The sequence below is a fragment of the Micromonospora sp. NPDC005707 genome (assembly GCF_040631005.1).
Classification (GTDB): domain Bacteria; phylum Actinomycetota; class Actinomycetes; order Mycobacteriales; family Micromonosporaceae; genus Micromonospora.
Genome location: NZ_JBEXYR010000014.1, coordinates 113,967 through 171,469 on the forward strand (window position 1 = coordinate 113,967; position 57,503 = coordinate 171,469).

Below are 57,503 nucleotides of genomic sequence, written 5' to 3' on the forward strand. Positions count from 1 at the left end.
GATCTGCTGCTGCACGGGCTGAAGGTCTGCCCCGACCTGGACAGCGTCATGTACACGCTGGGCGGGGGCGCCGACCCGGAGCGCGGCTGGGGCCGGGTCGGCGAGACGTGGACGGTCAAGTCCGAGCTGGCCGCGTACGGCGCCGAGCCGGCCTGGTTCGGGCTGGGCGACAAGGATCTCGCCACCCACCTGGTGCGCACCACCATGCTCAACGCCGGCTACCCGCTGTCCCAGGTCACCGAGGCGCTGGCCACCCGCTGGCAGCCCGGCGTACGCCTGCTGCCGGCCACGGACGACCGGCTGGAGACGCACGTCGTGGTCGACCTGGACGGCGGCCAGCGGGCCATCCACTTCCAGGAGTGGTGGGTGCGCCACCGGGCGGACGTTCCGACGCACCGGTTCGTCTTCGTCGGCGCGGAGGCGGCGAAGCCGGCGCCCGGCGTGCTGGAGGCGATCCGGGCCGCCGACGTGGTGCTCGTCGCGCCCAGCAACCCGGTGGTGAGCATCGCGCCGATCCTGGCCGTGCCGGGCCTGCGCGACGCGATCGCCGACGGGCCGGCCCCGGTCGTCGGGGTGTCCCCGATCATCGGCGGCGCGCCGGTCCGCGGCATGGCCGACCGCTGCCTGTCCGTGCTCGGTGTCGAGTGCAGCGCGGCCGGGGTGGGCGGCCTCTACGGCGCCCGCTCGGCCGGCGGCCTGCTCGACGGCTGGCTGGTCGCGCCCGAGGACGAGGGGACCCTGGTGCCGGAGGTGACCGTGCGCTCCGCGCCGCTGCGGATGACCGACGAGGCGGCGACGGTGGCGATGGTCCGAGCCGCGTTGGAGCTGATGTGAGGCTGGAGATCCTGCCGGTGCTCGGCATCGGCGACGTGACCGAGGGCGACGACCTGGCGGCGCTGATCGCCACCGCGGCGCCCTGGCTGCGCGACGGCGACGTGCTGGTGGTGACCAGCAAGGTCGTGTCGAAGGCGGAGGGCCGGCTGGTCGACGTGCCGGCCGACGGGCCCGAGCGGCTCGCCGCCCGGGACGAGGTGCTGGCCGGGGAGACCGCCCGGGTGGTGGCCACCCGTGGCACCACCCGGATCGTGCAGACCCACCACGGGTTCGTGATGGCCTCCGCCGGCATCGACGCGTCCAACGTGGGCAAGACCCGGCTGGTGCTGCTGCCCGAGGACCCGGACGCCTCCGCCCGCGCGCTGCGCGCCACCCTGCGCGAGCGGTACGACCTCGACGTGGCGGTCATCGTCAGCGACACCATGGGCCGGCCGTGGCGCAACGGGCTCACCGACGTGGCGCTCGGGGTGGCCGGCATGCCGGCGATCCGCGACCACCGGGGCGAGATCGACCCCTACGGCAACGAACTCCAGCTCACCCAGATGGCCGTCGTGGACGAGCTGGCCGCGGCCGGCGAGCTGATCAAGGGCAAGTGCGACCAGGTGCCGGTCGCGGTGATCCGCGGCTACCTGGGCGAGACCCGGGACGACGACGAGGGCGCCCGGACGCTGGTTCGGGACGCGTCGCTGGACCTCTTCTCCCTCGGCACCGCCGAGGCGCGGGCCGCCGGCCTGCGGGAGGCGGCCACCCTGGCCGACGGCCCCGGCCCGACCCCGGCCGACCCGGCCGCCGTCGACCGGGCGATCGCCGCCGTCGCCGAGGTGGTCGCGCCCGGCACCGTCCTCACCCACGTCACCGACCACGAGGTACGCGCCGGACTTGTCGCCACCGTGCCCGGCTGGCCGGGGCGCGCCACCGGCCTGGTCCTCGGCGCGCCACCGGCCCCGGTCGACGCGGCGGACCTGGTCCGTTTCGGCGCCGACCTGCAACGGCTGCGCACGGCGCTGGCCGCGGAGGGCGTCCCGTCGGCGCTGCTCCCCCCACCGCCGGGCAGCGCCGCCAGCGCCGCCCTGGCCGTCTGACCTCGCGCGACCTCAGGCGTCGAGGACGGCCCGGCCCAGCGGGGTCAGGGTGTGCAGGACGGTGTTGCGGTCGCGGTGGCTGACCAGCAGGCCGGCGTTGCGCAGCACGGTGGTGTGCTGGCTGGCCGCGGCGGCGGAGATGCGCAGCCGGCGGGCCACCTCGCCGGTGGTGCAGCCCTCGTCGGCCGCCTCCAGCACGGCCGCCCGGGTCCGGCCGAGCAGGGCGGCCAGCGCCTCCCGCTGCGCGGCGTCGGCGTCGCTGCCCGGCTCGGGCATGAGGCCGCCGAGCCGGTCGACGGGATAGACCAGCACCGGCGGCAGGTTCGGGTCGAGGAGCGCGACCGGGGTGCGCGCGCAGAAGAACGAGGGGACGAGCAGCAGCCCCCGGCCGTCGAGGTGCAGCTCCCGGCTGTCCGGGTAGTCGAGGACCTCCAGCACGCCGTCGGCCCAGCGCATGTTCGGCCGCAGGCTGGCCAGCAGCCCCTCGGTGCCGCCGTCGAGCATGGCCCGGGCGCGGCGGGCCCGGTCCGCCTCCACGGCCGCCTGGATCCGCGACCAGTACGGGGTGACGGCCAGCGACTGGTAGCGGACCATCGAATCGGTCAGGTGGCTCAGCACCTCGGGCTCGCCGCGGGCCAGGGCGCTCGCCGACGCCGGCAGCGCGTTCTCCTCGGCGAGCCGGGTGAGGTCACGGCGGAGCAGGTCGGCCGGGGTGCCCCGGATCGCCTCCAGCCCGGCGTCCAGGCCCTCCTTGCTGGCGTACGGGGTGAGGAAGTCGGGGAAGTAGCCGCGGGGCGGGTTGAGCGCGAGCAGCAGGCGGTAACGCTCCGCGGTGGTGTCGGTCCGCAGCCCGGAGGCCACGGTGCGTCGCCACTCGGTCAGGAGCGGGTCACGCCCGCGGCCCTGGAGCAGGTGCAGGCTGAGGACCAGTTCCCAGACGGGATCCGCGGCAGGAGCCACCCTGGTCCGCAGGATGTCCTCGCGGGAGAAAATGACCTTCAGCATGGAGCTCTCCCGGGCGGACCGAGGGAGTGCCCGCCACGTTGAGCACTGTACCCGCCGGTACTTATCTCCATCTTTAAGCGTGGGATGAAAAACCTCGACGGTGCCCGGCCGGGTTGGGCAGACTTCCTCTTGCCCGCCATGCCGGGGCACGGCATCGCCGAACCGGCTGTCGGTCCGCGGGCGCGCCGGTCGGCCGGACGGCACCACGAGGGTCTGCGGCTCTTTCTCCGTAGAGGTGTCGTCCGGCGACCGCTCCCGCCGAGCCAGCGCGCCACCGCCCGTACAGTGGCGGGGTGCCGGACATCGAGACGTACGCCGACCTGCACGCCGACGCCACCGCGGTGCTGGGCCGCTGGACGGCGACCAGCCCGGAGGCCGCCGCGAACCGGGACCGGACGCTGGCGCTGCTGGCGGCCGGGCCGGTGGCGATGAGCCGGGCACACCGGCCCGGGCACGTCACGGCCAGCGCGCTGGTGCTGGACCCGACGGGCGCCCGGGTGCTGCTCTGCCTGCACGGCAAATTCCGCAAGTGGGTGCAGCTCGGCGGGCACTGCGAGCCCGGCGACCGGACCCTGGCGGCGGCCGCGCTGCGCGAGGCCACCGAGGAGTCCGGGATCGCCGGCCTGGTGGTCGACCCGGAGCCGATCGACGTGGACATCCACCCGGTGGCCTGCCAGGGCGGCTCGCTGCACTACGACGTCCGGTTCGCCGTGCTGGCCCCCGCCGGGGCGACCGAGCGGGTCAGCGCCGAGTCCGAGGCGCTGGGCTGGTTCCCGCCGGACCGGCTGCCCGAGCCACTGGCCGACGGGACCGTCCAGCTGGTGGCGCCGGGGTTGGCCGCGCTGGCCCGGCGGGCCGCCGGCTGACCCGGCGCCCGGTCAGACCAGCCCCTCCTCGCCGCGCTCCTTGAGCTCGTCGACCACCTTCTTCACGTCCTGCGCCCGGTCGCGCGGGCAGACCAGCAGGGCGTCCGGGGTGTCCACCACGATCAGGTCGTGGACGCCGATCGCGGCCACCAGACGGCCGGACTGCGGCACCACCACCATGCCGCTGCTGTCCCGCAGCAGCACGCCGGGCTTGGCGTCGCCGCCCAGCACCACGTTGCCGGCGGCGTCCGCCGGAAGCACCTCGCCGAGGGTGTGGAAGTCGCCCACGTCGTTCCAGCCGAAGTCGCCCGGGACGGTCGCCACCCGGCCGGCGGTCGCCGCGCCCTCCATCACCGCGTAGTCGACGGAGATCTTCGGCAGGGTCGGCCAGACCGTCCCGAGGACGTCGTCCTGCTCCGGGGTGCCCCACGCCGCCGCGATCGCGGTGATCCCCGCGTGCAGGGCCGGCTGCTGCCGGGCCAGCTCGGCCAGGAAGACGTCCACCCGCCAGACGAACATGCTGGCGTTCCAGAGGTGCCGGCCGGAACGCACGTAGCCCTCGGCCACGTCGGCGGCGGGCTTCTCCTTGAACTCGATCACCGGGCGCAGCGGGCCGTCGCCCACCGGCTCGCCGGTCTCCAGGTAGCCGTAGCCCGTCTCGGGCCGGGTCGGGGTGATGCCCACCGTCATGAGCGAACCCTGCTCGGCGCCGCGGATCGCCTGCCGGACCACCTCGGCCCAGCGCGCCGGGTCACCGATCAGGTGGTCGGCGGCGAACGAGCCCATCACCGCCTCCGGCTCACGCTCGGCGATCACCGCGGCGGCCAGCGCGATCGCCGCGCAGGAGTCCCGCGGCGAGGGCTCGACCAGGATGTTCTCCTCCGGCACGCCCGCCAGTTGCCGGGCCACCGCCGCGACGTGCGCGGCCCCCGTGACCACCAGCGTGCGGTCCGGTGTGGTCAGCGGCGACAGCCGGTCGACCGTCGCCTGGAGCAGCGAGGCCGGGGTGCCGGTCAGCGGGTGGAGGAACTTGGGGTGGCCGGCACGGGACAGCGGCCACAACCTCGTGCCACTGCCACCCGCCGGGATGACGGCGTAGAACATCAGCACATCATGCCCGAACCGCCGTGCTACGGGCCCCCGGTCGGGCGTACCCGCAGGTGACACTCAGGAACGCGCCCGGCTCCACGCGGCGATGTGCACCTCGGCGCTGGACTCCCAGGTGAACTCCTTGGCGCGGTCGAAACCGGCCTTGGCCAGGGAGAGCCGGCGCTGCTCGTCGTCGAGCAGGGCGGTCAGGTCGGTGGCGATCTGGTCCGGGTCCTCGCTGGTGTAGGCCACGGCGTCGCCGCCCACCTCGGGCAGGGAGAGCCGCGGCGTGGTCAGCACCGGCGCGGCGCACGCCATCGCCTCCAGGATCGGCAGGCCGAAGCCCTCCCCGTAGGACGGGTAGGCGGCGACCAGCGCGCCGCCGAGGAAGCCGGGCAGGTCGCCGTAGCGCAGGTAGCCCGGGCGCAGCAGCCGCAGGTGCGACGGCACCTCGGCCACCGCGCGGTCGATGTCGTCGTCGTGCCCCTGGCCGCCGGCGATGACCAGCGCGGGCGGGTTCTCCCGGTCGGCGACCGCGCGGGCCCAGCCGCGGATCAGGTTGGGCACGTTCTTGCGCGGCTCCTTGGCCCCGAGGAACGCCACGTAGCTGCTGCTGCCCAGCCCGAGGCGGGCCCGGACCCGGGCCTTCTCCTCCTCGCTCGGCGCGTGGAAGGCGGCCTGGTCGACACCGTGGTAGGCCACGTCGATCCGGGTCGGGTCGGCGTCCAGCAGGCGGATCAGCTCGTCCCGGGTGGCCTTGCTCGGCACGATCACCCGGTCGGCCCGGCGCAGCGAGGTCTTGATGGCGCTGCGGAAGAAGGTGCGGCGCGACTTGTCGTAGTGCTCCGGCTCGGTGAAGAAGGTCGCGTCGTGCACGGTGACCGTGACCGGGCAGCCGGCCCGCAGCGGGCAGGTGTAGAAGGGCGAGTGCAGCACCTCCGCGCCCACCTGCTGGGCCAGCAGCGGCAGGCCGGTCTGCTCCCACGCGAGCCGGGCCGGGCGGTGGGCGACGGCCGCCGGAGCGGGGATCACCTCGGCGCCGGGCAGCATGCGGGTGTAGCGCTCCAGGTCGGTGCGGAGGCTCACCACGGCGAGGTCGACGCCGGAGCCGCAGACCCGGCCGAGGGCACCGAGCAGGCCGTCGACGTATCTACCGACGCCGCCGCGGTCGGCGGGGACACTCGTGGCGTCGATGAGCACGCGGGGCGGGCGACCGGCGGTCACGGGGCGACTCCTCAGGCTGGCGCGTCTGTGGGGAACAACACTGTCGGCAAGCCTACGCCGGGCCGGGTGCCCGACGCTGACTGCGACCCGACGGTACGCCGACTTGTCGTTGTCATCGAGTACGCGTACCGGGCGCGTATCGTTCGCGCCGATGGCCGACAACATTGCCCGGGTGTTCGCCGACGCGATCGCGCCCGACCCCGCCCGCCCGCTGCTGACCTGGTACGACGACGCCACCGGCGAGCGCACCGAACTGTCCGGCGCGACGCTCGCGAACTGGGTGGCCAAGACGGCCAACCTGCTCGTCGACGAGGTCGCGCTCGCCCCCGGCGACACGGCCGCGGTGCTGCTGCCGCCGCACTGGCAGACCGCCGCCGTGCTGCTCGGCTGCTGGTCGGCGAAGTTGACCGTGGCCGAGGCCCCGGGCCATGTGGACGTGCTCTTCGCCGCCGCCGGCCGGGTCGACGAGGCGGGCGACTGGCCGGCCGGCGAGCGCTACGCGCTGGCCCTGGACCCGTTCGCGCTGCCCATGCGGCAGGTGCCGGCCGGCTTCGCCGACTTCATCCCGGCGGTACGCGCGCACGGCGATCACTTCACCCCGTACCCCGGTGGTGGTGAGGGCGACGCGGCGCTGCTGGCCCGCGCGGAGGCCCGGGCCGCGGAGCTCTGCCTCACCCCCGGCGACCGGCTCCTGGTCGACGTGACGCGGCACCCCGACCCGGTCGACTGGCTGCTGGCCCCGCTCACCGCCGGCGCCACCCTGGTGGCGTGCGCCAACCTGGACCCGGCCCGCCTGGACTCCCGCACCGCGACGGAGAAGGTCACCCGGGCCCTCGCCTGACCCGGGTCAGGCCGGGGTCGGGTGGTCCGAGTCCGCGCGGCGCTGGGCGAAGGCGGCGAAGGCGGTCAGCGACTCCGGGTTGGCCAGGGCGCCCTTGGCCGCGGCGTGGTCCACCGGGGTGCCGGTGAGGATCTTCTTGACCGGCACCTCCAGCTTCTTCGCCGACAGGGTGCGCGGCACCGCCCGGACCTGGTGGATCTCGTCGGGGACGTGCCGCGGCGACAGCGCGGTCCGCAGCTCCCGGCAGACCTTCTTCCGCAGCGCGTCGTCCAGCTCCAGGCCCTCGGCGAGCACCACGAAGAGCAGCAGCTCGCCGGCACCGCCCTCGTCGTCCTCCAGGTGCACCACGACCGAGTCGACCACCTCGTCGAGCCCCTCGACCACCGAGTAGAACTCGGCCGTGCCGAGCCGGACGCCGCCCCGGTTGAGGGTGGCGTCGGAGCGGCCGGTGATCACGCAGCCGCCGCGCTCGTTGACGGTGATCCAGTCGCCGTGCCGCCAGACGCCCGGGTAGACCTCGAAGTACGCCTCCCGGTAGCGCGAGCCGTCGGTGTCGTTCCAGAAGCCGACCGGCATGCTCGGCATCGGCTCGGTGATCACCAGCTCGCCGAGCTGGCCGATCACCGGCGTGCCGTCGGCCGAGCGGGCCTCCACCTTCGCGCCGAGCGCCCGGCAGGTGATCTCCCCGGCGTGCACCGGCAGCAGCGGCACGCCGCCGACGAAGCCGGTGCAGACGTCCGTGCCGCCGGAGAGCGACTGGAGCTGGAGGCGGTCGCCGACGGTCTCGTAGACCCAGGTGAAGCCCTCGGCGGGCAGCGGTGCGCCGGTCGAGCCGACCCCGCGCAGCGCGGACAGGTCGGCGATCTCCTTCGGGACCAGCCCGGCCTTGCGGCAGGCCAGCAGGAACGGCGCCGAGGTGCCGAAGTAGGTGGTGCCGGTCTCCGCCGCCAGCCGCCAGAGCGCGCCCAGGTCGGGGTGGCCCGGGTTGCCGTCGAACAGCACGATCGTGGCGCCGACCGCCGGCCCGGAGACCAGGAAGTTCCACATCATCCAGCCGGTGGTGGTGAACCAGAAGAACCGGTCGGCGGGGCCCAGGTCGTGGTGCAGGGCCAGCATCTTCAGGTGTTCCAGCAGGATGCCGCCGTGGCCGTGCACGATCGGCTTGGGCAGGCCGGTGGTGCCGGAGGAGTAGAGCACGTAGAGCGGGTGGTCGAACTCCACCGGGGTGAAGGCCAGCGGCTCGTCGGTCTCCGCCGCCAGGTCCGCCCAGGAGAGAGCGCCCTCGGGGGGCGGCCCGGCCGGGTCGAGGTACGCGATGCCGACGGTGTGCCGCAGCGACGGCAGGGCGGCCCGGATGGCGGCCACCTCGGCGCGCCGGTCGACCGGCTTGTCGCCGTAGCGGTAGCCGTCGACCGCCACGAGCACGGTGGGCTCGATCTGCTGCCAGCGGTCGGTGACGCTGCGGGTGCCGAACTCGGGCGCGCAGGAGGAGAAGATCGCGCCGAGGCTGGCGGTGGCGAGCAGCAGGACGTAGGTCTCGGGGATGTTCGGCGCGTACGCCGCCACCCGGTCGCCCCGGCCCACGCCGAGCCGGCGCAGGCCGGCCGCCACCCGGCGGACCTGCTCCCGCAGCTGCGCGGCGGTCAGCGTCTCCGGGGCGCGGGTCTGCCCGTGCGCGATCACCACCGGGTCGTCGTCGGCCCGGCCGGGCATCCGCAGCACGTTCTCGGCGTAGTTGAGGGTGGCGCCGGGGAACCACCGGGTGCCCGGCATGGTCCGGTCGGTGAGCGTGGCGGTCGGCGGGGTGTGCGAGACCACCTCGAACCAGTCCCAGATCGACCGCCAGAAGGCGTCCAGGTCGGTCACCGACCACTGCCACAGCGCGTCGTAGTCGGCGAACTCCAGCCCGCGGTGCTCGGCCAGCCAGCGCAGGTAGTCACCGATCCGGGACCGCTCACGCACGTCGGCCGGCGGCGTCCACAGCACGTCACCCACTGTTCCACCCTCCCTGAGGCCCGTCACCACACTGTGCATGGGCCGTGGCGCCATCTTGCCCTACCCCGCGAGGCCATTCTCCGCACCCGGCGCCGGTGACGGGGCGTGGCCGGCCCACACGCCCGGGCCCCGGGGTGTGTGGGCCGGCATCCCTCAGCCGGCGCGGTGGGCCTGGATCGCCCGGCGGCGGGCCAGCCGGTGGGCGCGGCGGATCTCCGCCTCCCGGTAGCGCCGCTCGTCCTCCGGCGTCTCCGGCAGCACCGGCCGCACCGGCCGCGGGGCGCCGCCCACGTCGACCCCCACGAAGACGAGGTACGCCGTGGCGACCCGGACGGGTTCGTCCTCGGCCGAGTCCCAGCGCTCGGCGACCACCTTCACCCCGACCTCCATGGAGGTGTTGCCGGTCCAGTTCACCTGGGCGTGCGCGTGCACCAGGTCGCCCACCCGGACCGGTTCGGAGAAGACGATCTCGTCGATCGAGGCGGTCACCGCGGTGCCGCCGCTGTGCCGGGCCGCCGCCGCGCCGGCCACGTCGTCGACGAACTTCATCAGTACCCCACCGTGCACGGTCCCGTACAGATTGACATCGACAGCGGTCATGATGCGACTCAGCGTGACGCGCGAGTACGAGGTCGGCTTGCCCGCGGGGGCGGAGGGGTGATCTGTCATGCCGGAAACGGTACGGTGCGCGGATGCGACATCTCTGGAGCTTCCTCGCCGGGTTGGTGGTGGCGCCCGTCACCTGGGTGCTCGTCACGCTCGGTCAGGACGGATCTGGGCGCACCGTGCACCGGTGGGTGGAGATCGGTACGTACAGCACGCCCAACCTGATCGAGCCGGCCGTGTACCTGGGCGTCGCCGGCATCCTGCTCGGCCTGCTCGGCACGTTGCGCTTCTCGCCGATCGGCCCGGCCGTGGCCGGGCTGCTGCTCGTGGTCCCCTACCTCGGGCTGTTCGTCGCGCCCTTCGCCGTCCGGGACCGGGTCCCCGAGAGCTGGAAGATGCTCGGGGACCCGCTGCCGCTGCGCCAGCCGCTGGAGAACGGCACGCTGTTCCTCATCGGCGTGCTGCTGCTGATGGCCGTGTTCAGCGGCCAGCGCTGGCGACAGCGGCCGGCCGGGCCGGCCGAGGCGGAGCTGACCCCGGCCGGCAAGCCGGTCGAGCACGGCCCCTCGCTCGGCGACTGGCCTCCGGCGGACCCGACGAAGGACGGCGACACGGCCCCGCTCACGTTGGCCTACCCCGACACCCCCACCGAACCCCTGCCCCGCCGCACCGGCGGCGAGTCACCGTGGTCCGCGCCCCCGCGCGCGACCACCCGACCGGAGGGCACCACCGAGATCCGTTGACGACCGCGGGCGGGCCGGTCACCCGGCCCGCCCGCCCGATCGTCGTCGCCCGTGTGGTCAGCCCTTGAGCAGCTGGCGCGCCATGACGATGCGCTGCACCTGGTTGGTGCCCTCGTAGATCTGGGTGATCTTGGCGTCCCGCATCATCCGCTCGACCGGGTAGTCCCGGGTGTAGCCGTAGCCGCCGAGCAGCTGCACCGCGTCGGTGGTGATCTCCATGGCGGCGTCCGATGCGAAGCACTTGGCCGCCGCGCCGAAGTAGGTCAGGTCGGCGTCGCCCCGCTCCGACTTGCCGGCCGCCGTGTAGGTGAGCTGCCGGGCCGCCTCCAGCTTCATGCCCATGTCGGCGACCATGAACTGGATGCCCTGGAAGTCGGCGACCGCCTTGCCGAACTGCTTGCGCTCCTGGATGTAGCCCTTGGCGTAGTCCAGGGCGCCCTGCGCGATGCCGACCGCCTGCGCGGCGATGGTGACCCGGGTGTGGTCCAGGGTCCGCATCGCGGTGGCGAAGCCGGTGCCCTCGGCGCCGATCATGCGGTCGGCCGGGATGCGGACGTTGTCGAAGTAGACCTCGCGGGTCGGCGAGCCCTTGATGCCGAGCTTCTTCTCCGGCGCGCCGAAGCTCACCCCGGCGTCGGACTTCTCCACGACGAAGGCCGAGATGCCCTTCGAGCGGGCTGTGGGATCCGTCACAGCGAAGACCGTGTAGTACTCCGAGACGCCCGCGTTGGTAATCCACCGCTTCACGCCGTTGAGCACCCAGTGGTCGCCGTCCCGGACCGCCTTGGTGGTCATCGAGGCGGCGTCGCTGCCCGCCTCCGGCTCGGAGAGGCAGTAGGAGAACATCGCGTCGCCGGCCGCCACGGGGGTCAGGTACTTCCGCTTCAGCTCCTCGGAGCCGGCCAGGATCAGCGGCATGGTGCCCAGCTTGTTCACCGCCGGGATCAGCGAGGACGAGGCGCAGGCGCGGGCCACCTCCTCGATCACGATGGCCGTGGCCAGGGCGTCCGCGCCGGCGCCGCCGTACTCGACCGGGATGTGCGGCGCGTGGAAGTCGGCGGCCCGCAGCGCGTCGTAGGACGCCTTCGGGAACTCACCCGTCTCATCCGCCTCAGCGGCGTGCGGAGCGACCTTCGCGGCACAGACCTCCCGGACCGCCTCACGGATCGCCTCGTGCTCCTCCGGCAACCGGTAGACGTCGAACGACTGCTCTGCGGGCATGTCGGCCCTCCCCTTTCACGGCTATCATGCGCAGTCTGTGGCGCCCGGAAGGCTGCCGACTGCCGCAGACTGAAGGATAGCCACCAGGGTTCAGCCGGACCTTACCGGCGGGTAGGCTCGCGCACGAGCGACGGCGACAGGCCACAACTACCCTCACAGACAAGACGAGAGAGTTCCCTCGGTGCCGGCCCTGGCGCCCCAGCCGAACGCGACGCAAGGAAGCGCCGCCAGTGCGAGCGGAGAAAACAGGCGTGACGATCCCGTACCCGAACACCCAGCCGATGCCCGCCATCGCCGCGGTGACGCCGCCCTCCGGCGCGGCCCGACCCCGGGTGACCTTCCTGGGCACCGGCTACCTCGGCGCGACGTACGCCATCTGCTACGCCGAGCTGGGCTACGAGGTGCTCGGCTTCGACGTCGACGCGGACAAGATCGCGAAGCTGAACGCCGGCGAGGTGCCGATCCACGAGCCCGGCCTGGACGAGCTGCTCCGCCGCAACCTGGCCGCCGGCCGGCTCCGCTTCAGCACCGACATCCAGGAGACCGCCGACTTCGGCGACGTGCACTTCATCTGCGTCGGCACCCCCCAGCGGGCCGACGGGATGGGCGCCGACCTGTCGTACGTCGAGGCGTCGGTGACCAGCCTCGCCCAGCACCTGAGCCGCAAGGCGCTGATCGTCGGCAAGTCCACCGTGCCGGTCGGCACCGCCGAGTGGGTGGAGCAGCTCGTCGGCAAGCACACCCCGGCCGACCTGGGCGTCGAGGTGGCCTGGAGCCCCGAGTTCCTCCAGGAGGGCTTCGCCGTCGACGACGTGCTGCGGCCCAACCGGATCGTCGTCGGCGTCAAGAGCGAGTGGGCCAACGGCATGCTCTACGCCGCGCACAAGGGCGTCTTCGACCTGGCCGCCACCGAGGACCGCGAGGTGCCGCTGGTGGTCACCGACTTCGCCACCGCGGAGCTGGTCAAGGTCGCCGCGAACGCCTTCCTGGCCACCAAGATCTCCTTCATCAACGCGATGGCCGAGGTCTGCGAGGCCGCCGGCGGCGACGTCACCCAGCTCGCCCGCTCGATCGGCTACGACCCCCGGATCGGCAACCGCTTCCTCCAGGCCGGCCTCGGCTTCGGCGGCGCCTGCCTGCCCAAGGACATCCGGGCCTTCCAGGCCCGCGCCCAGGAGCTCGGCGCCGGCGAGGCGCTGCGCTTCCTGCACGAGGTGGACCTGATCAACCTGCGCCGGCGGACCCGGGTGATCCAGCTCGCCGCCGACCTGCTCGGCCGCCGCTCCGGCCCGGCCGGCCCGGACCTCTCCGGCACCCGGATCGCCGTGCTCGGCGCCACCTTCAAGCCGAACACCGACGACGTCCGGGACGCCCCCGCCCTCGCCGTCGCCGCGCTGCTCGGCAAGGCCGGCGCCGACGTGCACGTGTTCGACCCGCAGGGCGTGGAGAACGCCCGCCGGGCCGTGCCCGAGCTGACCTACGAGGCGACCATGAACGACGCCGTCCAGGGCGCCGACCTGGTCTGCGTCCTCACCGAGTGGGCCGAGTTCCGCAACGCCGACCCGGTCGCCCTCGGCGAGCTGGCCAACGGCCGCAAGGTGGTCGACGGCCGTAACTGCCTGGACTCCACACTGTGGACGCAGGCCGGCTGGGAGTACCGCGGCATGGGCCGCCCCTGACGCCGTGAACCGTCGGCCGGCCGGCCGGGGACCCGTTCCCCGGCCGGCCGGCTCTTTTTGTTGTCCGGAACGCGCCGGCAACGGTCGAAATCCGGGCCCGCTCAAGGCATGCTGCGACTGGGAGGTTCACCGCGCGGGGGCCGCCCGGACGGGAGAGTGTCGTGCAGACCTTCAGGTGCGCCTCGTGCGGGCGGGAGATCAAGCCCGCCGTCGCCTGCCCGCACTGTGGGGCCGACCAGCCACAGTGGGCCGAGCACCTGGCCGACATCGAGCGCTCGATCGCCGAGATGAAGGCCCGCGACGCGGAGATCGCCCGCGAGCAGCGGCAGATCGCCGCCAAGATGCAGGCCGCCCTCTTCCAGCGGGACATCCTGGCGCACGCCGGTGAGGAGCGGATCAAGCAGGCCACCCGGCCCCGCCGCGTGCTGCGCCGCCGGCCCGGCCGCCGCCCGCCGACCGCCACCACCGGCGCGCCACCCCGGGTGCCCCGCCAGGGCACCCCGACCGGCCCGGACGACCTCCCCCCGTCGCCGCCGCGCGGCCGCCCGCAGTGGCTCGACGCGGACGACCCGGAGCACCCGCCGGAGGCGTCCTCGCGGGAGGTGCAGAACATCCCGCTCGGGCTCGGCGCGCTGCTGCTCGGCATCGCGGCGGTGGTCTTCGCCGCCGTCGCCACCAGCTCGATGGACGCGCTGGCCCGGCTCGGCGTGCTGCTCGTCGCCACGGTGCTCATGCTGCTGGCCCCGCCGGTGGTGGCCCGGCGCGGGCTCACCTCCACCGCCGAGACGATCGCCGCGGTGGGCCTGCTGCTGCTGCCGCTGGCCGGGTACGCGCTCTGGGCCGTCGACCGGGTCGGCGGCGGCACCTCCGGCCCCGCCTTCTCCGGGTCGATCTTCCTGGTCACCACCGTGGTCGCGTTCGGGTACGCGTACTGGACCGGGCTGCGGGCACCCCGCTTCGCCACCGTGCTGGCCGCCCAGCCGGTGCTGCCGCTGCTGGCGTACGAGCGGATCACCGGGCCGGCCGGCTGGGCGCTGGTGCTCACCGTGGTGGCGGTGGCCGACCTCGCGCTGGCCCGCTCGGCGGTGGTGGTCGAACGCCCCGTCCGGCGTGACCTGCCGATCCCGGCGCCGGAGCCCGCTCCGCCCCGGCAGCGCGCCGCCGACGGCCGGCCCGAGTCGGACCCGGAGGAGTCCGGCGAGGTGCTCGGCGCCGAGCCGCCCGCCGGCGCGGAGCCGGTCCCGCCGGCCCGTCCGGTGCCCTGGCTCCGCGAGCTGACCTGGCTGCTGCACGGTGCCGCCGTCGCCGTCGCCCTGGCGTACGCGGTCACCGCCCTGCTGCGCGCCACCACCGTGCCGGCCGCCGCCGGGGCCGGGGTCGTCCTGCTGCTCGCCGCGCTGGTGGGGCTCGCCGGGACGCTGGTGCTACGCCGGCCGCCGCTGCCGGATGTGGGTGCCGGCATCGTCACCCTCGCGGTGATCGGCGCGCTGGGCCGGGTCGCCTCGGTCGCCTTCCCCGGCCGGTCGCTGCTGCTCATCGCCGCGATCATCGCGCTCACCGGGTTCGCCGTCCGGGCCGTACCGGAGGCGGCCCGGCGGGGTCCGCAGCTCGCCTCGGCGGTGGCGCTCACGGTCAGCGGCCTGGTGGTGGCCGGCGGCGCGCTGCGCGCCGGGCTGGCCCCGGTCCGCGCCGCGCTGCCCGCCTGGTCGGCGGAGCTGAGCGACTGGCACGCCGAGCTGGCCGCGGCGGTCGGCCCGACCGGCTGGCAGCTCGCCGCCAGCGCGCTGCTGCTCACCGTCGCCGCGGTGGTGGCCCTGCCGGGGGAGATCCGGCGCGAGTTCGCGGTGGTCGGCGCGGCGCTGACCGCGCTCGCCGTGCCGGCCTCGCTCGGGCTGGGCTGGGCGACCGCCTGCTGGCCCATGCTGCTGACGGCGGTGGCCATCGGCGTGCTGGGGCTCACGGCCGGCACCGAGCGCGCCGCGGTGGCCCACTCGGCGACCGCCGCGGGGCTCGGGCTGATCGGGGCCGGGGCCGCTCTCGCCCGGCCCGCGCTGACCGCCGCCGCGCTGACCCTCCTGTTCCTGGCCGGCGCGCTGGTCTCGCTGGCGCCCCGGGTCCGGATCGCCGCCGCCGCCGCGGACACCGTCTGCGCCTGGGCGGCGGGCGGGGCGGCGTTCGCGCTGCCCGGCGCCGTGGCCGCGTTCGTCGCCGCCACGGTGCCGGCCGTGCCGATCCCCACCCCGGCGAACCTGCGGGAGGTCACCGTCCCGATCCTCGCGGCGAGCTTCCTCGGCGTGTGCGTCACGCTCGGCTACGCCGCCCTCGTCCAGGTCGCGCAGCGGCACCTCACCATGCCGCACGCGCTCGGCACCGTGCTCGGCGCGGTGGCGGTCGCGGCGGCCGCGTTCGGCGCGCCCGGCGCCACCACCGCCGACGCCTGGTTGGGCGGGCTGCTGCTGGTCGCCGCCGCGCTGCTGGCGCTGGCCCCCCGGATCGACGCCGGCCGCCGCGCCGACCTGTCGCTCGACGGGTCGGACCTGGCCCTCGCCGCCACCACGGTGGCGCTCATCGCCACCCTGGTCCGGATCGCCGCCGTGCTGGCCCCCGGCGGCCAGCTCGTGGTGGCCGCCGCGCTGGTCACGGTGGTCGCCGTCGCCGCACGGGCGCTGCCCGAGGAGTGGCGGCGCGGCCCAGTCCTCGGCATCGCGGCCGGCGGCGCGCTCATCGGCCTGATCGCGGCGTGGAGCGCGCTGCGCGGCGGGGTCGGCGTGCTGGCCACGCCGGGTCCGATCTGGGCCGGCGACCTGAGCGGCTGGCCGGCCGCGCCGACCGGCGGGTCCACCTGGCAAGCGCCGATCGCGCTGGCGCTGCTGGCCGTGGCCGCAGGCATCCTGCTGCCGCCGCCCTGGAAGTACGACGTCTCCGGCGCGGCCGCCGTGCTCGCCACCATCGGCGCGCCGGCCGCGTTCGACCTGCCCTGGTGGTCGCCGGTGCTGGTGGGCGCCATGGTCGCCACGGTCTTCGGGATGGCGGCGGTGGCCGCGGCCGATCCACGCGCGGCGCTGTCCCGGGCCACGGTGGCCGGGGTCGTCGCCCTGCACGCCGCCGGCGCCGGGCTGGTCCGCCCGTGGACCACCGCGCTGGCGCTCGGCAGCATCGCGCTGATCGGGGTGACGGTGGCCGCCCTGGCCCGGGCCCTCGCGCCGGCACTGGTGGAGGACGTCCGCACCGAGGGGATGCCGGTGCACCTGGTGCAGGTCGGCGGCGCGGCGGCCGGCGCCGCACTGCTCGCGCTCCCCGGGGCGGTGGCCGCCCTGGCCGTCGAGTACGGCCGGCCCCCGCAGGTGGTGCTCACCGCCGCGCTCGCCGCGTCCAGCATCGGCCTGGCCGCGGTGGCGGCGGTCCGCCGGCAGGTCCCGCAGTACCTCCCGTTCGCGAGCGTGGCCGTGGTGGGCGGCGCGACGGTCAGCGCGGCCGCCGCCGTGATCACCCACCTCCCCGCCGGGGTGTACGCCGCCGCGGCGGCGCTGCTCGGCGTGCTCGCCGAACTGATCCGGGCTGCCACCGTGCCGCCGGTCGGCTCGGCCCAGCCGGTCCGCCGCTGGTCGGTGCTGCTGAACGGGGCGCTGCGCCGCGAGCCCGACGACCCGGCCGAGCGCCGCTGGCGGGTGAGCCCGGCGGCCGGTGCGCTCGCCGCGGCGGCGCTGCCCACCGCCCTGGCCCTCGCCACGCTGGCGCCGGCGCTGGTGGTGGCGCTGGTCGAGCCGCTCCAGGTGGTGTCCCGGATCTGGCAGGGACCCCCGCCGGGGCTGCTCACCCCGCCACCCGAGGCGGTGGACCCGACGCACGTGCTCACCGCGCTCCTGCTCACCGCGACGGCGGCGCTCGCCGCCGTCGGGTTCAGCGGCGGCCGCCGGTCCCGGGCCGTACCGGTGATCCTGCCCGGGGCGGCGCTCACGTTGCTGATCACCCCGGTGGCGCTCGGCCGCGGCTGGCCGGTGACCGCGACGGCCGGGCTGGCCGTCTTCACCGTCTCGATGCTGGGGCTGGCGCTCACCCCGCCGCCCGCGCTGGCCGAACCGGCCCGCTCCATCCGGGTCGCCCGGGTGCTGGTGTTCGCCATCGGGCTGGCCGCCGGGAACGCCGGGCTCTCCGGCAGCCTCGCCACCCGGGAGCTGACCCTGTTCACGCTGGGCGGCGCGGTCGGCGTGGGCACGGTCGCCGCCCTCTTCGGCACCACCCAGCGGGCCCGCATCCTGGGCTGGCTGTTCGCCTCGCTCATGGCCCAGCTCTTCGTGCTCACGCTCGGTCTGGTGGCCGGGCTCGCCGCGGTCTGGTCCGCGTTCGGGGTGCTGGCCGTCGGTGCGGCGCTCCAGGTCTTCGCCGCCGCCCTGCCCCGGCTGCGCCGGCCGGAGGCGTACCGGGAGGCGGCCACCGTGGAGTGGAGCGGCCACGCGGCGGCGCTCATCGCGCTGGCCCTGGCCTACGACTCACCCCGGCACATCGCCGCGCTGCTGGCCGCCTGGGGCGCCGTCCTCGGGATGGCGGCCGGCCGCCCGGGTCGGCGGGCCGGGGAACGGAACCTGCTGATCTGGGGCGTGGTGATCTGCGAGATCAGCGCCTGGTGGATCCTCATGCGGACGGCCGACGTGGCGCTGCCCGAGGCCTACACCCTGCCGTTCGCGCTGCTCGCCCTGCTGGTCGGGGTGGTGCAGCTACGGCACCGGCCCGACCTGTCGAGCTGGGTGGCGTACGGGCCGGCGCTGGTCGCCGCGTTCCTGCCGACGCTGGCGATCGTGCTGGCCACCGAGTCCAGCATGCTGCGCCAGGTGCTGCTGCTGCTCGGCGCCGTGGCGGTGCTGATCTTCGGTTCGACGAGCCAGCAGCAGGCGCCGGTGATCGTGGGCGCCGCGGTCACCGCCATCGCCGCGGTGCACGCGCTGGTCAGCCTCGGCCCGTGGCTCGTGCTCATCCCGGTCGGTTTCCTCCTGCTGGTGCTCGGCGCGAGCAACGAGCGGCGCCGGCGCGCCCAGGAACGCCTCCAGACGGCGCTGCGGGGCATGAGGTGAAACCGGAGGGGTGGGCGCTCGCCGTCGGGGGCGGGCCGAGGGTGCCGGGTCCGCCCGGAGGTGCCCGGGCGGCTCAGGCGAGCGAGGCGCGGAGGTTGGCTTCCTTCTCGGCGACCAGGTCCTCCAGGCTCGCCTGGTAGGCGGCCATCCGGTCGCGCAGCGCCGGGTCGGACACGCCCAGGATGCGTACGGCGAGCAGGCCGGCGTTGCGGGCATTGCCGATCGACACCGTGGCCACCGGCACGCCGGCCGGCATCTGCACGATGGAGAGCAGCGAGTCCATGCCGTCGAGGTACTTCAGCGGCACCGGCACGCCGATCACCGGCAGCGGGGTGACCGAGGCGACCATGCCGGGCAGGTGTGCCGCGCCGCCCGCCCCGGCGATGATCACCTTGACGCCCCTGTCCGCGGCGGCCCGACCGTACTCGATCATCTTGACCGGGGTGCGGTGCGCCGACACCACGCCGACCTCGTAGGGCACGCCGAACTCGTCCAGCGCCTCGGCGGCGGCCCTCATGGTCGGCCAGTCCGAGTCACTGCCCATGATCAGCCCGACGGTGCTCATGAGCGCCCCTCCCGCAGCCAGCGGGCCGCACGCGCGGCCCGGGCCCGTACGTCGTCCAGGTCGGTGCCGAGCACGGTGACGTGCCCGATCTTGCGGCCGGGCCGCACCTGCTTGCCGTACAGGTGGACCTTGGCGCCGGGTTCGGCGGCGAAGAGGTGGTGCAGCCGCTCGTCGATGGACATGCCGCCCGGCTCGCCGCCGAGCACGTTCGCCATCACCACGACCGGCGCGGTGAGCGAGGTGTCCCCCATCGGGTAGTCGAGCACGGCCCGGAGGTGCTGCTCGAACTGGGAGGTCCGGGCCCCCTCGATGGTCCAGTGCCCGGAGTTGTGCGGCCGCATGGCCAGCTCGTTCACCACCAGCCCGGTGGGTGTCTCGAACAGCTCCACGGCGAGCAGGCCGACCACGCCGAGCGCGGTGGCCAGGTCGATGGCGAGCTGCTGCGCGGCGACGGCCCGCTCCTCGGGCAGGTCGGGCGCCGGGGCGAGCACCTCGACGCAGATGCCGTCCCGCTGCACCGTCTCGACCACCGGGTAGGCGGCGACCTGCCCGAACGGCGAGCGGGCCACCTGCACGGCCAGCTCCCGTTGCAGCGCCACCCGCTCCTCGACGATCAGCGGGGTGCCCCCGGCCAGCAGGGTGGTGGCCAGCTCGGCGGCCGCGGTGGCGTCGTCCACCATCCAGACGCCCCGGCCGTCGTAGCCGCCGCGGGCGGCCTTGAGCACCACCGGCCAGCCGATCTCCGCGCCGAATGCGAGCAGGTCGGCCGGGGTCTCGACGGGGCGCCAGGCCGGGTTCGGCGCGCCCAGCTCACCGAGCCGCTCGCGCATCACCCGCTTGTCCTGCGCGTGCACCAGCGCCTCGGCCGGCGGGAAGAGCTTCACGCCCTCCTCGGTCAGGGTGCGGATGTGCGCGTTGGGCACGTGCTCGTGGTCGAAGGTGACCACGTCGCATCCCTTGGCGAAGGTGCGCAGGGCGGCGAGGTCGGTGTGGTCGCCGTACTGGACGTCGGCGGCGACCAGGGCGGCGCCGTCGTCCGGGGCGAGCGCGAGCACGCGCAGCGACTGGCCGAGGGCGATGGCGGCCTGGTGGGTCATCCGGGCGAGCTGGCCACCGCCCACCATGCCGACGACAGGCAGTCCGGTACGGGAATCCATAGCGCCGCCAGCCTATCGGGGCGGCGGCGGGCGACGGCCCGGAGGGCCGGACCTGGGAGGACCGGCGCCCGGTTGACAGGATCACCCCATGACGACCCGCGATCTGCTCCGCGGCCTGCCGGTGCTGGCCCATGACATGCCGTCCTTCGACCCGACCGACGTACCGGCGGAGCCCACCACCCTCTTCGCCGACTGGCTCGCCGAAGCGGTCGCCGCCGGCGTGGACGAGCCGCACGCCATGACGGTCGCGACGGTCGACGCCGACGGCGCGCCCGACGCGCGGGTACTGATCCTGAAAGACCTGGACGCCACCGGCTGGCACTTCGCCACCACCTCCACCAGCGCCAAGGGGAGGCAGATCGCCGGCAACCCCCGCGTCGCGCTCGGCTTCCACTGGCGGGAGCAGGGCCGGCAGGTCCGGGTACGTGGCACCGCCCGGCCCGCCGACCCCGCCGTCTCCCGCCGGGACTTCCTGGCCCGGCCGGAGGGCTCTCGGATCGCGACCCTGGCCGGCCGGCAGAGCGCCGTCCTCGCCGACCGCGCCGAGCTGGATCGCGAGCTGGCCGAGGTGCGCGCCCGGCTGGCCGCCGATCCCGGGCTGGTCGCCGAGGGGCACACGGTCTACTCGGTGACTCCGGCGAGCGTCGAGTTCTGGCAGGCCGACCGGGAACGCCGGCACGTCCGGCTGCGGTACCGGCGGACCACCGACGCGTGGAGCCGCGACCTGCTCTGGCCGTGATCGTCAGCCGAGGCGGCGGCACGGCGGCCCGGGTCAGCTCGTCGTGGCGACGGCGATGCGGCGGGGTGCTCGGGCAAGCTCGCGGGCGGTGGTCCGGGCGATCAGCAGCGAACCGAGCACGGTCGGGGCGAGCCAGGCGACCAGGTGGCCGCCGGTCATCTGCACGGCGAACCCGGTGACGAAGGCGATGACCGTGCTGCCCATCAGGTTGAGGTGCCAGATCCGCCAGCCCCGGCCGCCCAGCCCGCGCGGCCGGCGCCGGGCGAACCAGAGGCCGCCGACCAGCCAGCCGAGGGTGAGCGCGCCGAGCACGGCCAGCCCCCACAGGCGGCCCGGGTCGTAGGCGAAGAGCCCGAAGGCGCTGAGGCTGAGGCCGACGGCGGCCCCCGCGTAGACCCGGCCGAGCAGGGTGTGCCGGCCGCGCCGCTTCGGCGCGAGCAGCACGGGCAGCGCCAGCAGCAGCCCGGTGATGCCGCTGGCGGCGTGGAGCACGACGAGAACGGTGTGCACGGGTCCCCCTCCCGCGACATCCCAATGTGGGAGGTCGATGGGTCCAGCATCGGACCTGACACAATGGGATGTCAAGGAGATTCGCCGAAGGAGAACCGACCCATGCCGGACCGGCCGCTGAACGCCACCGCCGCCTCGCTGCTGGGCTTCCTGCACGACGGCCCGCTGACCGGCTGGGACCTGGTCACCGTCGCCCAGCAGCGGATCGGGGCGTTCTGGTCGCTGACCCAGAGCCAGGTCTACCGGGAACTGACCGCGATGGCGGCCACCGGGCTGGTCCGGGCCGGCGAGCGGGGCCGACGCGACCGGCAGCCGTACGAGATCACCGAGGCGGGGCGCCGGGCGTTCGCCGAGTGGGCGGCCCGACCCCCGGCGGACGAGACGATCCGGTTCCCGCTGCTGCTGACCGTGCTCTTCGGCCGGCACCTGCCGCCGGAACGGCTCGCCGGCTACCTCGGCGCGCACCGGGCCGCCCACGCCGCACGGCTGGCCGACTACCAGGCCGCGGCCGCGCTGCTCCCCCCGGAGGCGGACGAGGTCGAACCGTACGCGGTGGCCACGCTGCGCTTCGGGCTGGCGTACGAGCGGGCGGTGCTGGAGTGGTTCGACGCGCTCCCCGAGCCGCTGCGCCCGGCGGCCGGGGGCGAGGAGCCGGTCAGCTGAGCTGGGCGACCAGATCCTCGACCGTGGTCACCGGCCGGTCACAGACGAACCCCCGGCAGACGTACGCGGTGGGCCGCCCGCCCAGCGCCGGCCGGCCGGCCAGCAGCGGCACACCGGGCTGGTCGGCACGGCCCGCCACCACCACGGCCCCGGGCGGGGCGTGCCGGAGCGCGGCCGACGCCAGCGGGTCGCCCACCGGGTCGTCCGTCACCACCGCGATCTCGTACGGCCCGGACAGCACCGCCTCGCCGACCGTGGCCGCGTAGCCGGTGAACCGGGCGTGCCGGGCGACGATCGGCGCGACCGTCGACAGGGCCGCGTCGGCCGCCTCCCGGTACCGGGTCTCCCCCGTCAACGCCGCGTACGCGACCAGCGCCGCGGCGATCGCCGAGCGGCCGGCCGGGGTGGCGTTGTCGGTCGGGTCCGCCGGTCGGGTGACCAGGCGCTCGGCGTCGTCGGCGGTGTCGTAGAAGCCGCCGTCCGGTGCGGCGAACCGGGCCAGCGCCACGTCGAGCAGCTGCCCGGCCAGGACGAGCCAGCGGCCCTCGCCGGTCAGCTGGTGCAGCGCGCAGAACGCCTCGGCCACGCAGCCGTAGTCCTCCAGCACGCCGGCCGGCTCGCCGACCACCTTGTCGCGGGAGACCCGGCGCAGCCGGCCGTCCACCACGTGCACGGCCGCCAGGTGCTCGGCGGCGTCCCGCATCGCGCCGTCGGCCACGATGGTGACGCCCTCCATGAGGTTGGCGTCCTCGTCGTCGGGGGCCGCACAGAGCGCCGCGACCTGCTGGAACTCGGCGATCGCCGTGATCGCCAGCCCGTTCCAGGCGGCCACCACCTTGTCGTCCCGGGCCGGCTGGGGGCGGGTGTCCCGCGCCGCGAGCAGCCGGCCCACCACCTCCTGCCAGCGCCGGCGCACCGAAGGGTCGGCGTCGTCGATGTCCCGGGCCAGCCTCAGCACGCTGGTGCCGTGCTCGACGCCCCTCTCTCCGTCCGGAGCGCCGCCCTGCGGCGCGGAGTCGGAGTGAGGAGCGAAGGTGCCCTGCTCGGTCACCTCGAACAGGTCGGCCGCGAAGCGGCCGTCCTCCTCCCCCAGCACCTCGACCAGCTGGGCCGGGGTCCAGACGTAGGTGAGGCCCTCGACCCCCTCGGTGTCGGCGTCCAGCGCCGAGGCGAACCCCTCGCCGGCCCGGTGCAGCTCGTCGGCGAGGAACCGGGCCGTGTCGCGGGCCACCCGCCGGGCCAGCCGGTCCCCGGTGAGCCGCCAGAGCTGCGTGTAGACCCGCAGCAGCAGGGCGTTGTCGTAGAGCATCTTCTCGAAGTGCGGCACCGTCCAGTGCCCGTCCACCGAATAGCGGGCGAAGCCGCCGGCGAGCTGGTCGTGCAGGCCACCGCGGGCCATCGCCTCGCAGGTGTGCCGGACGATCTCCAGGCTCCGGGGCGAACCGGTGCGCTGGTGGTGCCGGAGCAGGAAGAGCAGGTTCATGTGCGGCGGGAACTTCGGCGCGCCACCGAAACCGCCGTTCGTCTCGTCGTACTCGGAGGCGAGCTGGTCGGCGGCGGCGTCCAGCAGCTCGGCGGTGAGCGGCGCGGTCAGGCCGCCCACGGCCTGCGCGCCGCCGATCGCCTCGACCACGGCGGCGCCCTGACGCAGCACCGCCTCCCGCTGGTCGCGCCAGGCGGTGGCCACCGAACCGAGCAGCCGGATGAAGTTCGGCCGGGGGAAGTAGGTGCCGCAGAAGAACGGGGTGCCGTCCGGGGTGGCGAAGACCGTCATGGGCCAGCCGCCCTGGCCGGTCATCGCCTGGGTGGCCGTCATGTAGACGGCGTCGACGTCGGGCCGCTCCTCCCGGTCCACCTTGACGCAGACGAAGTCGTCGTTCATGAGCTGGGCGACGCCCTCGTTCTCGAACGACTCGTGCGCCATGACGTGGCACCAGTGGCAGGCCGCGTAACCGACCGAGATGAGCACCGGGACGTCGCGCCGCTTCGCCTCGGCGAACGCCTCGTCGCACCAGGGCCACCAGTCGACCGGGTTGTCGGCGTGCTGGAGCAGGTAGGGCGAGGTGGCGTCGGCGAGTCGGTTCACCCGACGACCATATCGGCCGCACCCCGGCCACGCCGCCGGAGTGGACCGGCCGGGCCGGGGAGCCACCTCCCCGCCCCTCAGGATGCTCGCATCGCCCGGCCGGAATCGCACCGGGCTCGGCGGGAACGGCCACCGATCGCGCTGTCCCGTCCGGGCCCGGCGTCGGTGCCGCGACGGGGACACCATCCGTCCTTCCGATATTCATCTTTGTTGATTTGAATCAGCGCATGCCCGGCGCCGCCGGGCCGTCCGAAGGAGACGGTTCATGCGCAGACTCCCCGCCCTGCTCGCCCTCGCCGCCCTCGCCGGACCGGTGCTGGCCCCCGGCACCGCGACCGCCGCGGTCCCGCCGGACCCCCGGTTCTCCGCCGCCACCGGTGTCGGGATCCACAACACGTACGAGCGCGGCACCTACCCCTACCTGGCGCAGGCGCTCGACGCCCGGCCCGGGCTGATCGAGCTGGACGTCTGGCCGGACGTGCTGACCCGGCAGTGGCGGGTCAGCCACTCCAACCCGCTCGGCAACGACAACAACTGCGTGGCCGCCACGAGCGCCGCCCAGCTCTACACGGGCACCCGGAACCGGAACCTGGAGCACTGCCTCGACGACATCCGGCTGTGGCTGGGCGCCCACCCCGACGCCGGCCCGCTGGTCCTCAAGCTGGAGCTGAAGACCGGCTTCAGCGGGCGTACCGGGCAGGGGCCGGCCCAGCTCGACGCGGTGCTCGCCGCGCGGCTCGGCGACCGGGTGTTCCGCCCGGCCGACCTGCTCGGCGGGCACGCCAACCTGGACGCCGCCGCGCGCGCCGACGCCTGGCCCAGCCGGGCGCAGCTCGCCGGCCGGGTGATCGTCGAGCTGATCCCCGGCACCGTCGAGGAGGGCAACCCGACCGACACCCTCTGGACCGACGTCGAGTACGCCCGCCACCTGGCCGGCCTCGCGGCGGCCGGCACGCTGGGCACGGCCCGCACCTTCCCGGCCGTGCACCGGGCGCAGGCCGGCGACCCGCGGACCCGGTACGCCGACGCGAGCCTGCGGCCCTGGTTCGTGCTCTTCGACGGCGACGCCACGGCGTACGTCACCGGGGGCATCGACACCGCCTGGTACGACGCCAACCACTACCTGCTGGTGATGACCGACGCGCAGAACGTCCCGCCGGCCGTGGGCGCAGGCGACGCCGACGCGGCGGCGGCCCGGGTGGCCGAGCTGGCCGGGGCGCACGCCAGCATCGCCTCCGCGGACTGGGCGGCCCTGCCCATCGTCCTCGACGACGTGCTGCCCCGCGGCTGAGCACGCGACCGGCCGGCCCGCGCCGCCGGGGCGAGCGGCTCCGGCGGGGCGGGACGGTCAGGAGGCGCCGTCGGCGCGCAACGGGAAGACGTTGCCGCGCGCGGTGTCCACCAGCGACCCGAGCACCGCGCCGATCTTGTCCGCCGGCATCGGCTTGAAGAAGTGGTAGCCCTGGGCGGCGGTGCAGCCCAACTCGGCCAGGGCGGTCCGCTGCTCGGCGGTCTCGACGCCCTCCGCCACCACCCGCAACCCCAGCTCGTGGGCCAGCCCGACGGTCGTCCGCACGATCGCGGCCGCCTCCGGGGAGTCGGCCATCCGGATCACGAAGGAGCGGTCCACCTTCAACTCGTCGACCGCGATCCGGGTCAGGAACGTCAGCGAGGAGAACCCCGTGCCGAAGTCGTCCACGGCGAGCTGCACGCCCATCGAGCGGAGGGTGGCGAGCACCTCGTCGATGACCTCCAGCTCGCTCATCACCACCGTCTCGGTGATCTCCAGGACCAGCCGGTGCGGCGGGACCTGGTGCCGGCGCAGCGCCTCGCCGATCTCGGCCGGCAGCCGGGGGTCGAGCAGGCTGCGCGCCGACAGGTTCACCGAGATCGGGATGTCCAGCCCCTCGCGCGCCCAGTCGGCCGCCACCGCGAGGGCCTTGTCCAGCACGTAGCGGGTGAAGCTGCCGAGCTGCTCGCTGTTCTCCACCGGCCGGATGAAGTCCGCCGGGCCGAGCCAGCCCCGGCGCGGGTGCCGCCAGCGGATCAGCGCCTCCACCCCGGTCGGCGCGCCGGTGGCCAGGTCCACCGCCGGCTGCAACGCCAGCACCAGCTGGTCGTCGGCCTCCAGGGCCTCCCGCAGCTCCGCGAGCAGCGCCAGGTGGTCGGTGCTCGCCGCGTCGCGGGAGCTGTCGTACGCGGCGACGCTGCCGCCGCCCTCCTTCGCCTGGTACATGGCGATGTCGGCCCGGCGCAGCAGCTCGGTCAGGTCGGCGGTGCCCGCGTCGGCGACCACCACGCCGACCGCCACCTCGACCGACATGCGCACCCCGGCCACCTCGGTCGGCGCGGCGAGCCGCTCGGCGATCTCCCGGGCCTGCCTCAGCGCGTACGCCAGCGGGGCGGCCCGGTCGTCGACCACCGGAACCGTGGTGAGCAGCAGGGCGAACTCGTCGCCGCCGAGCCGCCCGAGCAGGTCGCCGGGACGGGCGATGGTGGTCAGCCGGCTCGCGGCCAGCCGCAGCAGCTGGTCGCCGGCCGCGTGCCCTAGCGTGTCGTTGACCTCTTTGAACTGGTTGATGTCGAGCAGCAGCAGCGCCACCGGATGGTCGTGGGCGCGCTGCCGCAACGCCTGGTCGCCCTTGGCCAGCAGGGCGGCCCGGTTGAGCAGCCCGGTGAGCTGGTCGTGCACCGCCTCGTACGACGAGCGGGCGGTGACCAGCCGCAGCTCGCGGTGGGTCGCGGCGTCGTGCAGGGCGGCGGCCAGCGCGTCGCCGAACGCCGCGACGCCGTCCCGTTCCCGGGCGCTGGGCGGGGCGGACCGGGGGAACCTGACCCGCAGCTGGCCGACCTCGGCGCTGCCCACGGTGAGCCGCCGGACCAGCTCGTGCTCGCCCGACGCGGTGGCCGACGGCGGCTCCACCTCGCGGTCGCGCACCTGCGCGCCGGTGTCCGCGCGGTAGCGGCGCCAGCGGGCGTCGCCGCGGGCCACGTCCACCTCGACCAGCTCGGCGCCGAACAGGGTGAGCGCCCCGGTCACCGCGGCGGTCGCCACGCCCCGCTCGTCGAGCTGGTTGAGGGCGGCGGTGGCCTCGGCGAAGGCCCGCCAGGTGCGCCGCTCCTGGTCGGCCCGGAGCCGGTGCCGGTAGGTCTGCTGGAGCAGCCAGAGTGGCGGTGGCAGGAGCAGCAGCCAGCGCGGGTCGAGCTCCAGCAGGGTGACCACCACCAGGCCGACCGCCACGTTGCCGACGAACATGAGCAGCTTGCCGCGGAGCGCGGCGAGCAGCGGCGGCCCGATCGGGATGCCGTGCAGCAGGGCGAGGCCGGCGCCGCCCAGCCAGGCGGTGGTGAGCAGGTAGACCACCGCGCCGGCGGTCAGGGCGAGGGCCAGCTCGGGGGTGGGCGCGGCGAGCAGCGGCCGGCCGAGCGCGCTGGCGACGGCGGCGGCGAGCGCGGTCGCGGCGCAGAGCGAGCCGGCGATCCGGACCAGCTCCAGCGCGGACCGGCGGTCGGCGGCCAGGGACATGGTCGTCCACGCCGCGCCGGCGCCGAGCAGGGCGGCGGCCGGCAGCCAGCCGGCCGGCACCAGGTAGAGGCAGACGACGAGGGCCGCCTCGCCCCAGGTGATGCTGACCATGCCCGAGGCGGTGCGGAACCGCAGCCGGGCGAGCTGAGCCACGGCGAACGCCGCGACGGCGAGGCCGAACCGGACGAACCCGGGCAGCGGGTCGTCCGGCGGCAGGTGGGCGGGGACGGTGAGGCCGACCACGGCCGCCACCACGGCGGTGACCGCGACGGCCGAGGTCAGCAGGATCACTCCGACCGGTGTGCCGCGCAGACCCAGCCGATCGGGGGGATCGCCGGCCCGGCCGGAAGTCACCGGCCCACCCCGTCAGGCGGCGGCCCCGGGGCACGATCGGGGGCGGTTGCTGCCATCGACATCGGCGCCCCCCTTCCGCGCACGGCTCAGGGCCTTTCGGTCCCCCCGGCGGAAGGCTAAGCCAAACCCGGTGGTCGCAACAGGGGTTGACGACCGGCTTCGGCGTGATTCACGCGGTGTTCAGCCGTTCCGGCGCTGCTGGGAGCCGTTGGGGGCGTTCGTCGGTGAATCCTGCTCGGCGGTCCCGTCTGTCGGATCCGCGACTGACGCGTCGGTCCGGCCCGGCTCGACCGGGCCGGCCTGCTGGGGGAACCGGTCGGGCAGCCGGCGCAGCCGGGCGTTCATGTTGCGGATCAGCAGGACGGTGGCGGTGGCCAGCAGCACGATGAGGAAGAGGCCCATCGGGCCGGCCAGACCACCCGTGCGGGTGTCACCGAAGTTGTTCTCCGCGAGCACCTGGGCGGTGGTCAGCATGGTGTTCCTCCGATGTGCGGCTGAGGACCAGCGTAGCCCGCCGGGGAATCAGCGGGCATGGCACGTCTCGCGCACTCCGGCGAAGAGGTCGGACTCGGGCAGCGGGCTGTCCACCATCGAGCGGGCGAGCTGGAAGTCCTCGGTCGGCCAGGCGCGCTGCTGCAGGTCCATGGGCACCTGGAACCAGAAGCCGTCGGGGTCGATCTGGGTGGCGTGGGCGCGCAGCGCGTCGTCGCGGACCGGGAAGTATTCGGCGCAGTCGACCCGGGTGGTGATCCGCTCGCCCTTGTCGGGACGATCCTCCCAGCGCTTCATCCACTCCCCGTACGGCGACTCCAGGCCGGCGGCGAGCATCGCCTCGTGCAGGGCCATGATCTTCGCCCGCGAGAAGCCCACGTCGTAGTAGAGCTTGAGCGGCTGCCACGGCTCGCCCAGCTCGGGGTGGCGGTCCGGGTCGCCGGCGGCCTCGAAGGCCGCCACCGTCACCTTGTGGGTCATGATGTGGTCGGGGTGCGGGTAGCCGCCCTCCTCGTCGTACGTGGTGACGACGTGCGGACGGAACTGGCGCATGAGCCGCACCAGCGGGGCCGCCGCGACCTCGACCTCCTCCAGGGCGAAGCAGCCCTCCGGCAGCGGCGGCAGCGGGTCGCCCTCGGGCAGCCCGGAGTCGACGAAGCCGAGCCACGCCTGCTCGATGCCGAGGATGGCCCGGGCCGCGTCCATCTCGGCGCGGCGGATGTCACCGATGTTGGCCCACACGTCGGGCCGGTCCATCTTGGGATTGAGCACGCTGCCCCGCTCGCCACCCGTGCAGGTGACGACCAGGACATCCACCCCCTCGGCGACGTATTTCGCCATGGTGGCCGCGCCCTTGCTCGACTCGTCGTCGGGATGGGCGTGCACCGCCATGAGCCGCAGTCGTTCTGCCACCTTCGGCGCTCCTCGTCTGTGCCCACCGGGCCCGGCCCGCCCGGGCCCGCCCGGCTGACCTGCCGGAATCTCCCCCCGCGCCCGCGAAAGCCCCCGTGTGGCCGATCGGCGGCGGGGCCGACCTGCCATTCTTGACTCAGCGCCGGGCTGGGAAGATGGACTTTGCCATTCTTGCCGATGCCGCCGACAACAACGCCAGGAGATACCCGCCGGTGAGCGAGACGCACGCCACACTCCCATCGGACGCACCGGTCTTCCCGCCCGGCCGCTACGGCCGCCGCCGGGAGCCGGGGCGCCGCCGTCCGCTCCTGCTCGTGCTGGTGGCGGCCGTCCTGCTGGCGCTCCTCGGGCTGGTCGCCGCCCGGCTCTACAGCCAGTACGGCGACCCCGACTACCGTGCCGAGATGATCACCTACACGGACATCACCGATTCCGGGGTGGTGGTCGACTTCCGGGTGACGGTGCCGGAGGGCGGCTCCGCGACGTGCCTGCTGCGGGCCCGCTCCCACGACGGCGCCGAGGTGGGCCACATCGAGGCCACGGTGACCGCCCCGCCCGGTGAACGCCACGTCCGGTCCCGGCAGGAGGTCCCCACCACCGCCCGGCCCTTCATCGGCGAGGTGCTGCGCTGCCGGCCGGCCGGCTGAGCCGGCAGCCCGGCCCGGCGCCGGGACGACACGCACCCCGGGTCCCACGGCCGGCACCCGGGGTGATCGGCAACACCCCGAGGTGGCCCGCACTGGTAAATTGGTTGTTCACCTGTCAGCCAGTCCGCACCAACCGAGGAGATCGCCTGTGTCCACCAATGACAACGAGGCGCCCGCGACCTGGCTGTCCCAGGACGCGTACGACCGCCTGCAGGGCGAGCTCGACGAGCTGATCGCCAACCGGCCGGTCATCGCCGCCGAGATCAACGCCCGGCGCGAGGAGGGCGACCTGCGGGAGAACGGCGGCTACCACGCCGCGCGCGAGGAGCAGGGCAAGGCGGAGGGCCGCATCCTCTACCTGAAGGAGCTGCTCCGCACGGCCAAGGTCGGCGAGGCACCGAGCGCCGACGCCGTGTCGCCCGGCATGGTCGTGACGATCTACTTCGACGACGACGCCGACGACACGGAGACCTTCCTGCTCGGCTCCCGCGAGATCGCCTCCACGACCGACCTCACCGTCTACAGCCCCGAGTCGGCGCTCGGCAAGGCGATCCTGGGCGGCAAGGCGGGCCAGACCTGCACCTACACGGCGCCCAGCGGCGCCGACATCAAGGTGACGGTGGTCAAGTTCGAGCCGTTCTCCGGCTAGCCGCTCCGGACCCGCGCCGGACGGCTCGGGTCCGACCCGACCGAGGCTGACAGGCTCCTCGGCCCCGAGCCACATCCGACCGCACCGACCGCCCCGACCGGCACCGTCCGGCCGGGGCGGTCGTGTCCGCGGCGCCCTCAGCCCTCCCCGGCGAAGACCACCTGGTAGCCGCTGGCCCGCAGGGCGCTGATCAGCGTGTCCGAGTGCTCCACGCCGCGGGTCTCCACCGAGAGCGCCACCTCGACCTCGCCGAGCCGCAGGTGGGGGTTGGCCCGCTGGTGCACCACGTCGACCACGTTGGCCCGGTGCTCGGCGATCTCACCGAGCAGCGAGGCGAGCTGGCCCGGCCGGTCCGTGCAGCGGACGGTCACCCGCAGGTAGCGACCCGCCGCCGCCAGGCCGTGCTCGATCACCCGCAGCATCAGCAGCGGGTCGATGTTGCCGCCGGACAGCACCGCCACCACCGGCGCCTGGACCTCCACCACACCGGCCAGCAGCGCCGCCACACCGACCGCGCCGGCCGGCTCCACCACCTGCTTGCCGCGCTCCAGCAGCATCAGCAACGCCCGGGAGATGTCCTCCTCGGAGACCGTGACGATCTCGTCGACCAGCTTGCGGACATGGGTGAAGGTCAGCTCACCGGGGCGGCCGACCGCGATCCCGTCGGCGATCGTCGAGAAGAAGGGCAGCCGGACCGGCTCGCCGGCCTTCAGCGAGGGCGGGAAGGCCGCGGCGCTCGCCGCCTGCACCCCGATCACGCGTACGTCGGGGCGCAGCGCCTTGGCGACCACCGCCAGACCGGAGATCAGCCCGCCGCCGCCCACCCCGGTCACGATGGTCTTCACGTCCGGGCACTGTTCGAGGATCTCCAGGGCCACCGTGCCCTGACCGGCGATGACGTCCCGGTGGTCGAACGGGTGGATGAACACCGCGCCGGTCCGCTCGGCGAAGGTCTGCGCCGCCACCAGCGACTCGTCCACCGTGTTGCCGACCAGTTCGACCTGGGCCCCGTACCCCTTCGTGGCGGCCACCTTCGGCAGCGGCGCGTTGACCGGCATGAAGACGGTGGCGTGCGCGCCGACCAGGCCGGCGGCGAGCGCGACACCCTGGGCGTGGTTGCCGGCGCTCGCCGCGACCACCCCGCGTTGCCGCTCCTCGGCGGAGAGCCGGGAGATCCGCACGTACGCGCCCCGCACCTTGTACGACCCGGCGCGCTGCACGTTCTCGCACTTGAGCCAGGTCGGCCCGCCCAGCGCGGCGCTGAGCGGCCGCGACGGCTCCAGCGGGGTGGTGCGGGTGACGCCGGCGAGCAGTTCCCGCGCGGCCTGTACGTCGGCGAGACCGACCAGTTCCGTCATGCCCCGATCGTGCCACCCGGCCCCGGCGGAACCTGCGGCGACGCCACGGTCGGGTCACCCGGCACCTGCGGCGACGGTCCGGTGACCGGCTGCGGCGGGATCGCGGGGGACAGCAGGGCCGCCCGCCACGCGGCCCCGTCGATGCGGGCCTGCTGTGCGGCGGAGACCCGCAGCACGACAGCGACGAGCGCGGCCGCGGCGACGAGAACCGCCAGCGCCGGGAGGGTGTTGCGCAGCGCGGCGTCCCGATACTGGTCGAGACCCGGTGCCAGCCCCTGCTCGGCGCGGCGTAGCCGGTCATCCACGTCGGCGATGCTGGTCACCAGATCGGCGATGCCGAACGCCAGCCAGGCCAGCCACCAGACGCCGACCAGGACACGCAGCCACACCCGGTCGAGGCTGTCCCGGACGATGCCGGCCATGACCACGCACGGCACAGCGAGGCTGGCCACCGGCACCCACCAGCCCGTGATGGCCCAGTGGGCGGCCAGGACCTTCCGGCCGCCGGGGAAGGCATCCGTGTTCTTCCGGGCCCGGAACATCCAGACCATCACCAGGGCGGCGGTGGTCAGGAAGACCACGACGTACGCCACGGAGAGCAGCCCCTCGGCGGCGAGCGGCACCGGCTGCCCGCCCGGGTCCCCGCCGGGCGGGGTGAGCAGGACGTGCAGGGCCGGCGCCAGCGCCACCAGGGTGTACAGCAGCGCGGTCAGGCCCACCCCGATCGCCGCGGCCACACCGATCCCGTGGACCGCGAAGGTCCGCATCCCCGGCGAGAGCGCGGGCCGGTCCGGCGAGACGCCGCAGCGCGGGCAGGCGCCGGCGGTGGGGCTGTCGGCCCCGCAGGTCTGGCAGTGCATCGGCGTCGTCCCCGTGGTCGCGTACGGAAGTCGCGCACACGCTAGACGATCATGCGTGGGCCGGCGACCCCGTCCCGACCCGGGGGTAGCCGGGGGCGTGCCGCTGCCACGGCGCCTGCATCTCGAACTGGCCGGCGACGCCGAGCAGCAGCAGCTCCGAGCCGGGCGGGCCGACGAACTGCACGGCGACCGGCAGGCCGTCCGGGCGGCGGCCGACCGGCACCACGATCGCCGGCAGCCCGGCGATGTTCCAGGGCGCGGCGTACGGGGCGTACCGGATGTTGGCCTTCATGTTCGCCAGCCAGGAGCGGCCGGACCAGCCGGCGGCCTCCGGCGGCGGGCCGGCCAGCGCCGGGGTGAGCAGCAGGTCGACCGAGTGGTCGGCGAAGAAGTTCACCGACCGCTCGCGCCAGGCGGCCCGGTCGGCCTCGCGCACGTACCCCCGGCGCTGCGCCCACTCGCCGAGCGCGACGTGCCGGCGGCTGCGCCGCTGCAGCCCGCGCCGCTCCACGCCCGCGGCCTGCACCTCGGTGGCGGCCGCGGCGAACCAGGTGGCGATGCCCTGCAGCCCGAGCCGCGTCGGGTAGACCGGGTCGGCCGGGACGGTGTCGTGCCCGGCGGCGGCGAGCAGCCGGCCGGCGGCGGCGACCGCGTCCCGGTTCGGCGCGTCCGGCGAGACGCCGCGCACCGGGGAGCGCAGCGAGACGCCCACCCGCAGCCGCGGCGGCGGGACCAGCTTGTCCGGGCGGCGCCCGGCCAGCACCGAGAAACCGACCACCGCGTCGGCCACCGTGCCGGTCAGCATGCCGTGCTCGGTGAGGCCGAACCAGTCGTCCGCGCCGAGCTGGCAGGGCACCACGCCCCGGCCGGGCTTGAGCCCGACCAGCCCGCAGCAGGCGGCCGGAATGCGGATCGACCCGAGGCCGTCGTTGCCGTGCGCGATCGGCACCAGCCCGGCCGCCACCGCGGCGGCCGCACCGCCCGAGGAGCCGCCCGGGGTCCGCGCCGGGTCCCAGGGGTTGCGGGTCACCCCGGTCTCGTCGTCGGTGAGGGCCCACAGGCCCAGCTCCGGCATCCGGGTCACCCCGAGGATCACCGCGCCCGCGCCGCGCAGCCGGCGGACCACCTCGTGGTCGGCCTCCGCCACGGGGGTACGCACGGCGGCCGACCCGTTCCACGTCGGCAGGCCGGCCACCGGGGTGTTCTCCTTGACCGCCACCGGCACGCCGGCCAGGGGGAGGTTGGCCAGGTCCTCCTGCTCGTCGACCTTCTCGGCCTCGACGATCGCCTCGCCGCCGCGTACCGAGCGGAACGCGGCCAGCTCGGCGTCGGCCCGGGCGATGTGGTCGAGGTGGTCGGCCACGACCTGGGTGGCGGACACGTCACCCCGGCGTACGCCCCGGGCGATCTGCTTGGCGGTCGCCCCCACCCAGGTCGTCGGCATGATGTCCTGCACGGCCATCCTCCCCAGCCAGCGGTCAGCCCAGCGCCTGCTCCAGATCGGCGAGCAGGTCGTCGACCGTCTCGATGCCGACAGACAGTCGCACGAGATCGCCGGGAACTTCAAGCGGCGAGCCGGCAGCGCTCGCGTGTGTCATGCGTCCCGGGTGCTCGATCAGGGATTCGACCCCGCCGAGCGACTCGGCGAGCACGAAGAGCTTCGCCCGGTTGCAGATCTCCACGGCGTGCTCCTCGCCGCCCGCCGCGCGGAAGGAGATCATCCCGCCGAACCGGCGCATCTGCTTGGCGGCCACCTCGTGACCCGGGTGCGCGGGCAGGCCCGGGTAGATGACCTGCGCGACCTTGGCGTGACCGTCCAGGTAGGCGGCGATCCGCTCGGCGTTGTCGCAGTGCCGGTCCATCCGTACCCCGAGGGTCTTGATGCCGCGCAGGGTGAGCCACGCGTCGAACGGGCCGTTCACGGCGCCCATCGCGTTCTGGTGGTAGCGCAGTTCCTCGCCGAGCGCCCGGTCGGCCGCGATCAGGGCGCCACCGACCACGTCGGAGTGTCCCCCGATGTACTTGGTGGTGGAGTGCACCACCACGTCCGCGCCGAACGCGATCGGCTGCTGGAGGTACGGCGAGGCGAAGGTGTTGTCGACCACCAGCAGCGCGTCGGCCTCGTGCGCGACGGCGGCCAGCGCGGCGATGTCCGCGATGCCGAGCAGCGGGTTGGTCGGCGTCTCCACCCAGATGATCCGGGTGGCGCCGGGACGGATCGCGGCGCGGACGGCGTCCGGGTCGGAGACCTTCGCCGGGGTGTACGCCAGCCCCCAGCGCTCGGCCACCTTGGCGAACAGCCGGTAGGTGCCGCCGTACGCGTCGTCCGGGATCACCACGTGGTCGCCCGGCTTGCAGACGGTCCGCAGCAGGGCGTCCTCGGCGGCCAGGCCGCTGGCGAAGGCGAGCCCCACGGGCCCGCCCTCCAGTGCCGCCAGGCACTCCTGGAGCGCGTCCCGGGTCGGGTTGCCCGAGCGGCTGTACTCGTAGCCCTCCCGGGGCGCGCCGACGGCGTCCTGGGCGTAGGTGCTGGTCTGATAGATCGGCGGGATCACCGCGCCGGTGCGGGCCTCCGGGTCCTGACCGGCGTGGATGGCGAGCGTCTCGAAGCCGTGACTCATTCCCGAGACGTTAGTCCGCCCGCGGCGTCCCACCGCGTGTAACCCGCCCGGTGCCCGCGCCATCCCTTGATGTGGATCTTGGAGAGTTGCCGTTCCACGCGAACGGCAGGTCGCCAAGATCGGCGCGCGGAACGGGCAAGACCGCGGGGCAGCGCCTAGCCTGGCGGGGTGAGCGGGTGCGTGTTCTGCGGGATCGTGGCGGGCGAGGTGCCGGCGTTCCGGGTCGCCGACGAGGCGGACGGGGTGGCCTTCCTGGACACCCGGCCGGTGTTCAAGGGGCACGTGCTGGTGGTGCCGCGCACCCACCTGGTCACCCTGGCCGACCTGCCGGCCGACGCGCTGCCCGGCTACTTCCGGCTGGTGCAGCGGCTCGCCGTGGCCGTGGAGGCCGGTCTGGGGTCCGGTGGGACGTTCGTGGCCATGAACAACAAGGTGTCCCAGTCGGTCCCCCACCTGCACACCCATGTCGTGCCCCGGACGAAGGGCGACGGGCTGCGCGGCTTCTTCTGGCCGCGGACCCGCTACGCCGACGACGCGGACGCCGAGGACTTCGCGGGCCGGGTCGCCGCCGCGCTCGCCTGAGGCCGGAACCTCGGGGTAAGGAACCGGGGTCCGGCGCTGTTGCACACGCTGGGAAAGCCACGAGAGGAGTCCCACCGTGTTCCTTCGCCGCATCAAGGCCGAGATGATCTCTCCCGACCGGGCCCTGCCGGGCCGTCCGATCGCGATGCCGATCGCAGACCGGCACGAGGTGCTGCCGTCCTCGCTGAAGGGCCCCTTCCCCGAGGGCGCCCAGGTCGCCGTCTTCGGGATGGGCTGTTTCTGGGGCGCCGAGCGGCTGTTCTGGACCCTCCCCGGCGTCATCACCACGTCGGCCGGCTACGCGGGTGGCTACACCACCAACCCGACGTACGAGGAGGTCTGCTCGGGGATGACCGGGCACGCCGAGGTGGTCCAGGTGGTCTACGACCCGTCGAGGATCAGCTACGAGGACCTGCTCAAGGTCTTCTGGGAGAACCACGACCCGACCCAGGGCATGCGCCAGGGCAACGACGTCGGCACGCAGTACCGGTCGGCGATCTACGCCAGCACCGACGAGCAGTTGGCCACCGCGCGGGCCTCGCGGGACGCCTTCGCGCCGATCGTGGCGCGGGCCGGCAAGGGTGAGATCACCACGGAGATCGCCCGCCTCGGCGACTACTACTTCGCCGAGGACTACCACCAGCAGTACCTCGCGCCGACCAAGAACCCGAACGGGTACTGCAACCACGGCCCCAACGGGCTGAGCTGCCCGGTCGGCGTGGCCCGCACCGCCGGCTGAGCGACCCGGATCCGTTTCCGGGCCTGCGGTGTTTTTCACACCGCGGGCCCGGCACATTTCCGGCATCGGTCGCCCGGGGGACAGGAACCGCCGGTCCGAGACGGTGGCTACCATACGTAGCGGCGCATGATAGCGAGCCGTCACACGACTGTCATCGTCTCAACAGGCAAACTGCACCAACCTCTGGCAGCATGGGCCCGCATGTGCGGACTAGCGGGAGAGTTCCGCCGTGACGGTTCCCGGGCCGACGTGTCGGCCGTGGAGCGGATGGCGGCCACGATGAGTGACCGAGGGCCCGACGACAGTGGTGTCTGGTCCCAGGGACAGACAGCGCTCGGACACCGACGCTTGAAGATCATCGACCTGTCCGCGGCCAGCGGCCAACCGATCGTGGACGCCGCCGCCGGCCTGACGGGCGTCTTCAACGGCTGCATCTACAACTACCGCGAGCTGCGCGAGGAGTTGCAGGCCCGGGGGCACCGCTTCTTCTCGGCCGGCGACAGCGAGGTCGTCGTCAAGGCGTACGCCGAGTGGGGGCTCGACTTCGTCGACCACCTGGTCGGCATGTTCGCGGTGGCGATCAGCGAGCGGGACACCGGCCGCCTGGTGCTGGCCCGGGACCGGCTCGGCATCAAGCCGCTCTACCTGGCCGAGAGCCCCGGCGTGGTGCGCTTCGCCTCGACCCTGCCGGCGCTGCTCGCCGGCGGCGGCGTCGACACCGGCATCGACCCGGTGGCGCTCGCCCACTACCTGAGCTTCCACAGCATCGTGCCGCCGCCGCGGACCATCCTGCGCGGCGTCGCCAAGCTCCCCCCGGCCACGGTCCGGGTGTACGAGCCGGACGGCACCACCCGCGACCGGGTCTACTGGGATCCGGCCTTCACCCGCGCCGCCGAGCGGGCCGGCTGGTCCGAGCGGGACTGGCAGGACGCCCTGCTGGAGTCGCTGACCACCGCCGTCCGCCGCCGCATGGTGGCCGACGTGCCGGTGGGCGTGCTGCTCTCCGGCGGCCTCGACTCCAGCCTGGTGGTCGCGCTGCTGGCCGGCGAGGGGCAGTCGGGGCTGTCCACCTTCTCCATCGGCTTCGACGCGGTGGGCGGCCGGGAGGGCGACGAGTTCGTCTACTCCGACCTGGTCGCGAAGACCTTCGGCACGGACCACCACCAGATCCGGGTGCCCACCGGCGACCTGCTGCCGCCGCTGGAGGCCGCCGTCGCCGCCATGAGCGAACCCATGGTCAGCCACGACTGCGTGGCGTTCTGGCTGCTCAGCCAGGAGGTCGCCCGGCACGTCAAGGTGGTCCAGTCCGGTCAGGGCGCGGACGAGATCCTGGGCGGCTACCACTGGTACCCGCCGCTGGCCGGTGTCGACCGGGACCGGGCCCTCGACACGTACGCGTCGGCGTTCTTCGACCGCGACGCGGCCGGCCTGGCCCGGGTGCTCAACCCGGCGTGGCTGGCCGACGGCGACCCGGCGCGGGAGTTCGTGGCCGCGCACCTCGGCCGGCCCGGGGCGCAGACCGCCGTGGACGCCGGCCTGCGCATCGACACGCAGGTCATGCTCACCGACGACCCGGTGAAGCGGGTCGACAACATGACCATGGCCCACGGGCTGGAGGCCCGGGTGCCGTTCCTCGACCACGAGTTCGTCGAGCTGGCCGCGAGCTGCCCGCCGGAGCTGAAGCTGGCCCAGGGCGGCAAGGGCGTGCTCAAGGAGATCGGCCGGCGGGTCCTGCCGCACGAGGTCATCGACCGGCCGAAGGGCTACTTCCCGGTCCCGGGCCTCACGCACCTGGAGGACAAGCTCCTCGACCGGGTACGCGACGCGCTCACCGCGCCCGAGGCCCGCCGCCGCGACCTGTTCCGCGCCGACTACGTCGACGCGCTGCTCGCCGACCCGAATGCCGAACTGACCCCGTTGAACGGAAACAAGCTGTGGCAGCTGGGACTCCTGGAAATGTGGCTCCAGAGCCACGGAATCGACTGACCGTGACCGACACCCTCGCGACGGGAGCCGCGCGTACCGATCGGGAACGGGTGCTGGGCCGGCGCCGGGAGCGGGTCGGCCCGGGCGGCGACCCGGTGGCGCCCGGCACACCGGAGCCGCGCCAGGAGCCCGGCGACGGGTCCGGCGTGGTGCTGGACTGCGGCTGGGGCCGGCTGGTCTTCGGGCAGACCTTCGCCGAGCAGGTCGAGGTCGCCGACGTGCTGCGCTCCGAGGCGGTCGGCGCCCGGGACATCTGCATCTACCTGCGCGACCCGCACGTGCTGGTCTCCCGCCTCCCCGACGAGCTGTTCATCGACCCGTCGCTGACCTACCGGCTGCCGCTGGGCGAGCGGCGGCCGGCCGCCACCGAGAGCGTCGAGATCCCCGGCCTGGCCGTCCGGCCGCTGCGCGACGCCGACGACGCGGACGCGGTGAACCGGATCTACGCCCGCAACGGCATGGTCACCGCGCCGGTGGAGGTGCTGGTCGACAACGCCGCCACCGACCGGTTCCTGCACCTGGTCGCCGAGGACGCCACCGGCGAGGTGGTCGGCACCATCACCGGGGTGGACCACGTCGCGGTCTTCGGCGACCCGGAGAACGGCGCGAGCCTCTGGTGCCTGACCGTGGACTTCAACACCGCCCCGCCCGGCACCGGCCAGGCGCTGCTCACCGCGCTGGCCGACCGGCTCGACACGCGGGGCCGGGCGTACGTCGACCTGTCGGTGCTGGCCGAGAACTCGGGGGCGATCCGGCTCTACGAGCGGCTCGGCTTCCACCGCACCGGGACGCTCTGCGTGAAGCGGAAGAACCCGATCAACGAACGGCTGTTCCTGCCCGCCATGCCGGCGGGCTACGACGAGCTGAACCCGTACGCGAAGATCGTCGCGGACGAGGCCATGCGGCGCGGCATCCGGGTGGAGGTGACCGATCCGCGCTGGGGTGAGCTGCGGCTGAGCAGCGGCGGCCGGACCGTGCACACCCGCGAGTCGCTCTCCGAGCTGACCTCGGCGGTGGCGATGAGCCGCTGCGACGACAAGCGGGTCACCCGGCGCATCCTCACCGAGGCGGGCCTGTCGGTGCCGCGCGGCCGGACCGCCACGGGCGACGCCGACGACCTGGCCTTCCTTGCCGACGTCGGCCCGGTCGTGGTCAAGCCGGCCCGGGGCGAGCAGGGCAACGGCATCACGGTCGGGGTCCGCACGCCGGAGGCGCTGACCGCCGCCGTCGAGCTGGCCCGCCGGTTCTGCCCGGACGTGCTGATCGAGGAGCTGCGGGAGGGCGAGGACCTGCGGGTGATCGTCATCGACCACGAGGTGGTGGCCGCGGCGGTCCGCCGGCCCGCGCAGATCACCGGGGACGGGGTGCACGACGTCACCGAGCTGATCGAGCGGCAGAGCCGCCGCCGCGCGGCGGCCACCGGCGGCGAGTCCCGGATCCCGATCGACGACATGACCCGCGAGGTGGTGGCCGAGGCCGGCCACCGGATGCACGACGTGCTCCCCGAGGGGCAGGTCCTGGCCGTCCGGCGGACCGCGAACCTGCACACCGGGGGCACGATCCACGACGTGACCGCCGAGCTGCACCCGGCCATCGCCGAGGCGTGCGTGACGGCCAGCCGGGCGCTGGACATCCCGGTCACCGGGCTGGACCTGCTGGTCCCCGCCGCCGACCGGCCGGAGCACGTGTTCATCGAGGCGAACGAGCGGCCCGGGCTGGCCAACCACGAGCCGCAGCCGACCGCCGAGCGCTTCGTCGACCTGCTCTTCCCCGGCACCCGGGCGCCGCAGCGGCTCTGGTCGCCGGCCGGGGCGGGAGGGGCCGCGTGAGCCCGAAGCCGCTGGAGCTCGACCTCGACTACCTGCGCCAGGTGCTGGTGGAGCTGCTGGAGATCCCCAGCCCGTCGGGGCGTACCGACCACGTGCAGCAGTACGTGGGCGAGCGGCTCTCGGCGCTCGGCATCGGCTCGACGCTGACCCGGCGCGGGGCGCTCAGCGCGTCCCTGCCGGGGCCGCGGTCGACCGGCGCCGACCGGGCCATCGTGGTGCACACCGACACCATCGGCGGCATGGTGAAGCGGCTGAAGGAGAACGGCCGGCTGGAGGTGAAGCCGATCGGCACGCACAGCGCCCGCTTCGCCGAGGGCGCCCACGTGCGGATCTTCACCGACGACCTGGACCGGGTGGTCACCGGCCAGGTGCTGCCGCTGAAGGCCAGCGGGCACCGCTACAACGAGGGCGTCGACCTCCAGGGCGTCGGCTGGGAGCTGATCGAGGTCCGGGTCGACGAGCCGGTCACCGACGAGGCCGGGCTCCGGGCGCTCGGCGTCGACGCCGGAGATTTCGTCGCGCTGCTCGCCAACCCGACGATCACCCCGAGCGGGTACGTCAGGTCCCGGCACCTGGACGACAAGGCCGGGGTGGCCGCGGTGCTGACCGCGTTCAAGGCGATGGTCGACGCGGGCGTCACCCCGGCGGTCACCGCGCACCTGCTGGTCACGGTCACCGAGGAGATCGGGCACGGGGCCAGCCACGGCCTCGACCCCGACGTCGCGGAGATCGTCTCGGTGGACGCCGCGGTGGTCGCGCCCGGCCAGCAGTCCCGGGAGGACGCGGCCACCCTGGCCATGGGCGACGGGGTGGGCCCGTTCGACTACCACCTCACCCGGCACCTCGCCGCGATCGCCCGGGAGCACGGCGTCCACCTGGTCCGGGACGTCTTCGACTACTACCGCTCGGACGTGGCGGCGGCGGTCGAGGCGGGCGCCCACGCCCGGGTGGCGCTGCTCGGCTTCGGCGTGGACGCCACCCACGGGCACGAGCGCACCCACCTGGACGGGCTGCGGCATCTCGCCCAACTGCTCTGCCTCTACCTGCAGAAGCCGCTGGTGTTCCCCGAGTGGGACGCCGAGCCCGAGGGCGACCTGGCCGATTTCCCGTCGCTGGCCGTCCAGCCCGCCTCCGAGGAGGGTCCGCGAGAGGGCCCCATCGGCGTGGAGTGATCGGCCGGCGCTCGGGATTCCCCGTCGGGCTGTGATCCAAATCCGTTGCCGAGCGCGACGGGAAGTCGATAGCGTGGCGGTACACGGGAAAGGAGGTGGTCCAGACTTGTATAGCAATCGGACTCGTGAGGTGGCTGTCCGCTAGCCGCTGTCCTCGACAGTGAAATCCCGTCCGCCGCGAGGCGGGCAGCAAGGCACCATCGTCGAGACCGTGTGGCAGCGGTGCGGCGAAACCACGACAGCCACCCGACCCCCGGGGTGCCGGCCCAGTCCAGCCGGCCCGCGCGCGAGCGCGGAAGCCCCGGGGGTCGCTTCATGTCTGGGAGGCCCCGCGTGTCGATGCGCGAGCTGGTGATCCTCGGTACGGCCAGCCAGGCGCCCACCCGGCAGCGCAACCACAACGGCTACCTGCTGCGCTGGGACGACGAGGTGCTCCTCTTCGACCCCGGCGAGGGCAGCCAGCGGCAGATGCTGCACACCGGGATCTCCGCCACCGACCTGACCCGGATCTGCGTCACCCACTTCCACGGCGACCACTGCCTGGGCCTGCCCGGCATGATCCAGCGGCTCTCCCTGGACCGGGTCCCCCGCCCGGTGGCCGTGCACTTCCCCGCCGGGGGCGCCGAGTACTTCGCCCGGCTGCGGCACGCGTCGAGCTTCTACGAGACCGCCGAGCTGGCCGTCGAGCCGGTCGAGGCGGACGGGCAGCGGATCACGCTGGGCATCGGCACGCTGGAGGCCCGCCGGCTGCGGCACCCCATCGAGACGTACGGCTACCGGCTCGTCGAGCCGGACGGCTGCCGGATGCTGCCGGAGAAGCTGTCCGCGTACGGCATCGCCGGCCCGGCGGTCGGGCAACTCCTCCGCGACGGCCACCTGGACCTGGACGGGCGCCGCGTCACCCGGGAGGAGGTGAGCGTGACCCGGCCGGGGCAGCGGTTCGCCTTCGTGATGGACACCGGCCTCTGCGACGGGGTGTGGGCCCTGGCCGAGCACGCCGACCTGCTGGTCATCGAGTCGACCTTCCTGGAGTCCGAGGCCGCCCTCGCCGCCGAGGCCGGGCACCTCACCGCCGGTCAGGCCGCGCGGGTGGCGGCCGAGTCGGGGGTACGCACGCTCGTGCTCACCCACTTCTCCCAGCGGTACGCGGACCCGCGCCGCTTCGCCGACGAGGCCCGCGAGCACTTCGCCGGGGAGCTGGTGATCGCCGAGGACCTGATGACGGTGCAGGTGCCGCCCCGGCGGGTAGCCTCGGCCTGATGACGATCTCCCTGCGCCCGGCCACCGAGGCCGATCTCATGGCGGTCGGCGCCCTGCACCAGCGGTCCCGGGTCGCGGCGTACTCGTCGTTCCTGGCCGCGGAGGCGCTGGCCGATCCGACCCCGGAGGCGATGGGCCGGTACTGGATCGAGCGGGTGACCTGGGAGCGCGCGGACCACCGGATGACCGTGGTCGAGCGGGACGGCCGGCTCGTCGGCTTCAGCTATCTGGGGCCCGACGACGAGGGCGATCCGGCCACCGGCCTGCTCAACGCCATCCACCTGGAGCCGGCGGAGCGGGGGCGGGGCACCGGGCGGGCGCTGATGGTGGACGCCCTCGACGCCATGCGGGCCCGCGGCTGGTCCCGGGCGGTGCTCTGGGTGCTCCGGGAGAACGCGACCGCCCGCCGGTTCTACGAGCGCGGCGGCTGGACCGCCACGGGCGAGCAGCGCGACGACGTCATCGGCACCGCCCTCGTCCCCCAGCTCCGCTATTGCCGTTCGCTCTGAGCGGATCGGGGCATGGGCGTCGATGTGGGCGCGTTGGGATCGGCATGGACACCGAGCACACCGAGCGGGCCGAGGACGCCGCGCTCGACGCGTACTCCCGGGTGGTGAGCGGCGTGGCCGCCCGGGTGCTGCCCAGCGTGGCCGCCCTGGCGGTGCGGACCGCGCGCGGCGCCGGCGCCGGTTCGGCCGTGGTGATCGGCCCGGACGGGCTGCTGCTCACCAGCGCCCACGTGGTGCAGGGCGCCCGGGACGGGTCGGCCGCCTTCGGCGACGGCACTGAGACCGGGTTCCGGGTGGTGGGCGCCGACCCGCTCTCCGACCTGGCCGTGCTGCGGGCGGAACGGGCGACCATCGAGCCCGTGGAGCTGGGCGACGCGGACCGGCTGCGGATCGGCCAGCTGGTGGTCGCCGTCGGCAACCCGATGGGGCTGGCCGGGTCGGTCACCGCCGGGGTGGTCTCCGGGCTGGGCCGGTCGCTGCCGGCCCGGGACGGGCGGGTCACCCGGCTCATCGAGGACGTCATCCAGACCGACGCGGCACTCAACCCGGGCAACTCGGGCGGCGCGCTGGCCGACTCGGCCGGCCGGGTGGTCGGGGTCAACACCGCGGTCGCCGGGTACGGCCTCGGGCTGGCCGTGCCGGTCAACGCCACCACCCGGCAGATCATCGCGGACCTCACCGCCGACGGCCGGGTCCGCCGGGCCTGGCTCGGCGTGGCCGGCGTGCCGGTGCCGCTGCCACCGGAGATCACCGCCCGGACCGGGCAGCGGCGCGGGCTGCGCGTGGTCGAGGTGGTGCCGGGCAGTCCGGCCGGAACGGCCGGGCTCTACCTCGGCGACATCATCGTGGCGGCCGGCGGCCGGCCCGTGCAGGACGGCCAGGGCCTGCAACGGTTGATGCTCGGCCCGGCGATCGGCGCCCGCCTGCCGGTCACCGTGCTGCGCAAGGGCGCGTACGTGGACGTGGTGGCCGTCCCGACCGAGCTGAGCCGCTGACGCGAACGAGGGCCGCACCCGCCGGGGGTGCGGCCCTCGTGTCGACGTGGGTCAGCGGGCGCCGAGGTGGGCGAGCAGGTCCTGGCGGGTCAGCACGCCCTTGGGCTTGCCGTCGACCAGCACCAGCGCGGCGTCGGCCTTCTCCAGCAGCCCGACCGCCTCGCTCACCGGCTGGCCGCCACCGATCATGGGCAGCGGGTCGGTCATGTGCCGCTCGATGGTGTCGTGCAGGTGGGCCTGGCCGGTGAAGAGCGCGTCGAGCAGGTCCTTCTCGGCGATCGAGCCGGCCACCTCGCCGGTCACCACGGGCGGCTCGGCCTTGAGCACCGGGAGCTGGGAGACGCCGTATTCCCGCATGTAGTCGATCGCGTCGCGGACCGTCTCGGTCGGGTGGACGTGCACCAGCTCGGGCAGGCCGCCCGGCTTGTTGGCGAGCGCCTCGGCCACGGTCGGCTCGGTGCCCGAGTTGTCGAGGAAGCCGTAGCGGGCCATCCAGCTGTCGTTGAAGATCTTCGACAGGTAGCCCTTGCCGCTGTCCGGCAGCAGCACCACGACCACGTCGTCCGGGCCGGCCTTGCGGGCCACCTCCAGGGCGGCCACCACGGCCATGCCGCAGGAGCCGCCGACCAGCAGCCCCTCCTCGCGGGCCAGCCGCCGGGTCATCTCGAAGGACTGCTTGTCGGACACCTCGACGATCTCGTCGGCCACGGACCGGTCGTAGGTCTCCGGCCAGAAGTCCTCGCCGACGCCCTCGACCAGGTAGGGCCGGCCGGTGCCGCCGGAGTAGACCGAACCCTCCGGGTCCGCGCCGACCACCCGGACCCGCCCCTCGGACGCCTCCTTCAGGTAGCGGCCGATGCCGGAGATGGTGCCGCCGGTGCCGACGCCCGCCACGAAGTGGGTGAGCCGCCCCTCGGTCTGCTGCCAGATCTCCGGCCCGGTGGTCTCGTAGTGCGAGCGCGGGTTGGCCGGGTTGCTGTACTGGTTGGGCTTCCAGGCGCCGGGGATCTCCCGGGTCAGCCGGTCGGAGACGTTGTAGTAGGAGCGCGGGTCCTCCGGCGCCACGGCGGTCGGGCAGACCACGACCTCGGCGCCGTACGCCCGCAGCACGTCCTGCTTGTCCTGGCTGACCTTGTCGGGGCAGACGAAGACGCACTTGTAGCCCTTGAGCTGGGCGACGAGGGCCAGCCCGACGCCGGTGTTGCCGCTGGTCGGCTCGACGATCGTGCCGCCCGGCTGGAGCAGGCCGGCCTTCTCGGCGTCCTCGACCATGCGCAGCGCGATCCGGTCCTTGACCGAGCCGCCCGGGTTGACGTATTCCACCTTCGCCAGCACGGTCGCCTGGATGCCCTCGGTGACGTTGCGCAGGCGTACCAGCGGGGTGTTGCCGATCAGCTCGACCACGTTGTCGTAGTACTGCACCTCGTTGTGCCCTTCGTTGCGCCGCCGTCGTGGGGCGGCCGGAAAGTCGTCAGTTCGTCGCCCAGGGTACGTGCCGTCAGGGCGCCACATGCCCCGGGATGACGGACCTGCGACGTGCCTCCCACTCCAGGAAGCGCTCGGTCTCGGCGAGCACGCTGCCGGCCAGCCAGGTGACCATGACGGCGTCGTCGGCCAGGCCGAAGATCGCCAGCGGGATCTCCGGCAGCAGGTCGATCGGCGAGACGATGTACGCCGTGGCGCCGGCCATCAGGGCCAGCCGCAGGCCGCCGTCGTACTCGCCCCGGGCGGTGGCCCGGATCATCCGCGGCAGCGCCGCCAACCGGGCGCCCAGCGACGGGCCACCCCGCGCTCCGGCGGCCAGCGCCCGGGCCAGCGCCGTGAAGGCCGCGCTCCGTTTCAACGTCTTCCCCATCTCCTCGCCCCTCTCCGCTCGACCAGGGTGCGGTCCCGGTGCAAGCCCGCCCCTGCCCTACCGGTACCCGGAACGGTCCCGTCCCAGCCATGACGATCACGCGGAGAGCGGGTGTCGTGGTGGCGCGATAATGTCGGTGCATGGGGGACGCTGGTTCCGTCGCGCACGGCGGCTGGCAGCGCGCCCGGCGGATCGCCCGCGTGACGGCGATCGGCACGGGCGCCACGGTGGCGGCCACCGTCGTCACGGGCGGGGTGCTGCTCGGGCAGGCCCGCCAGGCCCGGCGCACCATCCCCATGGCCGAGGCGCCCCCGCCGCGCTGCGACGGCGTCTACGGCGCGAAGCTTCCCGGCCCGCCGGTCACCATGGTGATCCTCGGTGACTCCTCGGCCGCCGGCTACGGCGTGCACCGCCGCCGCGAGACCCCCGGCGCGCTGCTCGCCACCGGGCTGTCCCGCCGGTTGCACCGGCCGGTCCGGCTGCACCGGTTCGCCGTGGTGGGCGCCCTGTCGGCCGGGCTCAGGCCGCAGGTCGAGTCGGCCCTGGAGGTCGAACCGGACATCGCGGTCGTCCTGGTCGGCGGCAACGACGTCACCAACCGCACCCCGCTCTCGGTGGCCGTGCGCTACCTGGTCGACGCGGTCCGCACGCTGCGGGCCGCCGGCTGCGAGGTGGTCGTCGGCACCTGCCCCGACCTGGGCGCGATCCGGCCGATCCAGCCGCCGCTGCGCTGGCTGGCCCGGCGCTGGAGCCGCCAGCTCGCCGCCGCCCAGACGATGGCTGTGGTGGAGGCGGGCGGCTGGACGGTCTCGCTGGGCGACCTGCTGGGCCCGCGGTTCGCCGCCGAGCCGACCCGCATGTTCGCCTGGGACCGGTTCCACCCGTCCGCCGAGGGGTACGCGGTGGCCGCGGCGGCGCTGCTACCGACCGTGCTCTCCGCGTTGGGCGCCGGCCAGGAACGCCGGCCTTCGCTCGCCCACGCGGAAGGCGTACGGTCGCTCCCCGAGGCGGCCCAGGAGGCCGCCCGGCACGCCGGCACCGAGGTCAGCGCCGCCCAGGTTCGCGGCCGCGAGCGCGGGCCCGGTGGACGATGGGCGCAGCTTCGGCGGCGGGCCTTCTTCGGCGTCGGCGCGGTGCCGCAGCCCGGTGCCGCCGCCGATCCGGCCCAGGTGGAGGGGCTGGCGTGAGCGGGGCGGCGGAGGCATCATCAGCAGGCACAACGTGTGCCATGCTCATGTCGACGCCGTTCGCCAGGAGCAGACCCGCCCGCGGGTCAGGGGAGCTGGGGAGGCGTCGTGGTGACCGAGCGTAACGAGCTCGCGGTCCGGCTTGGTCGGGCCGCCGCGCTCTCCCTGCTCGCCGGCACGGTGGGCGGGGCGGTGGTCCTCGCCGGCCAGGCCATCGCCGCCCGGAGCCGGGAATACGCCCAGCCCGAGCTGGGTCTCGCGCTGCGCGCCACGGTCGGCCGGGCGGACGCCCCGCCGCTGCGGCTGGTGCTGCTCGGCGACTCGTCGGCGCTCGGCGTCGGCGTCGACCGCTTCGAGGAGACCATCGGCGGCCAGCTCGCCCAACTGCTGAGCGAGGCGCCCGCCGGCCGGCGGGTGCACCTGTCCAGCGTCGGGGTCTCCGGCTCCCGCTCCACCGACCTGGCCACCCAGGTGGCCCGGGCGCTGCTCGGCGAGCGGCCCGACGTGGCGGTGATCCTGATCGGGGCGAACGACGCCACCGGGCTGGCCCGCCCGGCCGACGCGGCGGCCTACCTCGGCTCGGCGGTGCGCCGGCTGCGCGAGGCGCACGTCGAGGTGGTCGTGGGCACCTGCCCCGACCTCGGCGCGGTCCGCGCGGTCGCGTCCCCGCTGCGGCAGGTGCTCGGCTGGGCCGGGCGGCGGATGGCCCGCGCCCAGACGGGCGCCGTGCTCGACGCCGGGGGCAGCGTCGTCGACCTGGCCACCGAGACCGGCCCGGTGTTCCGGGCGGACGCCGGCACCCTCTGCCACGACGGCTTCCACCCCTCCGCCGACGGCTACCGGGTCTGGGCGCACGCCCTGCTGCCGGCGGTCGAGGCGGCCGCCGCGGTCGCCTACCGGCACCACCACTGAGCCCCGGCGGGGTGACATTTCCCGCCCGCCGCGCGGCTTCCGCCACAAGTTACCGGCGGGTTAACGTTGGTTCATGCCGATTGAGTCGCCCCGCGACGCCGTCATCGTCGCCACCGCCCGGTCCCCCATCGGCCGCGCGTTCAAGGGTTCCCTGCGGGAGGTCCGCCCGGACGACCTCGCCGCCACGATCGTCCAGGCCGCCCTCGACAAGGTCCCGGCGCTCGATCCCACCACCATCGACGACCTCTACCTGGGCTGCGGCCTGCCCGGTGGCGAGCAGGGCTTCAACATGGCCCGGGTGGTCGCCACCCTGCTGGGCCTGGACGGCCTGCCCGGCGCCACGCTGACCCGCTACTGCGCCTCCTCGCTGCAGACCACCCGCATGGCCATGCACGCGATCCGGGCGGGCGAGGGCGACGTCTTCATCTCCGCCGGCGTCGAGACCGTCTCCCGGTACGCGCGGGGCAACTCGGACACCCTCCCGCCGGAGGCGCAGGCGCTGGTCGGCGGCGGCTGGGAGAACCCGCGATTCGCCGAGGCGCGCGAGCGCTCGAAGGCCCGGGCCCAGGGCGGCGCCGAGGTGTGGACCGACCCGCGCGAGGCCGGCCAGCTCCCCGACATCTACCTGACCATGGGGCAGACCGCGGAGAACCTCGCCCAGGTCCACGACGTCACCCGCGAGGACATGGACGCGTTCGGCGTCCGCAGCCAGAACCTGGCCGAGAAGGCGATCGCGGACGGCTTCTGGGCCCGCGAGATCACCCCGGTCACCACGCCGGACGGCACCGTGGTGAGCACCGACGACGGCCCGCGCCCCGGCGTGACGCTGGAGGCCGTGGCCGGCCTGAAGCCGGTCTTCCGCCCGGACGGCCGGATCACCGCCGGCAACTGCTGTCCGCTCAACGACGGGGCGGCCGCCGTGGTGATCATGAGTGCGCAGCGGGCCCAGGAGCTGGGGCTCACCCCGCTGGCCCGGATCGTCTCCACCGGCGTCACCGCGCTGTCGCCCGAGATCATGGGCCTGGGCCCGGTCGAGGCGTCCAGGCAGGCGCTGAAGCGGGCCGGCATGACCATCGACGACGTCGACCTGGTCGAGATCAACGAGGCGTTCGCCGCCCAGGTGATCCCGTCGTACCGGCAGCTCGGCATCCCCGAGGAGAAGCTGAACGTGATGGGCGGCGCGATCGCCGTCGGCCACCCGTTCGGCATGACCGGCGCGCGGATCACCGGCACCCTGCTCAACGCGCTGGAGTGGCACGACGGGACCATCGGTCTGGAGACCATGTGCGTCGGCGGCGGCCAGGGCATGGCCATGGTGCTCGAACGCCTGAACTGAGGCCGGTTCCCCGCAACAGAAGCCGGGTACGGGAGGCGCCATGGCGACCGTCGTGGAACGCGAACGCAAGTACTCCGGCGACGAGGGATTCCGGCTGCCCGACCTGACGGGGTGCGGTGGCGTCACGACGACGTCCGACGCCACCGCCCTCGACCTGGACGCGGTCTACTGGGACACCGCCGACCTCCGGCTGGCGCGCAGCGGCTACGCGCTGCGGCGGCGGACCGGCGGGCACGACGCGGGCTGGCACCTCAAGGTGGGCGCGGTCGGCGGCGCGCGCACCGAGCACCAGTTCCCGGCCGGGCCGGAGGACGCCGACCCGCCGCCCGAACTGGTGGCGCTCTTCCGCGGCGCGTCCCGTGGCCGGCCGGTCGCCCCGGCCGCGCGGGTCGTCACCCGCCGCCGGGAACGCCGCCTGCTCGACGCGGCCGGCCGCCCGCTGGCCGAGGTGGCCGAGGACGACGTCCACGCCGAGGACCTGGTGAGCGGCGAGCGGCAGGCCTGGCACGAGCTGGAGGTCGAGCTTGTCGAGGGCGACGAGGCGCTGCTCGACGCGGTGGACGACCGGCTGCGCGGGGCCGGCGCCCGGGCCGTCCCGGTCTCGAAGTCGCACCGCGCGCTGGGCGGCCGGCTCGCCGCCACCCGTTCGGCACCCTCCGGCCCGGGGGCCGCGCCGGTGGTCGACTACCTCACCGCCCAACGCGACACGCTGGTCGGGCACCACGCCGGCGCGCTCGGCGGCGACGAGGACGCCGTGCACGACATGCGGGTGGCCGTCCGCCGGCTCCGCTCCACGCTGCGGACCTTCCGGGGCCTCTGGGACCGCGCGGAGAGCGAGCAGGTGCGGGCGGAGCTGCGCTGGCTGGGCGCGCAGCTCGGTCCGGTCCGCGACGTCCAGGTGATGGCCGCCCGGCTGGCCGACGCGGTGCACGCGGAACCCGCGGAGCTGGTGCTCGGCCCGGTGCCGGCGCGGTTCGCCGAACGGTTCGCCGCCGACCTGGCCGCCGCCCTCGACGGGCTGCGCGCCGCGCTCGGCTCCGACCGCTACACCGACCTGCTGCGCCGCCTGGACGCGCTGGTGGAGGGGCCGACCACGCGCGGCGTACGGCCCCGCTGGGTGACCCGGCGGGTGCGCCGGGCGGTGACCCGCTTCGACGACCGGCTGGACGAGGCGCTCGCGGGCGGGGACGACGCCGCCCTGCACGAGGCGCGCAAGGCGGGCAAGCGGGCCCGGTACGCCATCGAGGTGCGCCGGCCCGCCGCGAAGCTGGTGGACCGGTTCAAGGACCTGCAGGACGCGCTCGGCGCGCACCAGGACTCGGTGGTGACCCGTGCGGTGCTGCGCGAGCAGGCGCTGCGGGCGTACGCCGACGGCGAGAACACCTTCACCTACGGCCTGCTGCACGCCCGGCAGGCCGCGCTGGCCGACCGGGCCGGGCCGGCGCTGGCGAAGGCCCGCCACCGGGCCCGCCGGCGGAAGGTGCGGCGCTGGCTGACGGGCTGACCGCCGGTCAGAGCGTGGAACGGGTCCGGGCGACCGCGGCGGCCGCCCCGGCCAGCACGGGCTCCGGCGCGCCGGCCGCCAGCAGGTCGGCGGCGACCACCCGGAGCTGGTCGGGCAGGGCCAGGTCGCTGGGAAGCCGGGGCACCTCGCGGCGCGGCTCCCCCTCGGCGTCGGCCGCCAGGTTGGCGATCTCCTGGACCAGCTTGTGCACGAGGTCGGCGCGGGACACGTTGCCGCCCTCGGCCGCCGCCGACCAGCGCGGCTGCTCCCAGTGCCCGACCTGTCGGACCAGCAGCGTCACCGCCCGGTCCAGTTCCCCTGCGCTCATCGCGGCCGAGTCTACGACCGCTCCAGGTCGCGACGCGGCGGGAGACCGGCCTTCATTCGGACCGGGGCGCCGCCGGGCGGCGCGGAGGCCGAATCATGGCCGCCAGCCGAGCGGGGGTCGTCGTACGGTCAGCGGCGGACGTAGCTGAGCAGGCGCAGGATCTGCCAGTACAGGAAGATCAGCCCGACCAGCAGGCCGAAGGCGCAGAACCAGGCGTACCGGCGGGGCAGGCCGTTGCGGGCGGAGCGTTCGACAAGATCGAAGTCGAGGACGAAGCTGAGCGCCCCGGCGATGATCGCGACCACCGAGAAGAGGTACGGCAGCCAGCCCACCCGCGCGGAGAGGCTGTAGACCTCGACGCCCTGCTTCCCGGTGAACAGGTAGGTGACCAGGTTGACCAGGCCGATCGCCACGATGCCGATGAGGGTGCCGACGACCAGGCGGGCGAGCCGCGGGGTGGCCCGGATGAGCCGGGCCCGGTAGAGCAGCGCCATGCCGAGGAAGACCCCGAAGGTGCCGACCACCGCCTGCGCCACGATGCCCGGGTAGACCAGTTCGAAGGCGCGGCTGGCCACGCCGAGCAGCAGACCCTGGAGCACCGCGTACCCGGCGATCAGTGGCGGGTTGGTGATCTGCTTCAGCGTGATGACCAGCACGAGCGCCAGGCTGGCCAGGGCGCTGCCGGCCAGCGCCGCGGAGATCCACCCGGCCTGCGGCACGAGCACCCAGGCCACGGCGGCGGTGACGCCGGTGAGCAGCAGCAGCCCGACCGTCCGGCTGACCACGTCGGCCACCGTCATGGTGTCGGCGGCCCCCGCCCCGAGCACCTGCCGCTCGGTCCGGCCGACGTCGTCCAGCCGGTCCAGCACCGGGTTGGCACTGCGCACCGCGACCTCCTCGCGCCGACGTACCCCGGCTCCCACTCTGCCCCGGGCGGCCCGGCGGCGGCGGGCAAACGACGACGCCCGCCGCCGCGGGGGCGGCAGGCGGGCGTCGCAGGTCGGGCGGGGTCGGTCAGTCGTCGCCCTGGAAGTAGCTGAGCAGCCGGAGGATCTCCAGGTAGAGCCAGACCAGGCCGACCACGATGCCGAACGCGGCGGTCCAGGAGTAGCGCTGCGGGAGCCCCATCCGGACGCCCTCCTCGATCTCCGCGAAGTTGAGCACGAAGCTCAGCGAAGCGACCACGATGCAGACCAGGCTGAAGCCGATGGCCAGCGGGCTGCCGTCGCGGAGGTGGGTGTTGACGCCGAAGAGGGCGAGCACCAGGTTGATCAGCATGACGCCGAAGAGACCCGCGATGATCGCCACCATGATCCGGGCGAACTTCGGGGTGGCCCGGATGATCCGTGCCTTGTAGATCATCGCCATGAGGAAGAAGACGCCGAACGTGGCGACCACGGCCTGGAGCACGATGCCGTCGTAGAGCGTGTCGAAGGTCTTGCTGACCATGCCGACGAAGACGCCCTCGACGATCGAGTACGCCACCACGAGCGCCGGGTTGGCCATCCGCGAGAACGAGATGATCAGGCCGAGGACGAGGCCGACCACGGCGGCGCCGATCCAGGCGACGCCGGTCAGGGCGTCCGGCACGAGCACCCAGGCCGCCGCGGCCGAGGCGCCGAGGATGCCGAGCATCAGGACCGTCTTGACGACCACGTCGTCGAGGGTCATCGGGGTCACGGTGGGCGGGGCCGCCGGGTAACCGTGGCCGGTCGGGTACGGCTGCTGCTGCGGGTACTGCTGGTACTGCTGCGGATATCCGGGCTGACCGTACGGCCCGGGCTGGGCGTACCCGGCCGCCCGCTCCCGCTCAGCCGCCTGGCCGAGCCGGGCGAGCACCGGGTTCGAGGTCTTCACTTCTCAGGCCTCCCTCAGGGGGTCGATGCACGTGAACGTGCCTCTCCAGGGTAAACGCGGGGGCAACGCCGCGCGCCGCGCGAAGCTGTGGGAAAGCTGAGAGTGTGGTGCCCGGGGCGGGGGTCGAACCCGCACGCCTTTCGGCAGCCGCTTTTAAGGCGGCCGTGTCTGCCGTTCCACCACCCGGGCGGGTGACACCGGCGCGTCGACACGCGCGGTGCAGATCTCACCGTAGCGGCTGCGTCGCGGCCCGGCGTACCCCGAGGGGTCCGGCCGATATGGTCGAGGCCGTGACCAGCGCCGCCCGCACCGCCCCCGGGCCCGACCGCGACCAGGCGGTCCGCCGCGACCCGGCGATCCGCCCGGGCCGGGCGGCCCGGCTGCTGGCCACCGGCCGCCGGCACCGCGCGGACCTGCTGGTCGGCCTGCTCTTCGCCGCGTTCGCCGGCTGGCTCACCCACGGGCTCTGGCCGGCGCCCGGGCAGCGGATGCTCGCCCTCAACCCGGCCGACCAGACCCTCTACGAGTGGTTCCTGGCCGTCGACTCGCGTGCGCTGCTCGGCGACTTCGGCCTGATCACCGACCGGCTGAACGCGCCGGACGGGGTCAACCTGATGACCAACACCACGGTCATCGCGCTCGGCGTGCTGCTCGCCCCGGTGACCCTCGTCCTCGGGGCGCCGGTCACCTTCGCCCTGCTGGCCGGGGCCAACCTGGCCGGTACGGCGCTGGCCTGGTACCTGCTCCTGCACCGGACGCTGCGGGCCCGCCGGCTCGCCGCCGGGCTCGGCGCCGCGCTCTGCGGCTTCGGCCCGGGCATGGTCTCGCAGAGCAACGGGCACCTGCACATGACCGCCCAGTGGCTGGTCCCGGTGATCGTCTGGCTGGTCGTCCGGCTGCTCCTTGCCGCCGACCCGGCCGGCCGCCCCGACGGCCCGGACCGCCGCCGGCTGGCCACCTCGGCGCTCGGGCTGGCCGCCGCCGTCACCGTCCAGGTCTTCGTCGGCGAGGAGGTGCTCTTCCTCACCGCGCTCACCCTGCTCGTCATGGCCGTCGCGTACGGGCTGGTCGACCGGGCGCTGCTGCGCCGGGCGCTGCCCGGCTTCGCCGGTGGGCTGATGTGCGCCGCCGGGCTGGCCCTGCTCGTGCTGGCGTACCCGCTGTGGCTCCAGTTCGCCGGGCCGCAGGGCGTCTCGGACGGGATGTTCAGCCCGCACTACTTCTCCGCCGACCTCACCAGCTGGACCCGGCTCTCCGCGCTGTCCGTGCTGGGCGGCGCCGACGCGGCCCGGCTGACCACCGGACCGGCCGAGTTCAACGGCTTCCTGGGCTGGCCGCTGCTGCTGGTGGCCGCCGGTTGCGCGGTCTGGCTGGGCCGGCGCGCCCTGGTCGTCGCGTGCCTCGCCGGGGCGCTCGTGATGGCGGCGCTCTCGCTCGGCCCCGAGGTCATGGTCGGCGGGGAGCGGACCGGGCTGCCGGGCCCGTACGCCCTGCTGGCCGGTCTGCCGGTGATCGACGGCGCGCTGCCGACGCGGTTCGGCCTGGCGGTGCTGCCGCTGGTGGGGACGGTGCTCACGCTGGCCGTGCACCGGGCGCTGGGCGAGCGGGGGCACGCCCGCCGGCTGGTCCCCGTCGCGGTCGGCGCGGCCCTGCTCAGCGTCTTCCCCGCGCCGCTGCCCACCACCGACCGACCGCCGCTGCCGGAGTTCGTCACCGGCGGGCACTGGCGGCAGTGCGTACGCCCCGGCGGGGTGCTCGTCCCGGTGCCCACGGCCACCCCGAAGGACCCGTGGCCGATGCGCTGGGGCACCGCCGCCGGCGGCGCCTTCGGCATGCCGGAGGGCTTCTTCATCGGCCCGTACGGGCGCAACGGCTCGGCCACCATGGGCACGTACCAGCGCCCCACCTCGGCCCTGCTGGCCGACGTCGCGAAGCGGGGGGTGGCGCCGGCGGTGGGCGACCGGCAGCGCCGGCAGGCCGCCCGGGACATCGAGTTCTGGGGCGCGTCGTGCGTGGCGCTGACCGACGACGCGCCGCACGCGGAGACCCTGCGCCGGACCCTGGAGGAGCTCTTCGGGCCGGGCACCCGCATCGCCGACGCCTGGACCTGGCGGTTCTGACCCGGACACGGCGAAGGGCCCCTCCCGTGCGGGAAGGGCCCTTTCCGGTTGCTCTGCCGCGCCTGGGTTCAGACGCGCGCGCCGACCGGCGGGGCGGACGCCTCGGCGAACTCCTCGCGCGGGTCGTGCAGCTGGCCCAGGGCGACCACCTCACGCTTGAGGACGAACGCCAGCGTCCAGTCGACCACGACCCGGACCTTGCGGTTGAACGAGGGGATCCGCGACATGTGGTACGTGCGGTGCATGAACCAGGCCGGCCAGCCGGTCATCTTCACGCCGTAGACCTGCGCCACGCCCTTGTGCAGGCCGAGGCTGGCCACGCTGCCCGCGTGCTTGTGCTTGTAGTCGACCGGCTCGCGCCCGCGGATCACGTTCACGATGTTGTCGGCCATCCGGGCGGCCTGCCGGACGGCGTGCTGCGCGCTGGGCGAGCAGAAGTTGCCCGGCTCCTTGGTCAGGTCCGGCACCGCGGCGCAGTCGCCGGCGCTCCACGCGCCCTCGACCACCCGGTCGCCGTCCACGATCTGGAGGGTGGGCAGGCAGGTGACACGGCGCCGCTCGTCGCGCGGGAAGTCCGTCGCGTCCAGCATCGGCGACGGCTTCACGCCGGCCGTCCAGACGATCGTGTCGGACGGGAAGCTGGCCCCGTCGGAGAGCTTCGCGACCCCGTCGACGCAAGACTCCAGCCGCGTGTCCAGGCGGATGTCCATGTTCCGCTTGAGCAGCTCCTGCACCGTGTAGGCGCCCATGTCCCGATCGACCTCGGGCAGCACCCGCTGGGTGGCCTCGACCAGCACCCAGCGCATGTCCTCCGGCTTCAGCTCCGGGTAGTAGCGCAGCGCGTCCCGGGCCATGTCCTCCATCTCGGCGAGCGCCTCGATGCCGGCGTAACCACCGCCGACGAAGACGAAGGTCAGGGCGCGGCTGCGGACCTCGGGGTCGGTGGTGGCGGCCGCCACGTCGAGCCGGTCCAGCACGTGGTTGCGCAGGAAGATGGCCTCACCGATGGTCTTGAACCCGATGCCGTGTTCGTGCAGGCCGGGGATCGGCAGGGTGCGGGACACCGAGCCGGGCGCCACCACCACGTGGTCGTACTGGATTTCCCGGGTCGGGCCGCTGATCGGCTGCACGACGGCGGTCTTGCGGTCGTGGTCGATCCGGGTGACCGTGCCGGCCACGACCTTGCACTTGCGCAACTCCCGCCGCAGCGGCACCACAGCGTGCCGCGGGGAGATGTTGCCCGCCGAAGCCTCCGGGAGGAACGGCTGGTAGGTCATGTGCGGCTGCGGGTCGACGACGATGACCTCGGCCTCACGGGAGCTCAGCTTCTTGGACAGGCGCAGAGCGGCGTACAGGCCCACATGCCCGGCACCCACGACAAGGATCCGCTTCGGATTCACGCCATCTATCTTTCCCCGGGCGGCTCGGCTAATCCCGATCGAGACCCTCTTCTGTGACGGAGCACAACCCCTGTGACCTGCGCAACTTCTCGGGACATCCCGCTATCTGCGACGCAGGAGCCACGCCAGGAGGCCGCTGAGACCCACCGCCACCAGCAGTCCCGCCACCGTCGCCGCCTGGGAACCCGAGTCCCCGCCGACCCCGCCGAGCCACGCCAGCACGATGCCGAGCACGGCGGCGGCCAGCACCACCCCACCGGCCCGCGCCAGCCAGCGCAGCACCAGATCCGGGTCGACCACCGCGTCGTAGGGCAGCAGCGCGGCCAGCGCGCACAGCGTGTGCGCCAAATAGAGCAGCGTGGCCACGGCGAGCAGCCGCCACAGCGCCGGCGGCCGATCGAAGCCGAGCGTGGCGAGCAGCCAGCCGCCGACGGTGACCAGCGCCGCGAAGGTCGGCCAGACCCGCCGCGGACCGGCCGCCGGCAGCACCGCCACCACCGTGAACGCCAGCAGCGACCGCGGGGTGAAGGCCTGTGCGG

49 protein-coding genes and 1 tRNA gene (2 of these 50 cut by a window edge) are annotated in these 57,503 nt (G+C 74.6%); 25 read left to right on the forward strand and 25 right to left on the reverse strand.

All coding sequences use genetic code 11. The annotated features are described in order from the left end of the window. Nucleotides 1–834, forward strand: partial view of a 2-phospho-L-lactate transferase gene (gene cofD, locus ABZ452_RS25375; protein ID WP_357947612.1) — the 3' portion only. It extends 114 nt beyond the left edge of the window; the window shows 834 of its 948 coding nt (coding positions 115–948); the start codon falls outside the window, past its left edge; the stop codon is at nt 832–834. Further along, the gene (locus tag ABZ452_RS25380) at nt 831–1,916 is read left to right on the forward strand and encodes a coenzyme F420-0:L-glutamate ligase (RefSeq protein ID WP_357947615.1); all 1,086 of its coding nucleotides are present in this window, start codon (nt 831–833) and stop codon (nt 1,914–1,916) included. The genes cofD and ABZ452_RS25380 overlap by 4 nt, the downstream gene beginning before the upstream one ends. 12 nt (nt 1,917–1,928) lie before the next feature. On the opposite strand, the gene ABZ452_RS25385 is transcribed toward ABZ452_RS25380, so the two are convergent. Further along, nucleotides 1,929–2,921: a winged helix-turn-helix domain-containing protein gene (locus tag ABZ452_RS25385; RefSeq protein ID WP_357947618.1), complete on the reverse strand. Its 993-nt coding sequence runs from the start codon at nt 2,919–2,921 to the stop codon at nt 1,929–1,931. A gap of 293 nt (nt 2,922–3,214) precedes the next feature. Between ABZ452_RS25385 and ABZ452_RS25390 the strand changes: the two genes are divergently transcribed. Further along, on the forward strand, nt 3,215–3,787 hold the full coding sequence (locus tag ABZ452_RS25390; protein ID WP_357947621.1) for an NUDIX hydrolase: 573 nt from the start codon (nt 3,215–3,217) through the stop codon (nt 3,785–3,787). A 12-nt stretch (nt 3,788–3,799) separates the two neighbouring features. Here the strand turns inward: ABZ452_RS25390 and ABZ452_RS25395 are convergent, their stop codons facing one another. After that, nucleotides 3,800–4,891 carry a sugar phosphate nucleotidyltransferase gene (locus ABZ452_RS25395; protein WP_357947624.1) on the reverse strand — a complete coding sequence of 364 codons (1,092 nt, stop codon included), beginning with the start codon at nt 4,889–4,891 and terminating at the stop codon, nt 3,800–3,802. Between the two features lie 63 nt (nt 4,892–4,954). Next, nucleotides 4,955–6,100 carry a glycosyltransferase family 1 protein gene (locus ABZ452_RS25400; protein ID WP_357947627.1) on the reverse strand — a complete coding sequence of 382 codons (1,146 nt, stop codon included), beginning with the start codon at nt 6,098–6,100 and terminating at the stop codon, nt 4,955–4,957. A 151-nt stretch (nt 6,101–6,251) separates the two neighbouring features. Here ABZ452_RS25400 and ABZ452_RS25405 point away from each other — a divergent pair, with 151 nt between their 5' ends. Continuing rightward, on the forward strand, nt 6,252–6,941 hold the full coding sequence (locus ABZ452_RS25405) for a TIGR03089 family protein (RefSeq protein WP_357947630.1): 690 nt from the start codon (nt 6,252–6,254) through the stop codon (nt 6,939–6,941). A gap of 6 nt (nt 6,942–6,947) precedes the next feature. On the opposite strand, the gene ABZ452_RS25410 is transcribed toward ABZ452_RS25405, so the two are convergent. After that, on the reverse strand, nt 6,948–8,936 hold the full coding sequence (locus ABZ452_RS25410; RefSeq protein ID WP_357947633.1) for an acetoacetate--CoA ligase: 1,989 nt from the start codon (nt 8,934–8,936) through the stop codon (nt 6,948–6,950). 153 nt (nt 8,937–9,089) lie between these two features. Beyond that, on the reverse strand, nt 9,090–9,605 hold the full coding sequence (locus ABZ452_RS25415) for an acyl-CoA thioesterase (protein ID WP_154230056.1): 516 nt from the start codon (nt 9,603–9,605) through the stop codon (nt 9,090–9,092). A gap of 23 nt (nt 9,606–9,628) precedes the next feature. Between ABZ452_RS25415 and ABZ452_RS25420 the strand changes: the two genes are divergently transcribed. Continuing rightward, a complete protein-coding gene (locus ABZ452_RS25420; protein ID WP_357947637.1) occupies nt 9,629–10,285 on the forward strand; it encodes a hypothetical protein in 657 nt (218 codons plus the stop codon). 57 nt (nt 10,286–10,342) lie between these two features. Here ABZ452_RS25420 and ABZ452_RS25425 read toward each other — a convergent pair whose 3' ends face one another. Then, nucleotides 10,343–11,506, reverse strand: coding sequence for an acyl-CoA dehydrogenase family protein (locus tag ABZ452_RS25425; RefSeq protein ID WP_357947640.1), 1,164 nt, complete (start codon nt 11,504–11,506; stop codon nt 10,343–10,345). Nucleotides 11,507–11,757: 251 nt separating this feature from the next. Here ABZ452_RS25425 and ABZ452_RS25430 point away from each other — a divergent pair, with 251 nt between their 5' ends. Both ABZ452_RS25430 and ABZ452_RS25435 read left to right on the forward strand, forming a co-directional pair. Next, nucleotides 11,758–13,185, forward strand: a complete 1,428-nt coding sequence (locus ABZ452_RS25430) for a UDP-glucose/GDP-mannose dehydrogenase family protein (protein ID WP_357947643.1) — start codon at nt 11,758–11,760, stop codon at nt 13,183–13,185. A gap of 161 nt (nt 13,186–13,346) precedes the next feature. Further along, nucleotides 13,347–18,254: a permease gene (locus ABZ452_RS25435; protein ID WP_357947646.1), complete on the forward strand. Its 4,908-nt coding sequence runs from the start codon at nt 13,347–13,349 to the stop codon at nt 18,252–18,254. Nucleotides 18,255–18,327: 73 nt separating this feature from the next. On the opposite strand, the gene purE is transcribed toward ABZ452_RS25435, so the two are convergent. Next, nucleotides 18,328–18,819, reverse strand: coding sequence for a 5-(carboxyamino)imidazole ribonucleotide mutase (purE, locus tag ABZ452_RS25440; RefSeq protein ID WP_357947649.1), 492 nt, complete (start codon nt 18,817–18,819; stop codon nt 18,328–18,330). Continuing rightward, nucleotides 18,816–19,976 carry a 5-(carboxyamino)imidazole ribonucleotide synthase gene (locus tag ABZ452_RS25445; RefSeq protein ID WP_357947653.1) on the reverse strand — a complete coding sequence of 387 codons (1,161 nt, stop codon included), beginning with the start codon at nt 19,974–19,976 and terminating at the stop codon, nt 18,816–18,818. The genes purE and ABZ452_RS25445 overlap by 4 nt, the downstream gene beginning before the upstream one ends. Nucleotides 19,977–20,064: 88 nt before the next feature. Here ABZ452_RS25445 and ABZ452_RS25450 point away from each other — a divergent pair, with 88 nt between their 5' ends. Further along, nucleotides 20,065–20,715, forward strand: a complete 651-nt coding sequence (locus ABZ452_RS25450) for a pyridoxal 5'-phosphate synthase (protein WP_357947656.1) — start codon at nt 20,065–20,067, stop codon at nt 20,713–20,715. A 33-nt stretch (nt 20,716–20,748) separates the two neighbouring features. On the opposite strand, the gene ABZ452_RS25455 is transcribed toward ABZ452_RS25450, so the two are convergent. Beyond that, nucleotides 20,749–21,225, reverse strand: coding sequence for a hypothetical protein (locus tag ABZ452_RS25455; RefSeq protein WP_357947659.1), 477 nt, complete (start codon nt 21,223–21,225; stop codon nt 20,749–20,751). 102 nt (nt 21,226–21,327) lie between these two features. On the opposite strand from ABZ452_RS25455, the gene ABZ452_RS25460 reads away from it, so the two are divergent. Next, the gene (locus ABZ452_RS25460) at nt 21,328–21,888 is read left to right on the forward strand and encodes a PadR family transcriptional regulator (RefSeq protein WP_357947662.1); all 561 of its coding nucleotides are present in this window, start codon (nt 21,328–21,330) and stop codon (nt 21,886–21,888) included. On the opposite strand, the gene ABZ452_RS25465 is transcribed toward ABZ452_RS25460, so the two are convergent. Further along, entirely contained in the window at nt 21,881–23,974 is a 2,094-nt protein-coding gene (locus tag ABZ452_RS25465) for a thioredoxin domain-containing protein (RefSeq protein WP_357947665.1), read from the reverse strand. The genes ABZ452_RS25460 and ABZ452_RS25465 overlap by 8 nt on opposite strands. Before the next feature lie 265 nt (nt 23,975–24,239). Here ABZ452_RS25465 and ABZ452_RS25470 point away from each other — a divergent pair, with 265 nt between their 5' ends. Then, nucleotides 24,240–25,265, forward strand: coding sequence for a phosphatidylinositol-specific phospholipase C domain-containing protein (locus tag ABZ452_RS25470; RefSeq protein WP_357947668.1), 1,026 nt, complete (start codon nt 24,240–24,242; stop codon nt 25,263–25,265). A 57-nt stretch (nt 25,266–25,322) separates the two neighbouring features. Here the strand turns inward: ABZ452_RS25470 and ABZ452_RS25475 are convergent, their stop codons facing one another. The 3 genes from ABZ452_RS25475 to mca form a co-directional block, all read right to left on the reverse strand. Next, nucleotides 25,323–27,818, reverse strand: coding sequence for a bifunctional diguanylate cyclase/phosphodiesterase (locus tag ABZ452_RS25475; protein WP_357947777.1), 2,496 nt, complete (start codon nt 27,816–27,818; stop codon nt 25,323–25,325). 216 nt (nt 27,819–28,034) lie between these two features. Continuing rightward, on the reverse strand, nt 28,035–28,328 hold the full coding sequence (locus ABZ452_RS25480) for a hypothetical protein (RefSeq protein WP_357947671.1): 294 nt from the start codon (nt 28,326–28,328) through the stop codon (nt 28,035–28,037). Nucleotides 28,329–28,376: 48 nt separating this feature from the next. Continuing rightward, nucleotides 28,377–29,258 carry a mycothiol conjugate amidase Mca gene (gene mca, locus ABZ452_RS25485; protein WP_357947674.1) on the reverse strand — a complete coding sequence of 294 codons (882 nt, stop codon included), beginning with the start codon at nt 29,256–29,258 and terminating at the stop codon, nt 28,377–28,379. A 212-nt stretch (nt 29,259–29,470) separates the two neighbouring features. Between mca and ABZ452_RS25490 the strand changes: the two genes are divergently transcribed. Both ABZ452_RS25490 and greA read left to right on the forward strand, forming a co-directional pair. After that, nucleotides 29,471–29,905: a DUF4307 domain-containing protein gene (locus ABZ452_RS25490; RefSeq protein ID WP_357947677.1), complete on the forward strand. Its 435-nt coding sequence runs from the start codon at nt 29,471–29,473 to the stop codon at nt 29,903–29,905. A gap of 148 nt (nt 29,906–30,053) precedes the next feature. Next, nucleotides 30,054–30,554 carry a transcription elongation factor GreA gene (greA, locus tag ABZ452_RS25495; RefSeq protein ID WP_357947680.1) on the forward strand — a complete coding sequence of 167 codons (501 nt, stop codon included), beginning with the start codon at nt 30,054–30,056 and terminating at the stop codon, nt 30,552–30,554. A gap of 137 nt (nt 30,555–30,691) precedes the next feature. Here the strand turns inward: greA and ilvA are convergent, their stop codons facing one another. Genes ilvA through ABZ452_RS25515 form a run of 4 tightly spaced genes read right to left on the reverse strand, consistent with a single transcriptional unit; the run spans nt 30,692 to nt 35,393 of the window. Further along, on the reverse strand, nt 30,692–31,912 hold the full coding sequence (ilvA, locus tag ABZ452_RS25500) for a threonine ammonia-lyase (RefSeq protein WP_357947683.1): 1,221 nt from the start codon (nt 31,910–31,912) through the stop codon (nt 30,692–30,694). Beyond that, nucleotides 31,909–32,772 carry a DUF4328 domain-containing protein gene (locus ABZ452_RS25505; protein ID WP_357947686.1) on the reverse strand — a complete coding sequence of 288 codons (864 nt, stop codon included), beginning with the start codon at nt 32,770–32,772 and terminating at the stop codon, nt 31,909–31,911. Before ABZ452_RS25505 ends, ilvA begins: the two co-directional genes overlap by 4 nt. A gap of 49 nt (nt 32,773–32,821) precedes the next feature. Further along, nucleotides 32,822–34,234 carry an amidase family protein gene (locus ABZ452_RS25510; RefSeq protein ID WP_357947689.1) on the reverse strand — a complete coding sequence of 471 codons (1,413 nt, stop codon included), beginning with the start codon at nt 34,232–34,234 and terminating at the stop codon, nt 32,822–32,824. Between the two features lie 16 nt (nt 34,235–34,250). Further along, nucleotides 34,251–35,393: a cystathionine gamma-synthase gene (locus ABZ452_RS25515; RefSeq protein WP_357947692.1), complete on the reverse strand. Its 1,143-nt coding sequence runs from the start codon at nt 35,391–35,393 to the stop codon at nt 34,251–34,253. 168 nt (nt 35,394–35,561) lie between these two features. On the opposite strand from ABZ452_RS25515, the gene ABZ452_RS25520 reads away from it, so the two are divergent. From ABZ452_RS25520 to ABZ452_RS25555, 8 genes are all read left to right on the forward strand, one after another. Beyond that, complete coding sequence (locus tag ABZ452_RS25520) at nt 35,562–35,975, forward strand: HIT domain-containing protein (protein ID WP_357947695.1); 414 nt, start codon at nt 35,562–35,564, stop codon at nt 35,973–35,975. Between the two features lie 76 nt (nt 35,976–36,051). Then, entirely contained in the window at nt 36,052–36,714 is a 663-nt protein-coding gene (gene msrA, locus ABZ452_RS25525) for a peptide-methionine (S)-S-oxide reductase MsrA (RefSeq protein WP_357947698.1), read from the forward strand. Between the two features lie 201 nt (nt 36,715–36,915). Then, the gene (locus tag ABZ452_RS25530; protein WP_357947701.1) at nt 36,916–38,700 is read left to right on the forward strand and encodes an N-acetylglutaminylglutamine amidotransferase; all 1,785 of its coding nucleotides are present in this window, start codon (nt 36,916–36,918) and stop codon (nt 38,698–38,700) included. Nucleotides 38,701–38,702: 2 nt separating this feature from the next. Continuing rightward, nucleotides 38,703–40,529: an N-acetylglutaminylglutamine synthetase gene (gene ngg, locus ABZ452_RS25535; protein ID WP_357947704.1), complete on the forward strand. Its 1,827-nt coding sequence runs from the start codon at nt 38,703–38,705 to the stop codon at nt 40,527–40,529. Then, nucleotides 40,526–41,701, forward strand: coding sequence for an osmoprotectant NAGGN system M42 family peptidase (locus tag ABZ452_RS25540; protein WP_357947707.1), 1,176 nt, complete (start codon nt 40,526–40,528; stop codon nt 41,699–41,701). The genes ngg and ABZ452_RS25540 overlap by 4 nt, the downstream gene beginning before the upstream one ends. Before the next feature lie 333 nt (nt 41,702–42,034). Then, nucleotides 42,035–42,961 (forward strand): ribonuclease Z, encoded by a 927-nt coding sequence (locus ABZ452_RS25545; protein WP_357947710.1) that lies wholly within the window; start codon nt 42,035–42,037, stop codon nt 42,959–42,961. Further along, nucleotides 42,961–43,470 carry a GNAT family N-acetyltransferase gene (locus ABZ452_RS25550; RefSeq protein ID WP_357947713.1) on the forward strand — a complete coding sequence of 170 codons (510 nt, stop codon included), beginning with the start codon at nt 42,961–42,963 and terminating at the stop codon, nt 43,468–43,470. Before ABZ452_RS25545 ends, ABZ452_RS25550 begins: the two co-directional genes overlap by 1 nt. Before the next feature lie 44 nt (nt 43,471–43,514). Continuing rightward, complete coding sequence (locus tag ABZ452_RS25555; RefSeq protein WP_357947716.1) at nt 43,515–44,465, forward strand: trypsin-like peptidase domain-containing protein; 951 nt, start codon at nt 43,515–43,517, stop codon at nt 44,463–44,465. A 51-nt stretch (nt 44,466–44,516) separates the two neighbouring features. Here the strand turns inward: ABZ452_RS25555 and ABZ452_RS25560 are convergent, their stop codons facing one another. Then, a complete protein-coding gene (locus ABZ452_RS25560; RefSeq protein WP_357947719.1) occupies nt 44,517–45,887 on the reverse strand; it encodes a cystathionine beta-synthase in 1,371 nt (456 codons plus the stop codon). 76 nt (nt 45,888–45,963) lie between these two features. Beyond that, nucleotides 45,964–46,320, reverse strand: coding sequence for a YkvA family protein (locus ABZ452_RS25565; RefSeq protein WP_357947722.1), 357 nt, complete (start codon nt 46,318–46,320; stop codon nt 45,964–45,966). Between the two features lie 140 nt (nt 46,321–46,460). Here ABZ452_RS25565 and ABZ452_RS25570 point away from each other — a divergent pair, with 140 nt between their 5' ends. The 4 genes from ABZ452_RS25570 to ABZ452_RS25585 all read left to right on the forward strand — a co-directional run bounded on the left by ABZ452_RS25570 (nt 46,461) and on the right by ABZ452_RS25585 (nt 51,259). Then, the gene (locus tag ABZ452_RS25570; RefSeq protein ID WP_357947725.1) at nt 46,461–47,507 is read left to right on the forward strand and encodes an SGNH/GDSL hydrolase family protein; all 1,047 of its coding nucleotides are present in this window, start codon (nt 46,461–46,463) and stop codon (nt 47,505–47,507) included. Nucleotides 47,508–47,618: 111 nt separating this feature from the next. Further along, nucleotides 47,619–48,419, forward strand: coding sequence for an SGNH/GDSL hydrolase family protein (locus ABZ452_RS25575; RefSeq protein WP_357947728.1), 801 nt, complete (start codon nt 47,619–47,621; stop codon nt 48,417–48,419). A 73-nt stretch (nt 48,420–48,492) separates the two neighbouring features. After that, a complete protein-coding gene (locus ABZ452_RS25580; protein ID WP_357947731.1) occupies nt 48,493–49,755 on the forward strand; it encodes an acetyl-CoA C-acetyltransferase in 1,263 nt (420 codons plus the stop codon). A gap of 40 nt (nt 49,756–49,795) precedes the next feature. Next, entirely contained in the window at nt 49,796–51,259 is a 1,464-nt protein-coding gene (locus ABZ452_RS25585; protein ID WP_357947734.1) for a CYTH and CHAD domain-containing protein, read from the forward strand. A 7-nt stretch (nt 51,260–51,266) separates the two neighbouring features. Here ABZ452_RS25585 and ABZ452_RS25590 read toward each other — a convergent pair whose 3' ends face one another. The 4 genes from ABZ452_RS25590 to ABZ452_RS25605 form a co-directional block, all read right to left on the reverse strand. After that, nucleotides 51,267–51,587 (reverse strand): hypothetical protein, encoded by a 321-nt coding sequence (locus ABZ452_RS25590; protein WP_357947736.1) that lies wholly within the window; start codon nt 51,585–51,587, stop codon nt 51,267–51,269. A gap of 128 nt (nt 51,588–51,715) precedes the next feature. Beyond that, complete coding sequence (locus tag ABZ452_RS25595) at nt 51,716–52,474, reverse strand: Bax inhibitor-1/YccA family protein (RefSeq protein ID WP_357947739.1); 759 nt, start codon at nt 52,472–52,474, stop codon at nt 51,716–51,718. Between the two features lie 127 nt (nt 52,475–52,601). Then, nucleotides 52,602–53,444 carry a Bax inhibitor-1/YccA family protein gene (locus tag ABZ452_RS25600; RefSeq protein ID WP_357947742.1) on the reverse strand — a complete coding sequence of 281 codons (843 nt, stop codon included), beginning with the start codon at nt 53,442–53,444 and terminating at the stop codon, nt 52,602–52,604. Between the two features lie 105 nt (nt 53,445–53,549). Beyond that, a tRNA-Leu gene (locus tag ABZ452_RS25605) sits at nt 53,550–53,633 on the reverse strand. Between the two features lie 101 nt (nt 53,634–53,734). On the opposite strand from ABZ452_RS25605, the gene ABZ452_RS25610 reads away from it, so the two are divergent. Further along, nucleotides 53,735–55,564, forward strand: coding sequence for a hypothetical protein (locus tag ABZ452_RS25610; protein ID WP_357947745.1), 1,830 nt, complete (start codon nt 53,735–53,737; stop codon nt 55,562–55,564). Nucleotides 55,565–55,632: 68 nt separating this feature from the next. On the opposite strand, the gene ABZ452_RS25615 is transcribed toward ABZ452_RS25610, so the two are convergent. After that, on the reverse strand, nt 55,633–56,964 hold the full coding sequence (locus ABZ452_RS25615; protein ID WP_357947748.1) for an NAD(P)/FAD-dependent oxidoreductase: 1,332 nt from the start codon (nt 56,962–56,964) through the stop codon (nt 55,633–55,635). 102 nt (nt 56,965–57,066) lie between these two features. Then, nucleotides 57,067–57,503 carry the 3' portion of a hypothetical protein gene (locus ABZ452_RS25620; protein WP_357947751.1) on the reverse strand. The gene runs 136 nt beyond the window's last position, so 437 of the gene's 573 nt are visible here — the last part of the coding sequence; its start codon lies off the right edge, out of view; the stop codon is at nt 57,067–57,069.

Coding starts and splice junctions, on each gene's coding strand:
- ABZ452_RS25515 (WP_357947692.1), bottom strand. CDS start 35,393: ATGAGTCACGGCTTCGAGACGCTCGCCATCCACGCCGGTCAGGACCCG.
- ABZ452_RS25585 (WP_357947734.1), top strand. CDS start 49,796: ATGGCGACCGTCGTGGAACGCGAACGCAAGTACTCCGGCGACGAGGGA.
- ABZ452_RS25415 (WP_154230056.1), bottom strand. CDS start 9,605: ATGACAGATCACCCCTCCGCCCCCGCGGGCAAGCCGACCTCGTACTCG.
- ABZ452_RS25445 (WP_357947653.1), bottom strand. CDS start 19,976: ATGGATTCCCGTACCGGACTGCCTGTCGTCGGCATGGTGGGCGGTGGC.
- ABZ452_RS25590 (WP_357947736.1), bottom strand. CDS start 51,587: ATGAGCGCAGGGGAACTGGACCGGGCGGTGACGCTGCTGGTCCGACAG.
- ABZ452_RS25385 (WP_357947618.1), bottom strand. CDS start 2,921: ATGCTGAAGGTCATTTTCTCCCGCGAGGACATCCTGCGGACCAGGGTG.
- ABZ452_RS25425 (WP_357947640.1), bottom strand. CDS start 11,506: ATGCCCGCAGAGCAGTCGTTCGACGTCTACCGGTTGCCGGAGGAGCAC.
- ABZ452_RS25550 (WP_357947713.1), top strand. CDS start 42,961: ATGACGATCTCCCTGCGCCCGGCCACCGAGGCCGATCTCATGGCGGTC.
- ABZ452_RS25570 (WP_357947725.1), top strand. CDS start 46,461: ATGGGGGACGCTGGTTCCGTCGCGCACGGCGGCTGGCAGCGCGCCCGG.
- ABZ452_RS25450 (WP_357947656.1), top strand. CDS start 20,065: ATGACGACCCGCGATCTGCTCCGCGGCCTGCCGGTGCTGGCCCATGAC.
- ABZ452_RS25555 (WP_357947716.1), top strand. CDS start 43,515: ATGGACACCGAGCACACCGAGCGGGCCGAGGACGCCGCGCTCGACGCG.
- ABZ452_RS25460 (WP_357947662.1), top strand. CDS start 21,328: ATGCCGGACCGGCCGCTGAACGCCACCGCCGCCTCGCTGCTGGGCTTC.
- ABZ452_RS25470 (WP_357947668.1), top strand. CDS start 24,240: ATGCGCAGACTCCCCGCCCTGCTCGCCCTCGCCGCCCTCGCCGGACCG.
- ABZ452_RS25530 (WP_357947701.1), top strand. CDS start 36,916: ATGTGCGGACTAGCGGGAGAGTTCCGCCGTGACGGTTCCCGGGCCGAC.
- ABZ452_RS25505 (WP_357947686.1), bottom strand. CDS start 32,772: ATGCACTGCCAGACCTGCGGGGCCGACAGCCCCACCGCCGGCGCCTGC.
- purE (WP_357947649.1), bottom strand. CDS start 18,819: ATGAGCACCGTCGGGCTGATCATGGGCAGTGACTCGGACTGGCCGACC.
- ABZ452_RS25405 (WP_357947630.1), top strand. CDS start 6,252: ATGGCCGACAACATTGCCCGGGTGTTCGCCGACGCGATCGCGCCCGAC.
- ABZ452_RS25480 (WP_357947671.1), bottom strand. CDS start 28,328: ATGCTGACCACCGCCCAGGTGCTCGCGGAGAACAACTTCGGTGACACC.
- ABZ452_RS25510 (WP_357947689.1), bottom strand. CDS start 34,234: ATGGCCGTGCAGGACATCATGCCGACGACCTGGGTGGGGGCGACCGCC.
- ABZ452_RS25580 (WP_357947731.1), top strand. CDS start 48,493: ATGCCGATTGAGTCGCCCCGCGACGCCGTCATCGTCGCCACCGCCCGG.
- ABZ452_RS25565 (WP_357947722.1), bottom strand. CDS start 46,320: ATGGGGAAGACGTTGAAACGGAGCGCGGCCTTCACGGCGCTGGCCCGG.
- ABZ452_RS25420 (WP_357947637.1), top strand. CDS start 9,629: ATGCGACATCTCTGGAGCTTCCTCGCCGGGTTGGTGGTGGCGCCCGTC.
- ilvA (WP_357947683.1), bottom strand. CDS start 31,912: ATGACGGAACTGGTCGGTCTCGCCGACGTACAGGCCGCGCGGGAACTG.
- ABZ452_RS25395 (WP_357947624.1), bottom strand. CDS start 4,891: ATGTTCTACGCCGTCATCCCGGCGGGTGGCAGTGGCACGAGGTTGTGG.